The sequence below is a fragment of the Vibrio sp. 1069 genome (assembly GCF_033340555.1).
Genome location: NZ_JAWOWP010000008.1, coordinates 135,605 through 193,275 on the forward strand (window position 1 = coordinate 135,605; position 57,671 = coordinate 193,275).

Here is a 57,671-nt window from a genome sequence, read left to right on the forward strand (position 1 = left end):
GCGTCCTGGAGGATTCGAACCTCCGACCGCCTGGTTCGTAGCCAGGTACTCTATCCAGCTGAGCTAAGGACGCGCAGATCTTCTTGCTAAGAAGTTGTGAAGTAAATCACATTCATTTCTTACGAAACAAAAAAAAGGCCATCGGGCCAGTCAATGAATGGCGGTGAAGGAGGGATTCGAACCCTCGATACGGGATAAACCGTATACTCCCTTAGCAGGGGAGCGCCTTCAGCCTCTCGGCCACCTCACCGTTTTCATTGTTATATCTCAAAAGAGATATGGCGCGTCCTGGAGGATTCGAACCTCCGACCGCCTGGTTCGTAGCCAGGTACTCTATCCAGCTGAGCTAAGGACGCACTTTTTGTTGATAAATCAACGTTGCAAGAATGGCGGTGAAGGAGGGATTCGAACCCTCGATACGGGATAAACCGTATACTCCCTTAGCAGGGGAGCGCCTTCAGCCTCTCGGCCACCTCACCGTCTTGCGGAGGCACATATTACGTTTTACCGAAAATATGTCAAACACTTTCTTTGAAAAAATCTACGAAACTGGCTTAACCGTTGCTGATTTAATCAAAGTGACTATTAAACGAACTTTATCACTCTATTATGATGAAAAAAAGAGAGTCTTCTCTGAAAAAAAGACATTTATTTTCAAATAACTTTCTGAAGTTCGAATCAACATTATTGATGAATTCACAGCCATACTCAACACAATAGTTTCTGCAAATTTTCAAAAACAGTAAAAACTAAAAAGGCCAACCCTTCGGTTAGCCTTTTTCATTCAAACTAAGCTCTGTAAACAGGAGCGACTTAGTAGTTACCTGAAGCAACGTTGCCATTGCCTTTTTCAGCTTGAATGCGCATGTAGATTTCTTCACGGTGAACTGAAACCTCTTTCGGAGCGTTAACGCCGATACGCACTTGGTTACCTTTAACACCTAGTACAGTTACAGTCACTTCATCACCAATCATCAGTGTTTCGCCTACGCGGCGAGTCAAAATTAGCATTCTTTGCTCCTTGAGTAATCTCTAAATTTTCTTGCTACAAAGCTATTATCCAACAAAAGTTATATTTTCGTAAACTACCTTGTTAGCGAAAATCAGCCTAAAAAGGCATGTTTTTGTTGAATGTTTAATGCTTCACTAGACGTAATGTAAGCATCATGCAGAATGTTTGCTGCTGTATCCACACATTCGGGTGCTAAAACTAGCATCATAGTGAGTGCATTCGTTGCGCTGAAATTGATCTCAATATCTCGCTTTGCCAACAAATCGCATGCGTGCTCTACCATTCCATTGGCCTCAAGCCCCACTGCGGTCAACAGGCTTACCACTTCACTATTACGGATTTTGTCGCTGAACACCAGATCGAACTTGGCACATGCATCTTGTTTTATCATGATGCCTGCCCGTTCTGTTTCCTCGATCACATTCCAAATGTCGATACCCAACATCTGACATTGTTTTGTAGCACTAGATAAATGTTCTTTATCGACTTCGATTATGGCAAGGTCACGTTGAATGGCTATACCAGAGACGGCTTGATTGCCTAACTCCCCCTTTACCAGACTGCCTTCATTAACATCAAATGTCGAAAGCACGCGCAGTGGCACATTATTCTTCCATGCAAATTGCACTGAAGGTAAATGTAATACTTTCGCGCCTCGGCTTGCCATCGCTTCCATGGAAGGAAAATCGATAACCGCCAATTTTCGCGCGTTTTTCACTACACGTGGGTCACAAGTATAAATACCATCAACGTCGGTAAAGATTTGACACTCATCAGCGCGCAATGCGCCTGCCAGTGCCACAGCGCTCGTATCTGAGCCACCTCGACCTAATGTGGTGATATCCCCGTTCTCATTCACACCTTGAAAGCCTGCAACAATCACGATTTGGTCTTGCTCAAGCAATCCCAGAATTGTCTTAGTATCAATGTGTTTAATCGTTGCGTCATTGTGTTGATTATCCGTCACAATATTCGCCTGTGCTCCGGTAAGCGAGCGTGCAGCATGACCCAATTTATTGAGTGTCATTGCTAACAGTGCCATTGACACTTGCTCACCAGCAGAGAGCAAAACATCAAGTTCTCGAGCTGTAGGCACGCTATCTATCTGTTTAGCGAGGTCCATCAGTCTGTTTGTTTCGCCTGACATTGCAGACACGACAACAACAACTTGATTGCCATCATTTTTCGCCTTAATGATGTGTTCAGCAACTTGGTGGATTCTTTCAATTGAACCCACGGAGGTTCCGCCAAACTTTTGCACGATAAGGGGCTTTTTCACCAGTCTTCACCTTCCCAAGACCGAAGTCTCTTTAGAACTGCTTACATCGTCAGTATTTCCTTTTAGAAAAATTATATAAGCAGTAGTTACAACAAAAACCAAATAGCCTAAATGACTCGGTTAACTTTTGGTCAATTAAACCACTTGGCTGCTAAAAAAAATTACGCTCAATCAAAGAAACTTGATTGAGCGTAATTTTAGTAGTTAAAAGCTTATAAGCGCTCTTCTAACCAAGGCTGAACTGTTTTAATTGCCTCTGGTAGTGCGGCTACATCAGTACCACCAGCTTGAGCCATGTCAGGACGACCACCGCCCTTACCACCGACTTGCTCAGCAATCATCTTAACTAGATCACCAGCTTTTACTTTACCAGTTAGATCTTTAGTCACACCAGCAATCAGGCCAACCTTGTCACCTGTTACGTTGGCAAGCAGTACGACACCAGACCCCATTTGGTTCTTGATGTCATCAACCATAGTACGTAGGTTCTTGCTGTCAGCACCTTCAAGAGCTGCGACTAGAACTTTTGTACCATTGACTTCAACCGCTTTGCCCATGATGTTAGCGCTTTCTGCTGCCGCCATCTTATCTTTTAGCTTCTGCACTTCTTTCTCTAGCGCTTTTGCTTTCTGTGCAGATTCTGCCAGTTTCTCTTCATACTTCGCGTTTTGAGCTTCAATCGCGTCTAATGCAGCCTCGCCTGTTACCGCCTCAATACGTCGAATACCTGCAGCAATGCCGCTTTCTGAAGTGATTTTGAATAGGCCAATATCACCTGTGCTTGATGCGTGAATACCACCGCAAAGCTCTGTCGAGAAGTCACCCATAGACAGTACGCGTACTTCGTCATCGTACTTCTCGCCGAATAGAGCCATTGCGCCTTTCTTCTTAGCTGACTCAATGTCCATCACGTTGGTTTCAATCGTGTGGTTGCGACGAATTTGCGCGTTAACTAGACGCTCAACTTCTTTCAGTTCTGCTGCAGTTACGGCTTCTAGATGCGAGAAGTCGAAACGTAGGTTGTCTGCCTTCACCAATGAGCCTTTCTGCGTTACGTGCTCACCTAAAACTTGGCGTAGTGCTGCGTGTAGCAAGTGCGTTGCTGAGTGGTTTAGAGAGATAGCTGCGCGACGCTCTGCGTCAACGATAGTTGCTACTTCATCACCTTTCGCTAGAACGCCTTCTGCCATTACACCGTGGTGCGCGATTGCGTTACCTAGTTTTTGAGTGTCCTCAACGTGGAATACACCAGACTCAGTACGGATTTCACCAGCGTCACCACACTGACCGCCTGACTCTGCGTAGAATGGCGTTTCACCAAGTACGATGATTGCTTTGTCGCCCGCAGATAGTGAATCTACTTCGTTGCCTTCAACGAACATCGCAGCTACAGAGCTAGAGCCTTTAGTAGCTGTGTAACCACAGAATTCTGTTTGCGTATCAACTTTGATTGCTGCGTTGTAGTCAGTACCAAAGTTACCCGCTTCACGCGCACGTTGACGCTGCTCTTCCATCGCTTTCTCGAAACCTTCTTCGTCGATTGCGAATTCACGCTCACGTGCTACGTCGTTAGTTAAGTCAGCTGGGAAGCCGTAAGTATCGTAAAGTTTAAATACGGTTTCGCCGTCCAGTACTTTACCGTCTAGGTTATCTAGTGCTTCGTTTAGAATAGCCATACCGCGCTCAAGTGTACGACCAAAGTTTTCTTCTTCGATACGCAGTACTTTTTCAACCACAGCTTGTTGACGCTTCAGCTCTTCACCAGCCGTACCCATGATGTCAGCTAGAACGCCAACCAACTTGTGGAAGAATGCACCTTGTGCGCCCAGCTTGTTACCGTGACGAACTGCACGACGGATGATACGGCGTAATACGTAACCACGACCTTCGTTTGAAGGCATAACGCCATCCACGATCAGGAATGAACATGAACGGATGTGGTCAGCGATAACGCGTAGTGATTGGTTTGATAGGTCTTCGTAACCGATCACTTCTGCTGCTGCTTTGATAAGAGCTTGGAACACATCGATTTCGTAGTTTGAGTGAACGCCCTGCATGATTGCAGAGATACGCTCGATACCCATACCAGTATCTACCGATGGTTTTGGTAGCGGTTCCATAGTGCCGTCTGCGTGACGGTTGAACTGCATGAATACGTTGTTCCAGATCTCGATGAAACGGTCACCATCTTCTTCAGGCGTGCCAGGACGGCCACCCCAGATGTGCTCACCGTGATCGTAGAAGATTTCAGTACATGGACCACAAGGGCCAGTGTCGCCCATTTGCCAGAAGTTATCAGACTCATACGGCTTGCCGCCTTCTTTATCACCAATGCGAACAATACGATCAACGGGCACGCCAACTTTCTTGTTCCAGATGTCAAACGCTTCGTCATCGGTTTCGTAAACAGTTACCAATAAACGATCCGCTGGCAGTTTAAGAACTTCGGTTAGGAATTCCCAAGCAAAGGAGATCGCATCTTCTTTGAAGTAATCGCCAAAGCTGAAGTTGCCTAACATTTCAAAGAATGTGTGGTGACGAGCAGTGAAGCCAACATTTTCTAGGTCGTTATGTTTACCACCTGCACGTACGCAACGCTGAGCCGTAGTCGCTCGAGTGTAGGCTCGTTTTTCTAAGCCTAAGAAACAATCTTTAAATTGGTTCATACCTGCGTTTGTGAACAGCAGGGTTGGGTCGTTATGTGGAACTAACGATGAACTTTCTACGATTTGGTGTCCTTTGCTCTCAAAGAACTTGAGGAACGCGTTACGAACCTCATCAGTGCTCATGTACATGCAGCTCTTCCTGAAAATAGTCGAGTTAGAATTTTGCCGTATTGTAGATCATGCAAACAGCTGAGACTAGTTTTCTTGAGGAAAAGAGGGAGTAGGAGAAAAAATTTGAAGCAAAACAAAAATCAGTGCGGACGACTGACCGTTAATCTTCGTCCTCAAAGTTCAGCGCGTAGCTGATTTGGTCAAAACTGTAGCCACGATATTGCAGAAATCGCACCTGTTTAGCGTACTCTTTCTGGTCTTTGGCTTTAATACCTTTGAATTTCTTTTCTGCCGCCTGTTTAGCCAGTTCAAACCAATCTTGCGGCTCTTCAGCCATAGCTTGCTCAATCACCGATTCCGCAACACGCTTCTGGTTTAACTCTTGACGAATTCGACGCTCTCCATGTCCTTTGTATACATGCTGTCTAATTTGACTCTTCGCGTAACGTAAATCATCTAGATAATTATGGTCTAGGCAAAAATTAATTGCGATGTCGATGTCTGATTCTTCATAGCCCTTCATCGATAATTTTTGGTAAAGCTCATACTGACCATGATCGCGACGGCTAAGCAATTGGATAGCTGCCTCTTTGCTCGATAATGTTGGCGCCTGGCGTTTTTGGTACATGATGATCCTAAAAGTATTTTTGCTGTACAGGCTCTCAATGGCCTTTGTGATAATTCGATTTTTGATTTCAATAGATACAACAAAGCCCCGCATTGCAGGGCTTTGTCATTTATTAATCTATGAGAGATTAAAACTCTTCAGCTTGCTCTGGCGCTTCACCAGCTTCAGGCGCTTCCGCAAGTGCTGGCGCTAGCAACATTTCACGCAGTTTTGTATCGATAGTTTTAGCCACTTCAGGGTGCTCACGCAGGTAGTTACACGCATTCGCTTTACCTTGACCAATCTTATCGCCATTGTAGCTATACCAAGCACCGGCTTTTTCAACTAACTTGTGCTTCACACCTAGATCGACAAGTTCACCTTCGCGGTTAAAGCCTTGGCCGTACATGATTTGTGTGTTTGCTTCTTTAAATGGTGCTGCAATCTTATTCTTAACAACTTTGATGCGCGTTTCGTTACCTACGACTTCGTCACCTTCTTTGATTGCGCCAGTACGACGGATATCTAGACGAACAGAAGCGTAGAACTTAAGTGCGTTACCACCTGTTGTTGTTTCTGGGTTACCAAACATCACACCAATCTTCATACGGATTTGGTTGATGAAGATACACATACAGTTAGACTGCTTTAGGTTACCCGTTAGCTTACGCATTGCTTGAGAAAGCATACGTGCTTGCAGACCCATGTGGCTATCGCCCATTTCGCCTTCGATTTCTGCTTTCGGTGTTAGCGCTGCAACAGAGTCGACAACCATAACATCGATAGCACCAGAACGTGCAAGTGCGTCACAGATCTCTAGCGCTTGCTCACCTGTGTCTGGCTGAGAAACTAGCAATGCATCGATATCTACGCCAAGTTTCTTCGCGTATACAGGATCTAGAGCGTGCTCTGCATCGATAAACGCACACGTTTTGCCTTCACGTTGCGCAGCAGCAATAAGCTCAAGCGTTAATGTTGTTTTACCTGAAGATTCTGGGCCGTAGATTTCTACGATACGACCCATTGGTAGACCACCAGCACCCAAAGCGATATCAAGAGAAAGAGAACCCGTTGAGATGGTTTCTACGTCCATTGCGCGGTTATCACCAAGGCGCATGATAGAGCCTTTACCGAATTGCTTTTCAATTTGACCTAGCGCAGCGGCGAGCGCTTTCTGTTTGTTCTCGTCCATTACTTTCTCCGATTTATTCATCTTCTTTGGGCGACGAATAGTAATTCATTTTTCTTAAGCAGAAGAACTGCTCAGCAATGAAAGTTATTATACTGTTGATTCATACAGTGTCCATACCTGTATGAAAAAAATTTGGCTGACCTAAAGTCATGATTTGCTCTAGCCCTTATCAATGCTGGGCTAAAACAATTTAAGAAATTCTAGAGTAGATGTTGATACAATTGAGTCAGCGCATGCTCGACCGCTTTTTTGCGAACTTCTGCACGGTCACCAGAGAAATGCATGGTTTCGACTTGCTGCCAACTTTGGTTATCAGCAAAAGCAAAGCAGACCATACCGACTGGTTTCTCTTCACTGCCACCCCCCGGCCCTGCAATACCACTGATGGATACACCGATGGTGGCATTGGAGTTTTTAATTGCACCCTGTACCATTTCAATCACAACTGGCTCACTCACTGCACCATGCGCTTCTAACGTTGAAGCTTGCACACCAAGCATCTCCATTTTCGCTTCATTACTGTAGGTGACAAACGCACGGTCAAGCCACGCTGAACTACCAGCAATGTCAGTAATGGCGGTTGCAACACCACCACCTGTGCATGATTCTGCGGTCGTTAAAAGATGCCCGTGTTTAGCCAATAATGCGCCTAAATCGGCACTCAATTTTGTTGTTTTTTCCATAGCCAAAATGCCCTTTGTCTCTTTTTACTTGATAGGGATTCACGTATCCTAAGCCGCTACGGAAATAAACAAAAGAACTTACCTGTGAAAGCTGAACAAAAACACACTCCTGATGCAGGAGTGTTATTTGATATATATAACAACAACATACACCAACCCAACTAAAGAAGTTATACTTTTACCTATACTTATAAAAACCTTCGCGGCAAAACTCATCCTCTCAACCTCACGTTTTTATAAAAACACTAGCACGATCGGCAACATATCACCCATTCATAAAGAAAATACATACGCAACAATAAGTAACAAGTGGCACATCAATTGCTTGCTTTTTGAGTTATCTACTTTTAAAGGTGTTGTGCTATGCCATTAAATATAAATACAAACTCTGTAGCGACGTCTACGCAGAACCATATTAAGACATCAAACATTGCTCTCAAGGATGCAATGAATAAGTTGAGTTCTGGTTCTAACATAAATTCCGCTAAAGATGACGCTGCTGGCCTCCAGATATCAAACAGACTTCAAGCTCAAAGTCGAGGGTTTGAAGTTGCGATGAGAAACGCCAATGATGCGATATCAACCTTAGAAACAGCGGAAAGTGCTCTTAATGAATACACTGAGATTCTTTTCCGCGTTCGAGATTTATCTCTGCAATCTGTCAATGGATCAAACAGTAAGGAGGATAGAGATGCGATCCATCAAGAGATCACACAATTAGGAAAAGAACTAAATCATATAGCTCTTACAACTCGTTTTGCTGGGGAAAGCTTGTTTCTTGGCGAAAAAGACAATAAAAGCCTCGACAAAAAAATCACTTTCCAATTAGGACAAGAGTCTGGGCAAGCAATGATGGTAACTCTGCCCAATCTGACGCATATGCACGGCTTTCAATCTGTCGCAACATCAATGCCATCACACTTATCTGAAGGAATACCTCAAGGATGGAGAACTCAAAAAGGTGACTCAATTTCTTTCATCTACTCTCCCCAATCGAACGGCGAAAAAGAAAAAGTAATTACCTTTAATGAAGGGGAATCGGTAGAAGGAGTTGTCAACATTCTAAACTCTTCATTTAACAATGAAGTCAAGTTTTTTATTGCAGAAGAGACAAATAGTGACGGAGACAATATCCAGAAGATAGGATATGCGAGAAAACTGGAAAATAGGTCAAACGATGCAATCCATGTAGGTATATTTGATCAAAACTTTACGTCTCTACCCAACAACCGCTTAATATATTCCGCAAACCCTTTCAACTTGGGAGATCTCCAGATGGGCTTTTTAGGCTTAACAACGTTTGAGAACACTTCCTATGCAAAAAATAGCACTCATAACGACAACTCTCTATTATTCGCAAGTGACCAGCTTATCGAGCGAGTAAGCTCTTACCGCTCTAACATCGGAGCAAACATAAATAGAATTACAAGCTCTTTTAAAAACCTAGAAACACAGAACATTAATACCCAAGAAAGCAAAAGTAGAATAAAAGATACTGATTTTGCAAAGGAAACGACTAAACTGACCAAACAAAAGATAATTGGCGACGCTGCTACTAGCATGCTAGCACAATCACAGAACGTTCCTAAGAGTATACCTCAACTACTTGTCTAGCGGTGGTTTCAGAACCAACCACCGCCAACTCTAGTGTATCTCTAACATATAGCTATAGTACAGATAGAGCAATTAATCATGATGTTCTAATCGTTTGTTGCTATGTACCTTACGTAATCCAGCCCACTTTTCATCAGAGACTCCAAGAGTAAACCTTAGCTCTGAGTAACTATGGTTATCCATGAACATCAAATATTCAACTAACCTTGAACCATAGAGAACGCCTTTGACCTTCTTTCTTCTACTGTTCAAATAAAACTCACTTCCATATAGCTTGTGTGTATAGCTAAGAACTTCGACTGCATCTACTACATCGAATGGATCTTTCTGAAATGGTCTATTCTGTGTTCCTTCCAAAAACTCTGTTTCATAATAAAAGGTTCTTGATTGCTTTAATCGTTCATAAGCGAGTTCATTGTTACTCGTTTTTGGTAGTACTACATGAAAATGTGGTAACCATGCTTCAGCATAAGAGTGATAATCGACTTCAATCATGCCCCAAATAGGCCCAGTAAATCCCAGATCTCGGAAAGCTCGCCCAAACCACTTCTTAAACGCTTTTAGGTCAAAACCGATAAGCTCTTCATCATCGAGCGCTTTTCTGTATGGGATAATTGTCAATAGCTCCCACGTATCTATGTTGGATCTAGTAATTGAGCTAACTGCCGAATCTACTAAGTCAATTCTCAGGTCACGATTGCATATTTTACACGCTAAACTACCACAAGGAGTTCCTCCATAAGAGCAATCTTCTAACCGATACCTTAGTTCATTAAACCTCTTACCAGAACGTTTTAATGCTCTAATCCTCCTTTCATTTTCCCGCACTGCTAGCTCACTTGTTTCAAATCTGCTCATTTCTAAAACTGACTTTTTCATGATTGGAAATCCTCACTACTAAAATTTAAGACTCTTGGTCTTGAGAGAATCCAATCATCAACCTCAGACTCAAACCATCCAACTCTCCTCGTGTTTGAGTCGCTGCCACAATCATCAAGACGGACTGGTGGCGGGAACAAACCTTTTTCAATCTTTCTGTAGATGGTTGATTTGCTAATAGAAGTTTTCTTTATAACTTCAGTTAACTGGATAATTCGAAGAGTGCTCACAACTTTCTCCTTGTGTATTTAAGTCATAAGCGGATTTACAATTTTCCTAATTCACACCAAAAAACTACTTTTTTTGTGAGCATCACAAATTAAAATCAATGTAAAACTCAGCTAAAATGGGTAAACAAAAGAATTTACCTATCATTTTGTGAGCATCACAAATTTAAAACTTATAGAGATATTAAATGGCTACAAAAAAAGCAACCGGATTAAAGAAGAGCGAACAGCCAAAAGAATTCGAAAGATTAGAAACAGAGGTAGCCAGCTTAAGCGAGCAAATAAAGGAGCTATTTGAAACTCAGAGTTCAAAAAATGAAAGCGATGTTACGGAAGAAGCAACGGTTAGGAAACGTAAAAGCTCAGCCAAGAAAAAAGCTTCAGGTTTTACATCAAAAACTATCCATCTATCAGAAAATGTGCTTGAACGGATGGAAGATTTGGCTGACGATCTAGGACACAAAATTGGAGAAAAAGGACTTAGCAGTGAACAGCTATCGATGTTGGTTCACTTCCTTCTTGACAGCCACAAGCAACCCAAGAGCATTGAAACTCCTCAAACAGCTAAGGGGCAGTACATTTATCGTCTACATCAGATTCTAAAATACCGAAGTACAGAAATGAGTGACACTATGAGTGAAATCGTTAACTTCATGAAAGAGAAGAAGTTTGTACTTCCTAGGTTCTATGGCAGATCTAGACAAATAGACAAAAGTCAAAAATATAACTGGAGCCAAAAACTGGTTGTGTCCATTCTAGATTCAGAACAACTGAACACGAAGCTTAAGAATTTAAACGATAGAGCCAATAGACGCGGTAGAAAGCTCATTCGCAGAAAAACATCAAAAACACCGCAATCTAAAGGTTTTATTACCAATACAAAGGAATTGCCAACTCCTGCAAGCATTACCCTCCAAACGATTCAATCTCTTTTTGAGCAATCATCGCTCTATATGTTGGGACGAAAGCTTACCGATGATGAGATTCTAGACAAGTACGGGGTAGAAAAAAAAGTCCTTCTGAAAAAGATAATGAATCACTACAAGGGTAATCCAAACATAGTGCTTGAACAGTTCCTAAATGAATTATTAGCAAGATCTCGGTGACTCAATAACAAGATCCAACGTACATAAATACATCAGTTGAATTAATCCTGATCTAACCATTTATTGCTTGAGTTTTGGTGCTATCAGAGCAGATATCTTGTCCCAACTTGCTTCTGCCCCTTTCCCATCTAGATTTATTACTCATAACAATTTTTGGTATCAATGTCTGACCAAATAATTTTAATGATTCGATCTGGTTCTGACTAGCTCATAATGTGAACAATCCCCTGTCTACAGGCTTGTTGGCGCTTTAGGATTTCTTTTTGTGTGTTTGTCATCATTTTGATGTGAGTAGACAAAGGGTTGTGAGGTATAAATAGTCAATTCAATCCTTTAAGCGTATAAGTATTTGTGCGATTATGATTTGTTGAAGACGTGGGCTTGGTGGATAAAATGACAATTCAAACAAGAGAATCAAATATAAAAAAGATGCTTTATTCATGCTTGTTACTAGTTTTTGTAGTCGTGATGGCAATAACATTCATATTTAATGAATATCAAACTCAAAGAGAACGAATTTTACTTGGTTCTTCTCATGAACTACGTTCTAAAGTTGAGTCTAGCTTAGGCGTTTATAAAGATTTTTCAAATTACGTATTTAAAGAAATTGAGGATGACCAAGATATTTTTAGGTTGATGAGTGAAGCCTATTTTGGTGATGAGAGCATAAGAACATCTAATAGAAATTCAATATACTCGATGCTGGAAGAAAAGTATAAAACTCTTACAGATTTTAACTTTCGACAGTTACATTTTCACTTTGAAAATGGTGATAGTTTTTTACGTGTCCATAAACCTGAAAAATTTGGTGATAATTTATTCTCTATAAGAGAATCGGTAAGGATATCCAATAAAGAAAAGCGATTTGTACAGGGATTTGAAGAAGGTAGAATATATAACGGTTATCGATTCGTTTATCCAGTAGTATATAATGACATTCAGATAGGCACTTTAGAAGTATCCCTATCAATGGGTAGTATCGTCAATTTATTGTTTAATCTATATCCTGAACAAGATTTTTTCTTCTTGATGAATAAGGATGTTGTGAATTACAAAGTGTTTGATGATACGAAGAATAACTACATACATAGTAAAATAGCCAGTGATTACTATGTAGATAAAGACGTGCTAAATAAAAGCCTGAAAAACCTGAAGTTTACTGAACTTAAGGGTGATACTGAACTATTTAAAAAACAGCTTGATCCTCATATTAAAACTGGTAATACTTTTTCAAAAGAGTTCAATGTGAATGGAAAATATCTGATTGTATCTTTCTTATCAGTTGAAAATTTTAAAAGAGAGCACGTGGCCTATTTAATTTCAATATCAGAAGACGATACATTAATACTTATGAAAAGAAACTATCTGCTGTTTAATTTTATGATATTCATAGTGTTAATCTCATTTTTTGTAATTGTTTTTCAAAGTTATCGAAATCAAAATAAACTACTTAAAATGTCAACCATAGACTTTCTAACTCAAGTGCTAAATAGAAATAAGATGGTTGAACTATTGTCACAGGAATACGTTAAAGCAAAAAGGTATAATTCCATATATACCGTAATGATGATTGATATTGACTACTTTAAAAGCATCAATGACGAGTTTGGTCATGCTGTTGGCGATGATTATCTAGTTCAGTTTAGTAAATTAATCCATAGAAACATAAGAATTAGTGACTCTTTCGCTCGTTGGGGCGGTGAGGAGTTTGTTCTATTGCTTCCCAACACAGATGAAGACAGCTCGATGCTAGTTGCCGAAAAATTGCGAAGTTTAATAGAAAAATATATTTTTTCAGGCCCTAAAAACATAACTGTAAGTATCGGTATCTCTGAGTTCCAATTAGATGACAGTAGTCTAGAAGATGCCATAGAAAGAGCTGATACAGCACTTTATCACTCGAAAGAAAATGGCAGGAACCAAGCGACACGCTGGAGTGTGATTAAGTTTTAATCTTAATCGCCTAAAATCAGACCATTTGGCATACCTGAGCTAATCTATGAATCGCTAAGTTAGTAAAATAGCTAAAACACTTTTGTCCAAAAATGAGTTTGGTGGGCACGTTTATCCTTATCGTATAGGTTGAATCGCACCACCAGTTTTGTGAGGTTTAACCAACTAAGACACGTCACATTAGTACAAATCTGCAACCTGAAAAACCATTTAGCTTCGTAAGAGTGCTTCCAATCAAGAAATAGACTCACTCATTAGAGAATCTAAATGGTCAGCCCATTTTTGCAACCAAACTCTACACTCATCCTCATAAGAATGAAGGTCATAAGTCCCATTAATACCTTCCTTCGTATGTCCTAAAACGGCTTCAGCAACTTCTGAAGGACACTTTTTCCTAGCAAGTCCTGTTCTAACCGTTCTTCTTAAATCATGGGGAGTCCAATTGGGGATATCTAACATCATACCTTTCTGCTTCAAACTCCAGATTTTTTCAGATAAATGTTTTTGCTGAACAGGTCTGCGAGTCCTCTGAGATTGGAAAACGTAATCATTTTTATCTCGTTTTTGGTATTTGTTCTGTAGCCACTCAGCCGCTTGATTAGAAAGCATCACATGACGAACCAGACCAGTCTTAGTTTCTCTCAAAAATAGAGTTTTATTGTTCAAGTTTACATCAGACCAAGCTAAGGAACATACCTCACCTGTTCTACAACCAGTCCAGAGCGTCAGTCTCAAGATCCCCTTTTGGTTCTGACTAAAACCAGAGATTGGTAACCAATTCAAAAACTGAACAATTTCTTCATCATTGAAATAGCGTCTTCCTTTACTACAAGTTAATTTAACTTTGGATATTTTCAAGCTATCTTTAGCTTGTAGCGCAGGGTTTACAAATTCATAAGGTAAGTAACCAGTTGAAATAGCATAACGATACGCTGAAGTTAGTTCTCTAAGGACATACCCAGCTTGAACATTTGCTCCGCGCTCAACGATCCCCATAACCAAATCAGATATATCTTTACGGGTTAGGTCAATAGCTAGCTTTGAACCAATAGGTTTTACGACGTCTTTATACAGCGTTCGGCGAGCTTCCTTTTGTCCTTTAGGTTTCCTATTACTTGAACCTTCAATGTACCCTTTCAGATAATTATCAACCAAGTTTTTAACGTTGATCTTAGCGTAGCGATCTGATTCTTTAGCTTGAGTCTCTAGGAGCTTCTGTTTTTCCAATTCTCTTTTAGGACACTTACCTGCATCTCTAATAGCTTTTAAGTGCTTAAGCTCAACTCTAGCTTGCTCCAAAGACATGTCTGGATAAGTGCCAAGCTTAGCTTGAGTTATCTTGTTGTTTACCGGAGAACGATAGCGGTAAGTAAATGTCTTACGTCCTGTTTTACCAACATTAACTCGCAACCCTCTATATTCACCAACATCAACCAAGGTTTTTCCATCAGCTTTATGGTTTCTAATTGCTCGATCACTAAGAGGTTTGTTACTCTTTCCCACGGTCATATTTGTATAATCCTTAACTAATACGCAAACAACACAATATGACTATCTTAGTGTAGGAATAATCCAAAAGCTACACAAAAACCTACACTTAATTATGGGATTCACTGACACCAAGTGACACTCCATGAGACTAGAAACCACACATGGTTGGTCGTAAAACATTGAATATTATTATGAAAACATTAGAAGAAACCAATAAAAACAAAGCAACCAACCACAAACACACACCTATGATGCAGCAATACCTCAAGCTAAAAGCTGAGAACCCAGAGATTTTGCTGTTCTACCGCATGGGCGATTTCTACGAACTCTTTTACGATGATGCCAAGCGAGCTTCTCAGCTTCTTGATATTTCATTGACCAAACGTGGTGCGTCTGCAGGTGAACCTATCCCAATGGCGGGTGTGCCATTTCACGCCGTAGAGGGCTACCTGGCAAAACTTGTTCAGCTTGGTGAGTCTGTGGCGATCTGTGAACAGATTGGCGATCCGGCCACCAGCAAGGGCCCGGTAGAACGTAAAGTTGTGCGTATCGTGACACCAGGTACTGTGACGGATGAAGCGCTGCTTTCTGAGCGTGTCGATAACTTAATCGCAGCAATTTACCATCACAACGGTAAGTTCGGTTATGCGACGCTGGATGTCACCTCTGGTCGCTTCCAACTGACAGAACCAGAAACTGAAGAAGCGATGACAGCCGAGCTTCAACGCACTGCACCACGTGAGCTACTGTTCCCAGAAGATTTTGAACCTGTACATTTAATGGCGAGCCGCAATGGTAACCGTCGTCGCCCAGTCTGGGAGTTTGAGCTTGATACGGCTAAGCAACAACTCAATCAACAATTTGGCACAAAAGATCTGGTTGGTTTTGGTGTAGAACATGCGTCCTTAGGGCTGTGTGCTGCTGGTTGTTTGATCCAGTACGTAAAAGATACTCAACGTACGGCTTTACCTCATATTCGCTCTTTAACGTTTGATCATCAGGATCAATCCGTCATCCTTGATGCTGCTACCCGACGTAATCTGGAAATTACTCAAAATCTAGCAGGCGGAACCGATAACACGCTCGCTGCAGTACTCGACCATTGTGCAACTCCGATGGGCAGCCGAATGCTGAAGCGTTGGTTGCATCAGCCTATGCGTTGCATTGAAACGTTAAACAATCGCCTTGATGCGATTGGTGAGATTAAAGAACAAGCTCTGTTTGCCGATCTTCAACCAACGTTAAAGCAAATTGGTGATATTGAACGTATCTTAGCGCGCCTTGCATTACGCTCTGCTCGCCCTCGCGATATGGCTAGACTTCGCAATGCCATGCAACAGCTACCAGAGCTAGAATCTGTCACCGCTTCTTTGACCCATCCGTACCTAACGAAATTGGCGAAGTATGCAGCTCCGATTGACGAAGTATGTGACCTGTTAGAACGCGCGATTAAAGAAAATCCGCCGGTTGTTATTCGTGATGGTGGCGTCATCGCTGAAGGCTACAATGCGGAGCTCGATGAATGGCGAAAATTGGCAGACGGTGCAACAGAATATCTTGAGCAGCTTGAGCGAGATGAGCGTGAACGACACGGTATCGATACGCTTAAAGTAGGCTATAACAACGTTCATGGCTTCTTTATCCAAGTGAGCCGTGGCCAGAGCCATTTGGTTCCACCGCATTATGTACGTCGCCAAACACTCAAAAACGCTGAACGCTACATCATCCCAGAGCTTAAGGAACACGAAGACAAAGTACTTAACTCGAAGTCTAAAGCGTTAGCACTTGAGAAACAGTTGTGGGAAGAACTGTTTGATCTATTGATGCCAAACCTTGAGAAGCTGCAAAACCTAGCTTCTGCTCTGTCTCAGCTAGATGTATTACAAAACCTAGCAGAGCGTGCAGATTCGTTAGATTACTGCCGCCCAACGCTTGTGAAAGACGCAGGAATTCACATTCAAGCTGGCCGTCATCCAGTCGTAGAACAAGTAACAACAGAGCCGTTCATCGCGAACCCAATTGAGCTTAACCCAGCCCGTAAGATGTTGATCATCACCGGTCCAAACATGGGTGGTAAATCAACCTACATGCGTCAAACTGCGCTGATTGCATTGATGGCACATATCGGCTCTTATGTACCGGCAGAATCCGCACAGATTGGTTCTTTAGATCGTATATTTACTCGTATTGGTGCATCAGATGATCTTGCATCTGGCCGCTCGACCTTCATGGTAGAAATGACCGAAACAGCCAATATTCTTCACAACGCAACTAAGAACAGTTTGGTGCTAATGGATGAAATCGGACGCGGTACTAGTACTTACGACGGTCTGTCTTTAGCTTGGGCAAGTGCGGAATGGCTCGCAACACAAATTGGTGCGATGACCCTATTTGCAACTCACTACTTCGAATTAACAGAGTTACCGAACCAACTGCCAAGCTTAGCGAACGTTCACTTGGATGCCGTAGAACATGGAGACAGCATTGCCTTTATGCACGCAGTTCAAGAAGGTGCGGCAAGTAAGTCTTACGGCTTGGCTGTTGCGGGCTTAGCTGGCGTACCAAAAACGGTCATCAAAAATGCGCGTAACAAGCTATCTCAGCTAGAGCAACTGGGGCAAAACAGTGACACACCGCGTCCAAGTGCAGTAGATGTGGCTAACCAGTTGAGCCTGATTCCAGAGCCTAGCGAGGTCGAACAAGCTCTGTCAGGTATTGATCCTGACGACTTAACGCCACGCCAAGCTCTTGAAGAGCTGTATCGCTTGAAAAGGATGCTGTAAATAGACTCACACCAAGGAGCAAAAAAGAAAAAAGGCTATGGGGAACCATAGCCTTTTGCGTATCTAGTGGAATACGGATTATTTAATCGTCTTCTACGTTAAACAAGTTTTCCATATTCAAACCTTGTTTGATTAGGACTTCACGAAGACGACGTAAACCTTCCACTTGTATTTGACGTACTCGCTCACGTGTCAGACCAATCTCTCGACCAACTTCTTCCAGCGTCGAAGGCTCGTAGCCTAGTAGGCCGAAGCGACGTGCAAGCACTTCTTTCTGTTTCGGATTCAACTCTTCTAACCAATGAATCAACGATGATTTGATGTCGTCATCTTGAGTCGAAACTTCTGGATCAGAGTTGTTTGCATCAGGAATAATATCCAGCAGCGCTTTCTCACCGTCACCACCGATTGGCGTGTCGACAGAGCTAATACGCTCATTAAGGCGTAACATTTTGCTTACGTCTTCGACTGGAATATCTAATTGAGCAGCAATTTCTTCTGCGGTCGGTTCGTGATCGAGCTTTTGAGAAAGTTCACGCGCAGTACGCAGATAAATGTTCAGCTCTTTCACTACGTGGATAGGTAGACGGATCGTGCGAGTTTGGTTCATCAACGCTCGCTCTATCGTTTGTCGGATCCACCACGTTGCGTAAGTAGAGAAACGGAAACCACGTTCTGGGTCGAATTTTTCGACCGCTCGGATCAAGCCGAGGTTACCTTCTTCAATCAGATCGAGTAGTGCTAGACCACGGTTACTGTATCGACGAGAAATCTTAACAACCAAACGTAGGTTACTTTCGATCATACGTTTGCGTGCCGCTTCGTCGCCACGTAGGGCGCGTCTTGCGTAAAGCACTTCTTCTTCGGCAGTAAGTAAAGGTGAGAAGCCAATTTCGCCCAAATACAACTGAGTTGCATCTAAGCTTTTACTGCTCGCGTCAAATTCTTCACGCGCAGTCGCTTTGCTTTCTGTGGATGATGATCTTTCGAGTTCGTTATCAATGGTCTTCACTGACGCATTGTCAAATGCAAACTCTTCAACTTTGGTTACTGTGTTGCTGATACTCATAACGCCTCCCCCTGGCGAGTTAGCAAGACATGACAACTCAATATGTCGCTAAATGATGTCGCAAGTTGTTTTTCAAAGTTTTAAGGCAAATAGCGTTTTGGATTCACTGATTTACCTTGATAGCGAATTTCAAAGTGTAGTTTGACCGACTTTGCACCTGAACTACCCATGGTGGCGATTTTTTGTCCGCTTTTTACGCTTTGTCCTTCTGTGACCAGCAGTTTGTCATTATGTGCGTATGCGCTTAAATAATTGTCGTTATGCTTTACTATAATTAAGTTGCCATAACCTCGTAGCGCATTGCCTGAATAAACGACTGTGCCGGCTGCGGTTGAAACGATAGGTTGACCACGCTGTCCTGCGATGTCGATACCTTTATTTCCCTGTTCTCCCGCCGAAAAGTTCTTGATTACTCTCCCTTTTGTTGGCCACAACCACTTTGAGACTTTATCACTCTTTGCTGTGGTAGTTGGCGATTTTTGCTTCACTTTTTGGTTATCTTTTGAACCAACATACTCCTTTGTTTTCGATTGTTCAACCTTCTTTGGAGGCTGTTTTTGTACGACTTTAGGCTTAGTCTCTGTAGGTTTTTGACTAGAGTTTTTACTCGAAGGTTTAGGTTTAGAGGCTGTTGATGTTTTCGTCACTGGAGCTGGGGGGGTCGTAACAACAGGAGCCACAACGGGTTCAACTTTTTGACCATATTTAGGGGCGACATATTTCGGAGCCCAAAGTTTTAGCCTCTGTCCTGGGTAGATAGTGTAAGGCTGAGTTAACTCATTGTAACGAACAAGATCATTTACATCTTTATCTGTGACATAAGCTATGAAGTAAAGTGTATCACCTTTTTTTACCTCATAATAACTCCCTCTGTAACTCCCTCTTTCAAGGCTTGAATAGTCTTTTTTTAGGCTAGAGACAGGTGCAGGGGAATGTGCTGCACAACCAACTAGTCCTGCAGCAAACACAAAGCTAATACCAATATGACGTAGTAACTTATTCACCTATCCCTAACCCTTAAGCTAAATCACCCGCAACCAGAGGTACGAACCGAACCATTTCTACAACGGTAGAGAGATATTCGTCTCCCTTACGCTCTATTTTTAATAACTGTTGTTCCGTATCTCCAACAGGAATGACCATTTTGCCGCCATCTCTTAATTGTGAGAGAAGAGCTTGGGGAATCACTTCAGCGGCAGCGGTAACAATAATAGCATCGAAAGGACCTCGCGCTTCCCAGCCCTGCCACCCATCAGCATGCTTAGTTGAAACATTGTAAATATCCAATTGCTTCAGGCGACGCTTTGCTTCCCATTGCAACGATTTAATTCGCTCAACGGAGTATACATGATCAACAATTTGCGCCAGTACCGCGGTTTGATAACCCGATCCCGTTCCGATTTCCAGAACACGACTCGCCGGTTCTAGCTCAAGCAACTCGGTCATACGAGCAACGATATAAGGCTGAGAAATAGTTTGTCCCTGACCAATTGGTAACGCATTGTTATCATAGGCTTGGTGCATCATCGCTTGAGAAACAAAGCTTTCTCGTGGCAAGCGTTGGATAGCATCCAGAACTCTTTGGTCTTTGATGCCACTGGAGATAAGAAACGCTATCAACCTGTCAGCATGTGGGTTACTCATTACTTCTCTTCCTTTAACCAACTATCCATAGCACGCAGCGACTCGTGAGCGGTGAGATCAACTTGCAGAGGCGTCATTGAAACTCGGCCATGCTCAATTGCATAAAAGTCCGTGCCCTCTCCTGCATCTTGCTCCTTTCCTGGTGGCCCTAACCAATAAATGTCATGGCCTCTCGGATCTTTTTGCTTGATCATATTCTCTGCGTGATGACGTGCACCTAAACGCGTAACTTCAATTTCACCTAAATTCTCTGATGGTAAGTCAGGCACGTTTACGTTCAGTAGACGATTCGTTGGAATCGGCGACGCTAAATGCTGTTGTACAATTTGACGTGCAATTTTAGCGGCGGATTCGAAATGTCGCTTACCCACTAGAGAAAAAGCCACCGACTGAACGCCAAGGAAATGACCTTCCATGGCGGCTGCTACTGTTCCAGAATAAAGAACATCATCACCCAAATTAGCGCCATGGTTGATTCCTGACAGAACAAGATCAGGCAAATCATCTTTCATTAGCTCATTCAGCGCGAAATGCACACAATCCGTGGGCGTGCCTTGCACTGAGTAGATATTTGGGGCAATTTCAGTCACGCGTAATGGTTGTTCTAATGTGAGTGAATTCGAAGCACCTGAACGATTTCGATCAGGTGCGACAATGGTCACTTCAGCGATATCTCTCAACTCATCAACGAGGGCATGAATCCCTTGAGCATGAACACCATCATCATTGCTGATTAAGACTCTTAAGGGCTTCGGGTTTCGTGAATCCTGTTCCATTAGTATTCTCTTTCTACTTCAACCTCATTAACTAACTCACGAACAATAGAGGTCGCAAAAGATCCCGCATCCAGTGAGAAAGTCAGCGTAATGTTGTTACCTTCAACCGTCCAAGCTAAATCTTTTGGCTTTAGCGCAATATCGCGACGGTCGTGGCGCATGCGATTACCACGAATCAGCGCCATGAGGTCAGGCTCTTCGTCTAAAAACGGTTGCTCTAATGCCAGAGCCTCGGCTTGAGTAGGCAGTGCATTATCGCCAGCAAGCGCAGCGGTAATTGCCGCTTCACCTCGCGCAAATTGCACTTGCAGAGCAGCGATGTTGTTTGCATCAATCAACTGAGTGCCAGAATCCGTCTGTGCAATGTCACCATCAATGAACTTATCAAACACACCATTCTCTAGACGAGCTGAAACGATGCGGTTGAAAATCCACGAACGAGCCGCTGATAAATACATGCTGCGCTTGTTTTGATTGCGGGTACGAACGTTTTCGCGTCCCCATCGACGTGCTTCTTCAAGGTTGTTACCATCGTTACCAAAACGCTGACTACCAAAGTAGTTTGGCACGCCAACTTGTTGCACTTTTTCAAGACGTTGCTCTACATCCGCTATATCTGTCACTTCAGACAAAGTAACCACGAACTCGTTCCCTACTAGGTCACCAGGACGCAGTTTTTTATTGTGACGATCTGTTGCAAGGATTTCGATACTTGGGTATTGAGACAAAAACGCTGAAAAATCTGGCGTTTCACCTTTTGGTAAATGGACACTTAACCACTGTTCCGTCACCGCATGACGGTCTTTAAGACCCGCCCAGCTAACGTCTTTCGACTTAACACCACAGGCTTTCGCTAACTCGTTAGCAACGAAGCTGGTGTTCTCGCCCGTTTTACGGATACGAACCATTAGGTGCTCGCCTTCGCCCGTAAAGGCAAAACCTAAATCTTCGCGAACCTGAAAGTGCTCTGGCTGCGCTTTGATTTTTGCCGATGCAACTGGCTTACCCGTTAGGTAAGCCAATGAAGATAAAATGTCTGACATGATGTGTTTCCGCTGATATCACAGCTTAGAGGAGCAAATTGCTAGTTATTGCTTAAACAGAAGTACAACGGCTTCCGTTGCAATGCCTTCTTTGCGTCCAGTAAAACCGAGACGTTCTGTCGTCGTCGCTTTTACGTTAATGTTACTAATGTCGGTTTCTAGGTCTTCGGCTATCGCCGCACACATTGCGTCAATGTGTGGTGCCATTTTAGGCGCTTGTGCCATGATGGTTACATCAGCATTGCCGAGACGGTAGCCTTGCTCTTTGACTCGACGGTAAACGTCTTTCAGTAATTCACGACTGTTTGCGCCTTTCCATTTATCATCCGTATCTGGGAAATGACGACCAATATCGCCAGCAGCAATCGCGCCCAGCAGAGCATCCGTTAACGCATGCAACGCTACATCGCCATCTGAGTGTGCAATCAAACCTTGCTCATAAGGGATTGCTACACCACCAATAATGACTGGGCCTTCACCACCGAATTTATGTACATCGAAACCATGACCAATTCGAATCATTTTCTATCCTTTCTTTGTTCGCCGCGCTCACGGCTTAGATAAAACTCGGCTAACGCAAGATCTTCTGGCTGAGTGATTTTTATATTGTTCGCATTCCCTTGAACTAAGGCTGGCTTCTCGCCTAGCCATTCCAAAGCCGAGGCTTCATCGGTAATGGTTACACCCTGTTCTAATGCGTCAGCCAGTGCTTGAGTAAGCTGCTGAGTTTTAAACATTTGTGGAGTCAGTGCATGCCACAATGCTTCTCTATCTACCGTATGGTCGATATCTTGTACTGCGTTTGCTCGCTTCATTGTATCTCTCACAGGAGATGCGAGAATGCCACCCGTTGAGTGGGCGCAGCAAACATCAATCAAACGGTCAATGTCGGATGTTAATACACATGGCCTTGCAGCGTCGTGAACTAATACCCACTCGCTTTCCAGGTGCTCATTGACATAGTTTAGCCCTGATAACACAGAGTCTGCTCTTTCTTTACCACCAGCTACACGAATCACATCTGGGTGCTTAGCAATGGACAATTCTGGGTAATATGGGTCGCTGTCAGTAACAGCAACGACAACCTTAGAAATATTTGGGTGAGAAAGCAGTTTCTCTACGGTATGTTCCAGTACCGCTTTACCTTCGATCAATAAATATTGCTTAGGGCGATCTGCCTTCATTCTGCTCCCTACACCAGCAGCAGGCACAATTGCGATATGCGATGAGTTCATATCCAACATTTTAATGGTTTTCCTCACCTATAATGCGGTAAAAAGTCTCGCCATCTTTAACTAAACCGAGCTCATGACGCGCACGTTCTTCAATCGCATCAAGACCTTGCCTTAAGTCATCAATCTCAGCGAACATTTCATTGTTGCGAGCTTGTAGCTTGCTGTTCACTTGTTGCTGAACTTCAATTTCATCTTTTACTGTGTAGTAGTCAGACACTCCGTTTTTACCAAACCATAGAGTGTATTGAAGCAAGCCAAACAGTAGCGTAAGGGCTATAACAAAGATTCGCATATCGCTGCTAACATTCTGTACCGGAAGGAATTAGATAAGGTGACATATATAGCATAAATGCGAGGTTGCCTCTAGGGGAGAAAGGGAGACTCACACGCTCCTTACAAGAAATAAGCAGCAAAATGAAACAAGCTCATGGGAAGCGAACCTTACCCATGACCAAAGTAAGACCCCAAAATACAAATCTATAAATACAAAAAAACGCCGTAGCGAGGGTTTCAAAAAGCTATTTAGCGAAACTTTACTCAATGAGAATTAAGCTTGGCCTTTAACTTCTTTAAGACCGCTTACTTGAAACATGGACTTAGCGCTTCCGTTATATAAAAAAACACCCCGCCAAGGCAGGGTGTTTTGAAAGCTTTAAGTTAAGCTGCTAATTCAGTGAAGAATTAAGCTTGACCTTTAACTTCTTTAAGACCGTTGAAAGGAGCGCGCTCACCTAGAGCTTCCTCGATACGGATTAGCTGGTTGTACTTAGCAACACGGTCAGAACGGCTCATAGAACCAGTTTTGATTTGACCTGCTGCTGTACCTACCGCTAGGTCAGCGATAGTTGCATCTTCAGTTTCGCCAGAACGGTGAGAGATTACTGCTGTGTAACCTGCGTCTTTAGCCATCTTGATTGCAGCTAGAGTCTCAGTTAGAGAACCGATTTGGTTGAACTTGATAAGGATAGAGTTAGCTACGCCTTTCTCGATACCTTCAGCAAGGATCTTAGTGTTAGTAACGAATAGATCGTCACCTACTAGTTGAAGCTTGTCACCTAGTAGTTCAGTTTGGTGCTTGAAGCCATCCCAGTCAGACTCGTCTAGACCGTCTTCGATAGAAACGATTGGGAATTGGTTAGCTAGCTCAGCTAGGTAGTGGTTGAACTCTTCAGAAGTGAAAGTTTTACCTTCGCCTTTCATGTTGTAGATGCCAGCTTCTTTGTCGAAGAACTCAGATGCAGCACAGTCCATAGCTAGAGTAACGTCTTTACCTAGTTCGTAACCAGCAGCTGCAACAGCTTCTGCGATAACTTCTAGAGCTTCAGCGTTAGATTTAAGGTTAGGAGCGAAACCACCTTCATCACCAACTGCAGTGCTGTAGCCTTTAGACTTAAGAACTTTAGCTAGGTTGTGGAATACTTCTGCACCGATACGTAGACCTTCTTTAAGAGTCTTAGCGCCAACTGGTTGGATCATGAACTCTTGGATGTCAACGTTGTTGTCTGCGTGCTCACCACCGTTGATGATGTTCATCATTGGTAGAGGCATAGAGAACTGACCTGCAGTGCCGTTTAGCTCAGCGATGTGCTCGTATAGAGGCATGCCTTTCGCAGCAGCAGCAGCTTTAGCGTTTGCTAGAGAAACAGCTAGGATAGCGTTAGCACCGAATTTAGATTTGTTTTCAGTGCCGTCTAGTTCGATCATTACTGCGTCGATTGCAGCTTGGTCTTTAGCGTCTTTGCCAACTAGAGCTTCAGCGATTGGGCCGTTTACAGCTTCAACTGCTTTAAGAACACCTTTACCTAGGAAACGTGCTTTGTCACCGTCACGTAGCTCAAGAGCTTCGCGAGAACCAGTAGATGCGCCAGATGGAGCTGCCGCCATACCTACGAAACCGCCTTCTAGGTGTACTTCAGCTTCTACAGTTGGGTTACCACGTGAGTCGATGATTTCACGACCTAGAACTTTAACGATCTTAGACATTAATGTTTCCTCTCGTTTCAAATATAAATGTCAATCTTAAAGGGCAGCAGCACAACCTTCGCCGCCGCCCGTATCCTTTTACTTCTCGAATTCGCCGCGTGCGTTTTGGCCCGCAGCCTTAACAAAACCTGCAAACAATGGATGTCCATCGCGAGGAGTCGAGGTGAATTCTGGGTGGAACTGAGCCGCTACAAACCATGGGTGAGCTGGGTTCTCAATCATTTCCACTAACTTCTTGTCCGCAGATAGACCTGATACTTTTAGGCCTGCTTTTTCGATTTGCGGACGAAGCACGTTATTCACTTCGTAACGGTGACGGTGACGTTCATGGATCGTCGCGCTACCGTACAGTTCACGAGCTTTAGTCCCTTTCTCTAGGTGACACAGCTGTGAACCAAGACGCATCGTACCGCCTAGGTCAGACTTTTCAGTACGCTCTTCTACGCTACCTGATTCGTCTACCCACTCTGTGATCAAACCTACCACAGGGTACTTAGTCTCTTTGTTAAATTCTGTTGAATGTGCACCTTCCATACCCGCAACGTTACGCGCGTATTCGATTAGTGCAACTTGCATACCCAAACAAATACCTAGGTAAGGCACGTTATTTTCACGTGCATATTGAGCCGCACGGATCTTGCCTTCAATACCACGATCGCCGAAGCCACCTGGTACTAGGATTGCGTCCAAACCTTCTAGAAGTTCAACGCCTTTTGTTTCGATATCTTGTGAGTCTACATACTTAATTGTGACGCTTAGGCGGTTTTTCAAGCCAGCGTGTTTAAGCGCTTCGTTCACAGATTTGTATGCATCTGGTAATTCAATGTATTTACCAACCATACCGATGGTTACTTCACCAGTAGGATTTGCTTCTTCGTAGATAACCTGTTCCCATTCAGAAAGGTCTGCTTCAGGAGCAGTAATACCAAAGCGAGCACACACAAGGTCATCTAGCCCTTGAGATTTAATCAACTGAGGGATCTTGTAGATAGAGTCTACATCCTTCATTGAAATTACTGCTTTTTCTGGAACATTACAGAACAGTGCGATTTTTTTACGCTCATTCGCAGGAATAACGCGATCGCTACGGCAAACTAGGATGTCTGGCTGAATACCGATAGATAGAAGTTCTTTTACAGAGTGTTGCGTCGGCTTAGTTTTCACTTCGCCCGCTGCCGCTAGGTAAGGAACAAGTGTTAGGTGCATGAACATTGCGCGCTCACGGCCTAGCTCAACAGCTAGCTGACGAATCGCTTCCATAAATGGTAGTGATTCGATATCACCAACAGTACCGCCAACTTCAACGATAGCCACATCATGGCCTTCAGAACCTGCAATAACGCGATCTTTGATTGCGTTAGTGATATGAGGGATAACTTGAATAGTTGCGCCTAGGTAGTCACCACGACGTTCTTTACGAAGTACGTCGGCATAAACACGACCTGCAGTGAAGTTGTTACGCTTGGTCATCTTGGTACGGATGAAACGCTCGTAGTGACCAAGGTCAAGGTCAGTCTCTGCGCCATCTTCTGTAACGAACACTTCACCGTGCTGAGTAGGGCTCATTGTGCCCGGGTCAACGTTGATGTAAGGGTCAAGCTTCATCATAGTCACTTTAAGACCACGAGCTTCTAGAATAGCCGCAAGAGATGCTGCTGCAATACCTTTACCTAGAGAGGATACAACCCCGCCAGTAACAAAAATGTAATTTGTCGTCATGTTTAACCTGAAATTGGTTGAATGAGGGAAATGGAGTGCTTCTGGACGGGAGATAAATATACCAGAAGCTCCTTACCGCCACAACGTGAAATCTATCACACCGTAATTTTTTATTTTTTGCTTCAAATCAAAGTGAGCAAAGACAACCCAAAGTCCGTTTCGTGTAACCAAACAAGCTGACCTTATATTATGTATTCTGCCAGTTTACCTCTGCCTCGATTCTTCTTGTTTTACTTCATCCCAAAAATGGTCAAGTTCTGATAAAGAACAATCTGTAAGTACTTTGCCTGACTGCTGGACCTTGCCTTCAACTTGTTTAAAACGTCGCGCAAACTTTACGTTTGCTTTTCCTAGCGCGACTTCTGGGTTTTTATCAAGGTGGCGAGCCAAATTGACAGTCGCAAATAGCAAATCACCGAGCTCCAACTCAACTTTCTCTTCATCGGGCTGAACTTGCAGTGCCTCTTCCATGACTTCGTCAATTTCTTCTCGTACTTTATCGACAACCGGGCCAAGTGAATCCCAATCAAACCCAAATTTTGCACATTTTTTCTGAATTTTTGTAGCACGAGAAAGTGCCGGTAAAGAGTTTGGTATTGAGTCTAGGATACTTTCTTCCGCTTTGCCTACTAGGGCTTTTTCTTTTGCTTTTTCCGCTTCCCAGTTCGCGTTAATTTCCTCGTCAGATTCAAACTCAACATCTGAAAAAACATGCGGGTGGCGACGAGTCAGTTTTTCGTTCACGGTTTCGACGACATCCGAAAAGTCGAACAGCTCTTGCTCTTTCGCTAGCTGACTGTAAAAAATCACCTGAAACAACAAATCCCCTAGCTCTTCTTTTAAATTGGGCCAATCTCGATTTTGAATCGCGTCCACCACCTCGTAGGTTTCTTCTATTGTATGCGGAACGATGGTGTCAAAGGTTTGTTTTAAGTCCCAAGGGCAACCGTTTTCGGGGTCACGCAGCTTCGCCATGATTTGTTCTAACTGTTCAATTGGATGACTCATTTTTTGTTCCTTTAAACCTTTCTATTAAAGAAAAAGGTGAGCAGCCAAAACCACTCACCTTCTACATTATATTTTCTCAGCAGCTTTCACTAAGTAATTGTTACTTTGACAAGGCAACAAATTTTCGCGACTCCTGAGCATAGCTCGCCTATGTGATGAGCCTGGGCCGGCACTCCGGAGTGAGCGCAGGCAACAACGCTACAACGATAACTATGACGAGAGTTTTAGCCGAGGCGTTTCACCGTCATGACATCCTTGATCTGTTCCACACGTTTCGAAACCCGCGAAAGCACCTCAATATTGGTGACTTCTAGGTCAAAGTCCATGATGGCAAGTTGACGTCTGTAGTCGACTCGGTTCTTCATACTGGTCACTTTGATCTTTTCGTTGGCGAACAGTGTCGTAATGTCTTTGAGTAGACCACCTCGCTCCATCGCTTCAACACGCACGGTGAGGATGTATGACCCCACAAAGCCGCTGCCCCAGACTGTATCGATGATGCGCTCTGGCGCATGATGGCGCAGTTCTTCTAGCTGTTCACAGTCACTACGGTGTACTGAAATCCCACGACCTTGCGTTATGTAACCAGAGATATCGTCACCTGGAATTGGCTGACAGCAACGTGCTAGATGTGTCATTAGGTTATCGACGCCTTCTACTACAACTGCGTCTTTTTTCGGTCGGCTTTGCGCGGGTGATTTATGCTCAGCTTCTTGCAGTTTTTCCAGTGCTTGCTGATCTTCTTCCTCTGCCGTTGGCTTGTTAACTAACGCGTTGATATGGTTAATTATTTGGTTGATACGCAAATCACCGCTACCTACACCAACATACAATTCATCTGGTGTTTTGACGTTAAACCGCTTGAGGGCGTAATGCTCTGCATCTTTTAACGTTGCGCCAATTTTGGCTAACTCATGCTCAAGGATTTCACGACCTGCTTCAAGGTTCTTCTCACGGCTTTGTTTTCGGAACCAGGCGTTAATTTTGGCACGCGCACGACCAGAATGAACGAAGCCTAATGATGGGTTTAACCAGTCACGTGATGGGTTAGGTTCTTTCTGAGTGATAATCTCGACTTGGTCACCCATATGTAATTTATGCGTGAACGGCACAATACGACCTCCGACTTTGGCACCGATACAACGGTGTCCCACTTCGGAGTGAATGTGATAGGCAAAATCTAGCGGCGTTGCCCCCATTGGCAAATCGACAACATCACCACGTGGTGTAAAGGCATAAACACGGTCATCAAAGACTTGGCTACGCAGCTCATCGAGCATTTCGCCAGAGTCAGACATTTCTTCTTGCCAATCCAATAGCTTACGCAGCCACGTGATCTTCTCATCATAACCGCTTCGGCTGCTTGCCCCTTCTTTATATTTCCAGTGCGCTGCAACCCCCAGTTCCGACTCTTCATGCATTTGCTTGGTACGAATCTGGATCTCGATGGTTTTGCCTTCTGGCCCTAGAATTACTGTATGGATCGATTGATAACCGTTTGGTTTAGGGTTAGCAACGTAGTCATCAAACTCGCTCGGTAGGTGCTTGTATTTGGTGTGAACTACGCCTAAAGCCGCGTAACAATCTTGCAGTTTGTCTGCGATGATACGCACTGCTCGCACATCAAACAGCTCATCAAAGGCCAAACTCTTTTTCTGCATTTTTCGCCAAATGCTGTAGATGTGCTTAGGTCGACCACTCACTTCGGCATTGATGCCCGACACTTCCATTTCGTGCGTGAGGTCTTCAACAAAGTCTTTGATGTACTGTTCACGAACAATGCGTCGCTCAGAAAGCTGTTTGGCAATTTGTTTGTAAGTTTCCGGTTGTTGGTAGCGGAAAGCGTAATCTTCAATTTCCCATTTCAGCTGACCGATGCCTAATCGGTTTGCTAGCGGCGCATAGATGTTGGCACACTCTTTTGCCGCCGCACGTCGAACTTCATCTGGCGCTTTTTTAACTTCAATAAGATTACAAATTCGTTCCGCGAGCTTGATAACTACGCAGCGGAAGTCATCCACCATGGCAAGCAGCATACGGCGTACGTTATCTACCTGAGATGACGCTGCACTGCCTTCCATGTTGACGTTGAGTTGGCCAATAGCAGCCATTTCTTCAACGCCGTCGATTAATTTTATGATTTCTTTGCTGTATTTCTCTTCCAGAATTTCTCTGTTAAAAGCACCACTTGAAACCAAAGGAAACAGTTGAGCAGCCACTAAAGTGGCTTGATCCATAGACAAGGTGATCAAAATTTCGATCATTTCTCGTCCACGCCACAACAACAGCTCCGCTTGCTCGTTATCAGCTAATACCGTCTGGCAATCTCGATATACTTCGATTAAGCGTGAGGCTGTGTTTTTCTCTTGTCCTAGGCTAGCCACCCAGTTTTCGAGTTCAAACTGTTCATCTTGGTTTAAATGCGCGCTTCTTACCGCAACCATCTCATCATCCTAATTATTATATTCGTGTGGTTTGACTAACACCGTCCAGGTTAGTTCTTTTTACCGCGCGTACACGCTGGCTTTATGACCACCCACCACAAATAAGGGGTCAAAGTCCTAAAGTTAGGACTTTTCAAACAATGCCATCGATTCTAGATGACTGGTATGAGGGAACATGTCCAGCATACCTAATTTCGTTAATTTATAGCCTTGCTCTATCAAGCTTTGACTATCCCTAGCAAGGGTAGCAGGATTACAAGAAACATAAACTACACGCTGTGCGCCAAGCTCAGAAACTTGATCGATGATCCCACTCGCTCCCGCGCGTGCCGGGTCTAATAATACTTTATCAAACCGCTCTGCGGCCCAGGCTTGGCCTTCAAAATCTTGCTCAAGGTTAGCGTGATAAAATTGCGCGTTATTGGTTTGGTTCAAAGATGCATTGTTTGTGGCTTTTTCTACCATCTCTGCAACACCCTCTACTCCAACCACGTACTTAGCTAATTTCGCAACTGGTAAACTAAAGTTGCCTAAACCACAGAACAAATCTAACACTCGGTCACTCTTTTGTGGGTCTAACCACTCAACCGCTTGTTTGACCATTTGTTGGTTTACACCTTGGTTTACTTGAATAAAGTTATTTGGTGCAAAAGGGATTTTCACTCCAACTTCTTGATAAAAAGGCATATCGCCTTCGATAAGGTCTAATTGTTCTGTCGATGGCATTAAGTACAACGATGCGCCATGACGTTTTGCCAACTCCGTTAGAGATTGAGTTTCACTCGTTGTCAGAGCGCTCAAGTGGCGCAGCGTAATACACGGCCCATTATCACCAAGTACCAGCTCTACATGACCTAATTGTTCCGGCTTTTTGAACGCTTTTAGGGCTGAGTAAATCTCTGGCAGCAAAACATTCAGTTCCGGTGCCAGCACTGGGCAATCGGTCACTTGCGCAATTTGCTTACTCTGCTTTTTACGGAAACCAAAATGTAGCTGACGTGTTTTTTTATCAACAAACAAGCTCACTCTCGCACGGCGACGGTAGGCCTGCGAATATCCCAATAACGGGGCATCTAGTTCAATGTCACTGCCTGAAAATTTTCGCATTAGCTGACGCAACGTTTGCTGTTTGTACGTCAATTGTTGGTCATAATCTAGATGCTGCAAATCACAGCCACCGCACTCATGATAATGTGGGCAAAATGGCTCCACACGAGCTTCACTCGGCTTAAGGATTTTAATCAACTTACCGCGAGCGTATTTGCTCTTTTCTTCCACCAATTGAGTGACCACCTCCTCACCCGGCAGTGCTCCATCAATAAACAATGGCTTCTTTTTGAGGTAAGCAATGCCTGCGCCGTGGTGATCTAAACGCTCTACTTGCACTGCTTGGTGCCGAGTATTGAGTTGGGTTTTCTTTTTCGGTTGAAAGATGCGTGCCATGCTCTATGCCTGATTTATGTGTAATTGCTCTTCGGCTTCACTATTCTTGATTGCAGCCGTTGTGTGATTCGAGTGACTTGATTATGCTTACCGTTTATTCGGTGACGTCACTTCTTTGCTCAAGGCTTTATCGTGCGCTTGAGAAATAATGCGTTATTTTCCCATATCCAGACTCCGATGTAATTAGATAACATGACCAGATATGGCTTACGAGCACGTGTAATTACACTAACTCTCGCTCCCACTCTCATTATTGGTTTATTACTGAGCGGCTTTTTCTCATTTAACCGCTACCAAGACCTTGAGAAACAAGTTATCACCACTGGTAACAGCATTATTGAGCCGCTGGCGATTGCCAGTGAAACTCATCTACTATCAGAAAGCCGAGAGGCGGTACGTCGCTTGATAAGCTACGCGCACCGCAAAAACTCCAAACTGGTTCGTAGTATCGCGGTATTTGATGAACATCATGAGCTCTTTGTGACCTCTAACTTTCATCCTAATTTTGAAGCCTTGATGTTTCCCAAAGATAAACCGATCCCGCAACTGGGTAATTCGGAAATCTACGAAAACTCACTGATATTGCGTGTCCCCATTTTGTCAGAAGGTCACTACTTAGCGGAGTTGTCGAACGAAAGCCAAGGCACAAAAGCGATTGGTTACATCGCCGTCGAGTTAGATCTCTCCTCCTTGAGGCTGCAACAGTATCAAGAAGTCTTCTCTGCTTTTTTAGTTCTGGTTCTCGGTCTTGGCTTAGCAAGTGTGTTTGCTTCACGTCTAATGCACGATGTGACCCAACCTATCACCCACATGAAGAATGTCGTTGACCGCATTCGCCGTGGTCATCTGGATGTGCGTATCGAAGGCAAAATGCACGGGGAGTTAGACCAGCTAAAAAATGGCATCAACGCCATGGCGGTATCGTTATCAGAATATCACGTGGAGATGCAGCACAGTATAGACCAAGCCACGTCCGACTTACGTGAAACGCTTGAGCAGCTAGAAATTCAGAACGTTGAGTTGGATATCGCGAAGAAACGCGCGCAAGAAGCGGCCAGGGTTAAGTCAGAGTTCTTGGCAAACATGTCGCACGAGCTGCGTACTCCGCTCAATGGGGTGATTGGCTTTACTCGTCAAATGCTTAAAACGCAGCTTTCTAACAGCCAAACGGATTACCTACAGACGATTGAGAAATCGGCGAACAACCTGCTGAATATCATCAATGACATTCTCGACTTCTCGAAACTTGAAGCGGGTAAGCTGGCGCTGGAAAACATTCCTTTTGATTTCCGAGAAAGTTTAGAAGAGGTAATTAACCTACAAGCCACAAGTGCACATGAGAAAGGGTTAGAAATCACCCTAAAAGTGGACCCTAAAATTCCACCGGGTTTAGTTGGGGATCCACTACGTATTCAGCAAATTTTGACGAACTTAGTCGGTAACTCAATCAAGTTTACCGAGCGAGGCAACATTGATGTTAGCGTAGAAATGCGCTCTCAATCAGGAGACTCCGTCGAACTGCAATTCATGGTGCGTGATACCGGTATTGGTATCTCTGAGCGTCAGCAAGCGCAGTTGTTCCAAGCCTTTAGCCAAGCAGATGCAAGTATTTCACGTCGTTACGGCGGTACTGGCCTTGGTCTGGTCATCACTCAGAAACTGGTGAGCCAGATGGGCGGCGAAATCAGTTTAACCAGCCGTCTACACCAAGGTTCAACCTTCTGGTTTACGGTGCGCTTGCACTCAACCGAGATGCCAATGAGCGAACTGATTGAAGTGGAACTTCTGACTGGGAAGCAGTTACTGCTGATTGAACCAAACATGCAAGCCGCATCCGTAACCCAACAGATTCTGAGTCAGGAGGGTATTTTAGTAACCTACCGCTCTTCGCTACCAAACAACGAAGAACAATATGATTATGTATTGTTGAATTTAGCGGCCAACCAGACTCACGATGCGGAAGTTATTACACCTTGGATAGAACAAGCGAAACGTATGGCTCCGAGTGTTCTCCTAGGGACACCGAGTACCGAATTGGCGCTTGCGGACCAAATAATGACAGAGCATCACGTCCAGTGCCTGACGAAGCCATTGTCTCGCCGTAAGTTGCTACAAAGCCTGATTAGCGAACATGTAGAATCGCCACCGGTATTAAGCGCTCCAATTACGCCAAGCGAAGGGGACCGTTTACCTCTCACTGTACTAGCAGTGGATGACAACCCTGCAAACTTGAAGCTGATCTCTGCACTGCTCCGCGAACGAGTAGAAACCGTCACCGCCTGTAGCAATGGCCAGCAAGCGGTGAACCTGGCGACAGAGAAAAAGTACGATTTAATCTTCATGGATATCCAAATGCCACAAATGGATGGGGTGACCGCTTGTAAGCACATTAAAGAGTTGGAGCTAAATAAAGACACGCCAGTGATTGCGGTAACGGCGCATGCCATGGCAGGGGAACGAGACCGCTTGCTCTCGGCAGGAATGGATGACTACTTGACCAAACCTATTGAAGAGCATGTGCTACAACAGGTTTTGGTTCACTGGAACCCCAATGCTTGTACAGAGAGCATTGGCAAAGTCGCCCCTTCATACGTTGATGAACCTGAAGGAAGCGCACCACAATCCGTTTCTTCACCTCAACAGGATGTGATTATTGATTGGCAAGCGGCCTTGAAACAGAGCGCGAATAAAGAGGATCTCGCCAAAGATATGCTGCGCATGTTGATTGAGTTCATCCCTGAAGTAGAAGCGGTTGTTGACCAAGCTCTAGAGCAAGAAGATATCTCTCGTGATGACCTAATTCATGTCATCCATAAGCTGCACGGCAGTAGTTCATATTGTGGCGTTCCAAGACTGAAGTCACTCTGTGCGACGCTTGAGCAAGCACTGCGCTCAGGGATCAGTCTTGAGGAAGTTGAGCCTGAAATGTTCGAGCTGCAAGATGAAATGATTAAAGTCACAACGACTGCAAAATTATACCTTGAACAGTAATCTGCTCGAGAGACAAGAAAGCCAGAGCATCTGCTCTGGCTTTTTAGTATTTTGTTTAAGACTTACAAGCTAGGATTCAAAAATGACCGTCGCCACAGCGTAATGACGCTCATCGGAAATGGACAGGTGAATGTGGTTAACACCCATCGCATCCGCTATTTGCTTGGCTGTGCCCGTCAATGCGAGTACTGGTTTTCCAAGCTCATCGTTCGAGATGGAAAAGTCGTGAAACGTGACCCCTTTTGCGATCCCTGTCCCCAATGCTTTTGAGGCAGCTTCTTTAACAGCAAAGCGCTTAGCAAGATAACGACCTTGCAGCTTAAGCTGTGAGAATTTGGTCATTTCTTCTTCTGAAAGAATCCGCTGAGCAAAAGGTTCACCACTACGAGCTAACGCTTTTTCAATACGCTCAATTTCTGCAATGTCGGTCCCTAACCCTATAATCGCCATCTAGATAGCCCTATGACTGGCGAGCCTCAATCATCAGTGCTTTCATGTCAGCAACCGCTTTATTTAAACCATCAAATACTGCGCGACCAATGATTGAGTGACCAATGTTGAGTTCGTAAATTTCTGGTAATGCAGCAATTGGTGCGACATTGTGATAAGTCAGGCCATGCCCGGCATTAACAATAATACCTAGATCATGTGCATAACTCGCACCAGCGGCAATCTTCTTCAGTTCAGCTTGTTGTTCGTCTTCTGTCGTCGCATCTGCATAATGGCCAGTATGTAGCTCAATAAACGGAGCACCACACTTTTTCGCAGCTTCAATCTGTTGACGGTCAGCATCAATAAAGAGCGAAACTTTAATGCCGGCATCTGTCAGCTTTTTCGTCGCAGCTTTAATTTTGTCAAGCTGCCCTACTACATCTAAGCCACCCTCCGTCGTCAGTTCTTCACGCTTTTCAGGCACTAGACACACAAACTCTGGTTTAGTTTGCAGCGCAATCTCAACCATTTCGTCCGTCACTGCCATCTCTAGATTCATACGCGTTTGAATGGTTTCACGCAGAATACGTACATCACGATCCAAAATATGGCGACGGTCTTCACGTAAGTGGATAGTGATACCGTCCGCGCCTGCACGCTCAGCAATTTCAGCAGCGTGAACAGGATCTGGGTATTTTGTACCACGTGCATTACGTAGAGTGGCAATATGGTCGATATTGACGCCTAAATAAATTGAGCTCATTTTCCGTTACTCCGTGCTCTGGGGGTCTGAATGAAAAATTCACGACTTTTTAAAGGTTTGCCGCCAAGATACGGCTTTAAGGCTATACGTGTAAAGCGTTTTGCCGCTTTTAGCTGCTCTTTAGTGACGAACCGCCGCTCACTGATAGCAATCAGTTCATTCCCTAAAAACGTGAGGTTATCGCGCCTAACCGAAGCAATAAACCCTTTCTGTTCCCGGTAACGATAGGTCATTTCTGGATCGACGGGCTCGCCGGTACCTGCACAATGCAAAAAATCCACGCCATACCCCATCGCAGACAGCAAGGCTAACTCAAAACGACGCAGTGCAGGCTCAGGGTTCTCGTTGTGCGCCAACTCGGTTAACGCATGCAAATAATCATGAAATAGTGCTGGCATCGGCACTTCAGCCATCAAAATACGGCCAATCAGTTCATTGACGTACATGGCTGAGTAGAGATTAATGCCCGTTAACGGCAAACCTAGACTTATCGGCTCGGCTTGACGCAAAGTTTTCATTGAGCCTTTCCCCGACCATTTAAGTAATAGCGGGGTAAAAGGTTGCAATGCGCCTTTTAAGTTCGAACGCTTACTGCGCGCGCCTTTGGCCATTAAAGTCATTCGGCCATATTCCTCACTAAATACATCAAGGATTAAGCTCGATTCACTGTAAGGGCGTCGGTGCAATACAAAACAGCGCTGTAAACCTTCGGAAGACAGATTACTCATCTAAGTCATTGTGCCTAAAAAGTGTGAAATAAAAAATAAGGAGCCGAGCGGCTCCTTATTTTAATCGATACTGATTTTTCATCGATGTTGGAGCGAAGCACCTTCGCAGCCAAGATTATAAATCGTCTATATAACCCAACGATCGCAACGCTCGTTCGTCGTCTGCCCAGCCAGATTTCACTTTTACCCAAGTTTCTAGGTAAACCTTACGACCGAACAATTCTTCCATATCTAAACGCGCTTCGCGACCAATGGTTTTAATCTTCTCGCCGCCTTTGCCAATCACCATTTTCTTCTGGCCATTACGCTCAACAAGAATCAATGCATTGATGTGGAAACCGTCGGTTTCTGGGTTGTAATCAAAACGTTCAATCTCAACCGTTACTGAGTATGGCAGCTCTTCACCAGTAAAGCGCATCAGCTTTTCACGCACAATCTCAGACGCCATAAAACGCTGAGAACGGTCAGTCACGTATTCTTCTGGGAAGTGATGCGTTGCTTTAGGTAAGTGATTACGCACGTGCTTACGCAGTACGTCAATGTTCTTACCTTGCTTGGCAGAGATTGGCACAACATCCACGAAGTCCATCTTCTTCGACATCTCCGCCATGTGTAGCATCACGTCGTTACGATCTTGTACGTTGTCGACTTTGTTTACACAAAGCACAACTGGGAAGTTCGATTTTTGAAGTTTGGTCAGCACCATCTCATCGTCTTTAGTCCAATGCGTACCATCGACTAAGAAGAACACAAGGTTTACATCACTCAATGACGAGTTAGCTGCACGGTTCATCAAACGGTTGATCGCACGCTTTTCTTCAATGTGAAGTCCAGGCGTGTCGACGTAAATCGCTTGGTAATCGCCGTCCGTATCCACACCCATAATACGGTGGCGTGTCGTTTGCGGCTTACGAGAGGTGATCGAAATCTTCTGACCCAAAATCTTGTTCAAAAGTGTCGACTTACCTACGTTTGGACGACCAACAATAGCAATAAAGCCACAGTGTTGGTTTTCTGGCGAGCTTGGCTCACCTTGTGATGCGAAAAACGCATCGATATCGAATTCGTTATCAGCCATTTGTTAATTGCTCAAGTGCTGTTTCAGCAGCCGCTTGTTCTGCCTTGCGGCGGCTGGTGCCTTTACCGATTACAGGCTTATCCACACCTGCTACTTCGCACTCAACCGTGAACTCTTGGTTGTGCGCTTCACCTTTAATATTAGTCACTGTGTAGACAGGCAGCGGTTTTCTTCTGCCTTGTAGGAACTCTTGTAGGCGAGTTTTCGGATCTTTCTGTGAAACGCCTGGTTTAATGGCTTCAAGGCGTGACTGATACCAACTCAGTACAATGCCTCGCACAACTTCAAGATCACTGTCTAGGTAAATTGCGCCAATAATGGCTTCAACCGCATCGGCTAAAATAGAGTCTCGGCGAAAACCGCCACTCTTCAATTCACCTGGACCTAATTTTAAATAATCTCCTAGATCGAATTCACGACCCAGTTCCGCCAATGTATGTCCGCGAACCAAAGTAGCACGCATGCGGCTCATGTCACCTTCGTTCACTTTTGGGAAACGATGGTACAGATCATCAGCGATGACAAAACTTAAAATTGAATCGCCCAGAAACTCAAGACGTTCATTGTGCTTACTGTTGGCGCTGCGGTGCGTCAGCGCCAAATTGATAAGCCCGGCATCTTGAAACTGGTAGCCGAGCTTTCTCTCTAGTTTATCAATTGGAGAATTCATACTCTCTCGATATTTGAATGGTTAGTGAATGCCACCGATGCGGTTAAAACGCACACCAGTTGGAATCCATGAAGGTAGAACACTATCTGCGCCACGATCAAACTCGAAGCTGATCCAGATCGCGACAGCTTTACCGACTAAGTTTGCTTCTGGAACAAAGCCCCAGTAACGGCTGTCAGCACTGTTGTCACGGTTATCACCCATCACAAAATACTGACCTTGTGGTACAACCCACTCTGTCGTGCCGCTGCGTGGGAAATATTGCTCCACGCGGTTACGCACAAGAGGGTTAACCAAAATATTGTGCTCAACGTTACCCAATTTTTCATCCAGTTGGATCATTGGAATACCGTTCGAGCTAAACTGACTTTCTTCAACATTGCTCAGTTTAACTGGCTTACACGCCGATTCGCCTTGGCTTTGCACGCAAAGCTGCTTATCACTTGAATAACGCACGATATCACCAGGTAAACCAACTACACGCTTAATGTAGTCCACACTTGGTTGTGGTGGGTATTTGAATACCACGATATCACCACGCTCAGGCTTACCAGTTTCCACTAGCTGAGTACGCCATACTGGGTCTTTTAGACCGTACGCGTACTTCTCAACTAAAATGAAATCGCCAACCAGCAAGGTAGGCATCATTGAGCCTGATGGGATTTGAAATGGTTCGTAGATAAAAGAACGTAATACTAAAACGAACGCGATCACAGGGAAAATAGAGACGCTATTTTCAACCCACCAAGGCTGACGCTCAACTTTTTGCAAGGTCACTGCATCCAAACCATTAGACGTCTGAGCTTGAATCTCAGCCAGTTTTTCCTGACGCTTTTTCGCGAAAACCAGCTTTTCCAATAGCCAAACCACGCCAGTTACCAAAGTCGCAATAACCAACATCAGTGAGAATGTATTCGCCATTAAATTCCCTTATCTAAAAATACGAAAGTGAAAGAGCCGAAACCCTTTCACTTATTTTAATATCTAACGTCTTAAGACCGACAAGTGTGAGACAAAGTTCAACTTTAGTCTTTACCTACGTGAAGGATGGCTAGGAACGCTTCTTGAGGCAGCTCAACGTTACCGATCTGCTTCATGCGTTTCTTACCTTCTTTCTGTTTCTTCAGAAGTTTCTTCTTACGACTTACGTCACCGCCGTAACATTTCGCAATAACGTTCTTACGCAACTGTTTTACCGTTGAACGAGCGATAATGTGGTTACCAATTGCCGCTTGGATTGCGATATCAAACATTTGGCGAGGGATGAATTCTTTCATCTTCTCTACCAACTGACGACCGCGAGTCTGAGACTGATCTTTGTGTGTGATCATCGCCAATGCATCAACAGTGTCACCGTTAAGAAGAACGTCTACACGTACCATGTTCGAAGCTTCAAAACGCTGGAAGTTGTAATCCAAAGATGCGTAACCGCGTGATGTTGATTTCAGACGATCGAAGAAATCCAGTACCACTTCAGCCATTGGAATATCGTAAGTCACAGCGACTTGGTTACCGTGGTAAACCATATCAACTTGACTGCCTCGCTTTTCAACACACAGAGTGATTACGTTACCTAGGTACTCTGAAGGCACAAGGATATTACAACGCGCAATCGGTTCACGAATTTCTTCAATGTCATTGATCGCTGGTAGTTTTGCTGGGCTATCAACATACAGCAGATCGCCATCTGTCTTCTCAACTTCGTAAACTACCGTTGGTGCTGTGGTAATAAGATCCAAGTCGTATTCACGCTCTAGACGCTCTTGGATGATTTCCATGTGCAACATGCCAAGGAAACCACAACGGAAACCAAAGCCAAGTGCCGCAGAGTTTTCTGGCTCGTAGAATAGCGATGCGTCGTTAAGGCTTAGTTTGCCTAGTGCGTCACGGAAGTTTTCGTAATCGTCGGAAGATACAGGGAACAGACCTGCGTAAACCTGAGGTTTAACTTTCTTAAAGCCTGGTAGCGGTTTATCACAACCATTCTTCGCTAGAGTCAGCGTATCACCAACAGGGGCACCAAGAATGTCTTTGATGCCACAAACAACCCAACCTACTTCACCAGTACGAAGGGTATCGGTATCTACTTGTTTTGGCGTAAAGATACCAAGGCGGTCTACACCCCAAACTTGGCCCGTACTCATCACTTTGATCTTATCGTTCTTCTTCAGTTCGCCGTTTTTAATACGCACTAGAGAAACAACGCCAAGGTAGTTATCAAACCATGAGTCAATGATCAGCGCTTGTAGTGGCGCATCTGGATCACCTTCCGGTGCTGGAATCGCTGACACAATGTTCTCTAGAACGTCATCAACACCAATGCCTGTCTTCGCAGAACAGCGGGTTGCTTCCATTGCATCGATACCAACGATTTCTTCAATTTCTTCCGCTACACGCTCAGGATCGGCTGCTGGTAGGTCAATCTTGTTCAAGATTGGCACAACCTCTAGATCCATTTCGATCGCGGTGTAACAGTTAGCCAGTGTTTGAGCTTCAACACCTTGACCCGCATCCACAACCAATAGCGCACCTTCACAAGCCGCTAGAGAACGTGATACTTCATATGCAAAGTCAACGTGCCCCGGAGTATCGATGAAGTTCAGCTGATACGTCTCACCGTCTTTAGCGGTGTAGTTTAGCGTCACACTCTGAGATTTGATGGTGATGCCACGCTCACGTTCAAGATCCATAGAATCCAGAACCTGTGCGGCCATTTCACGATCGGTTAACCCGCCACAAACTTGGATTAGACGGTCTGATAGGGTCGACTTACCATGGTCGATGTGGGCGATAATCGAAAAGTTACGAATGTGCTTCATAGATTTAGGGTGACTAACTCTTTACAAATAGGGACAGTAAGAAACGCCATCTACTGACGGCATTTCAATCAAGTTGGCAGATTCTACCGAATTTCGTTAACGGGCGCACGTAATTTAAAGTACATACCCAAATAACCTTTAGTGGAGGGGGACAGCACTTACTGGATTGGCTCTCCAAGTACCCGAACGAGGGTAACTTGGCGCTTGGATTCATCTTCTAACGGACGAGAAACACGTTTTGCGATCCACATTCCACCAGCGGCAAACAATACCGATGCCAATATGATGATGCCTTCCCCGCCGGCTGTCAGCGGCGCTAATAGGAAGTGACCAAACATCGCACCGATAATCAAACCAAACAATGGCAGTAAATAAACCGCCATTGCTGATTTTATTAGGCTCGACTCAGGAAAACCAATCTCGACGACTTGACCTATTTTCACCGATTTATCCGTGCGCAGGTGCCAAGATAAACTCTTGTTACCAATGGCTTTAGTAACAACGCCCGTTCCACAGCTTTTCTGTGAAGAGCAACTACTGCAACTGGTCTGCTGTTCGCAACTTAAATCAATTTCGTATTGCTTGCCGCGACGATGCACGTCTGTCACGGTAGCCAACGCGGTCATCATTGTTATTTACTCTTTGTTACATTAAATGTGACTGATTGGGCGATACGCTGTGCTGTGGTCGGTGGAATGTCTCCTACAACAGAGATTTCATGTTGACCGCTCACAAAACTGTGTAGCGTTCTTCTGCCTTGGCGAACCAACTGCCCTTTTAACGAATGCTCATCCTTGTTTGCTACGTAAACAGAGAAGCTAAACAGACCATCAGAATACAGCTGGCTCTCCACCATTTGGTTAGTAACGGCCATACGATAGCGGTTGAGCTCGTTCGGCTCGAAACCCTCAGGGATCCAACCAACCTGCCAATTACTGGTCCCAATATCGCCTTTTGGCATGGTGAGAACAGCAGGTAATTGAACATCTTGCAGGCCACTCATTAACTCTGCGATTTTTGGGTTTACCGTGTAAGAAATAGTGCGATATTGTTCAAGCATTTCACCATCGCGGTCCACAAGGTCGGCACGTAACGGCAATTTACTCTTTTCATCGATCCATAGTACGTATGAATAGCGCAGACCGTCTTTAGGAACAATACGCAGCACTTGTGTTGCCACACCAGCTTCACGAGCTCTACCCACTTTTACATAGTCGTAATACAAGTTTAGCTCATCGATATTGGTGTTGAGCATAGGCATAGTCGGAGCGACCATTTTACCTGACTCGATGGTGAACGGTTCTAAACCCGTTTCGATATAACTTACTTCAGTTCCGCGACGAATCACTTCACGCACTGGGCCACTTAAGTAGACAAGATGAGCATATTGATCGTCACCATGCGTGGCATGACGATACAGCAACGGCTCAATGCTGTTCTTTTTGATAAGGATATAAGAGAGTTCGTAACTTAAATTCTTACTCGCCTCGCTCATTTGATGCAATAAAGCCTCCGCTGGCTTATCACCAGCAAAGGCTTGAGAAGACATCATACTGAACAGAGCGCAAGCGCTGATCAGAAATTTTTTCATTCAATATCCGGATTCAGATTTGCATCTTGTTGAGATGCATCACTGTTAATTCGTAACTGCAATTCGTAGTCTCGCAGCATAGCATGAACACGCTTGCGCTGCTCTTGCATATTTGCCTCGCCTACAGAACGTTCTACAGACTCACGAGTCAAACTCACTGGTTCTGCGCTGCCAGCAAACGGAACCGTCTGCAATACAGGTAATTGATCTGTTTGCGGCGACATTGAATCGCTACCACCGTACTGCTGTACACCTAAAATAACAACAAGCGATACACATGCAGCAACAGCAACTTGACCAAACTGCGTCAACCAACCTGGCAACTGACGTTTTGCTTTTTGCGGTTCTGGTTGCGACTCTTTTGGCGTATCCGCAATTGAGATAACATTTGCACTGTGCGAATCAAACGCACGGTGTGCAGGTTCATCTTCTAACGCTAACGCCACGCTTTCAGCAATATTCCACTCAGGTTTTGCTGGCGCTTCGCCTCGCATCACATCACCAATCAGGTGATAGTTCTGCCAAGCATCACGGCTCTCTTGGTCTTGCTCTAACTCTTGAATTAAAGCCTTATCGACCAATTCTCCATCCATGAGAGCTGAAAGTTTTTCTTTGTCAGCCATTATTTTCACCATAGTTATTACTTGTACTAGCGTTGCAAAAGAGGTCTGATTTTCTTTTCCACCGCCTCACGAGCACGGAAGATACGCGATCGTACCGTTCCTACCGGGCAATCCATCACTTCTGCAATTTCTTCATAACTCAAGCCATCGAGCTCTCGTAATGTCATTGCGGTTTTTAAATCTTCAGGTAAAGCTTCGATTGCACTGAACACCACCCGTTGCAATTCTTTGGACAACGTTAAGTTCTCAGGGTTCGATATTTCTTTAAGTGCACTACCTGTTTCGTAAAATTCAGCATCTTCAGCATCGACATCTGTCGCTGGAGGTCTACGCCCTTGAGCAACAATGTGATTTTTCGCAGTATTCACTGCAATGCGATACAGCCACGTATAAAACGCACTTTCCCCACGAAAGCTAGGGATAGCTCGGTAAGCTTTAATAAACGCTTCTTGTGCTACATCTGGTACATCGCCAGGATTACTAACGTATCTGGAAATAAGATTACATACCTTATTCTGGTACTTTGTTACCAACAGGTTGAATGCTTGCTTATCGCCATTCTGAACTCGCTCAATCAATACTTGATCGGTCAGCTGCTCGTTCATTCGAGCGGATACTCCTATTTGTTATGCCCCTACTCTTCTCAGATATGGGTACTAATTATGCAAAACGTAGTATTGACACCACTGCTTACTTGAGCACTATTGTGACCCTAACGTGAATGAGAAAGTTCCATGGTTTCTCAAGTTTTTTGTCATTGTTTTTTCACAGTGTGATGTCTGTACCCAAATGACCACCGCTGCCTGACTTTAGTCTAAGTTTGACAAGCGAGCATCTTGGAGGGAAATGGGTATAATGAATGATCTCTGTCCCAGATTGTGCTGGGTCGAGCATGGAAAAGCAATGGCATTGACAAACTATTACTTTTCATTTGCATGGCTAATGGCTATCTGAACACCGCGTTACAAATTATAACTTAGGAAGCATGCTCATGCTCTGCATGAAAAAGAAGAGTGGCTCAGTCACCGCAGTAACACGGACGTCGATAGGTCTCCCAACTTAGCCCTTAGCGACAGATGTCGCGATAATGGAATGCACATGGTGTGCAAATAATACACAAGGTAACTTTGTTACCTTAGCTTGGGATTATAAAAGTTATATGAACACAAATCGTGAACATGAGTGTGATGTATTAGTGGTAGGGAGTGGCGCGGCAGGTTTGTCGTTGGCTTTGCGCGTTGCTAACCACTGTAAGGTGATGGTGCTGAGTAAAGGACCACGCAGCGAAGGGGCGACCTACTATGCTCAAGGCGGTATCGCTGCCGTATTTGATGAGTCAGACACCATTGATTCACACGTTGAAGACACGCAAATCGCCGGGGATGGTATTTGCGATGAGGAGACCGTAAGGTTCATTGCTGAGCATTCAAAAGAGTGTGTACAGTGGTTGATTGACGGTGGTGTCCCATTTGATCGTGAAGAAGATGACTCTGACGATGAACCTCGCTACCACTTAACTCGTGAAGGTGGTCATAGCCGTCGTCGTATTCTTCACGCGGCAGATGCGACAGGTATGGCGATGCAAACCTCCCTGCAAGATAACGCTCATAACCATCCAAACATTCATGTTCTCGAACGTCACAATGCTCTGGACTTAATCACCGAAGACAAAATTGGCGGTGATAAAAACAAAGTTATCGGTGCTTATATTTGGAACCGCAACGAAGAGCATGTCGAAACCGTGCGAGCCAAATTTGTGGTTCTCGCTACAGGTGGTGCTTCAAAGGTTTATCAATACACCTCTAACCCAGATGTGTCGTCTGGTGATGGTATTGCGATTGCTTGGCGTGCAGGGTGTCGTGTGGCTAATATGGAATTTAACCAGTTCCATCCGACGTGTTTATATCACCCAGAAGCACGTAACTTCTTGCTAACTGAAGCGTTACGTGGCGAAGGTGCTTACCTGCGTCGTCCAGATGGTTCTCGCTTTATGCCAGATTTCGATGAACGTAAAGAGCTTGCTCCGCGTGACGTCGTGGCTCGTGCTATCGACTTCGAAATGAAGCGTTTAGGTGCCGACTGTATGTATCTCGACATCAGCCATAAGCCTGCTGACTTTATTACGAAACACTTCCCAACCATTTATTCACGTTTGATGGACTTGGGCATTGACATGACTAAAGAGCCAATCCCAATCGTACCTGCTGCACACTACACTTGTGGCGGTGTCATGGTGGATAGAAATGGCTGCACCGATCTGAAAAATTTGTATGCGATTGGTGAAGTTAGCTACACCGGGCTGCATGGTGCTAACCGCATGGCATCAAACTCACTTCTCGAATGCGTGGTTTATGCTTGGTCTGCGGCAAAAGATATTCTAAAACATCACACTAACGTTGAGCTACCTTCACAGGTGCCATGTTGGGATGAAAGCAAAGTAACCAATAGTGATGAAGAAGTGATCATTCAGCACAACTGGCACGAGCTTCGTCTGTTTATGTGGGACTACATGGGCATTGTGCGAACTGACAAGCGTTTAGAGCGCGCCTTACGCCGTATCCAACTGTTGCAACAAGAAACACACGAGTACTACAGCAATTTTCGAGTGTCGAACAACTTATTAGAACTGCGTAACCTTTTACAAGTAGCAGAGTTGATGGTTCGTTGTGCGATGCAGCGTAAAGAGAGTCGAGGTTTGCACTACACGCTTGATTATCCGAACCAACTGGAAAACAGCGGACCAACGATTTTGGTTCCAGCTAAACAGCTTTAACTCTACCAAGTAAACTATTACATCAGCAGGGAGCATTAGCTCCCTGTTTCATTTCCCATTGGCGTAATACCAAAGATAGTTGACGATACTGCTCATCGTCACAGCTATCACGCCAAATCGTAACACTACGGCCAGATTGCAATTGGAATGTTATCTTGAATGGTGATGCCGATGTATCGACTCGCTGTAAATGACCCTTTTCGGACTCAATATCTTCCGAGTATTCGCCATACTCAAGGGCATCAAACCTAACCGAGCCATCGCAGTGCACATACCAATGCCCATGACTTGTAGGTTGAACAAGGCCTTGGCTTGAGAGAGCCTTAACAATCAGTAATAACAAATAAGTCGATAATACGAGCGGAATGCTAGAGAAGATAACAGCCCAAGTCATCAATAAGAAAAGTACAACATTGAGGACTCGGGCAGTCAGAGAGGGAGAAGCAGTAAAATTAACGAACTTTGCTGAGGTTATGGGCGACAATTTTATCAACCATTGCTGCATGACCTAAATTTTCGCTACGGCCATGCCCCATTACCCAAGTAAACAGATCAGGATCATCGCATTCAAGTAAAGAAACAAAGTCACGCTGCTCTTGTTCACTCAGAGTATCAAAGCACTCTTCAAAAAACGGCATAATTACTACGTCTAGCTCAAGCATGCCTCGACGACAAGCCCATTTAATACGCGCTTTTTCTTCCGGAGTGTACATTCACTATTCCTTCATAGATGTCTTGTTGTTAGTGCGGAGTGTAACAAGGGATGTGCTACGTCACTAGTGTGCGGGTCACAATACGATAGTGAAAGCAGACAAATGTTGATTCGTAAATCGCTCCCCTAGTATCTCAAGGTTATTTGGGTATAACATAGCGGAAAAATATCTTCAAAAGGCATTGTAATTATGGAATGGCAAACTCGTTTTTCAGCATTACCTCTCTCAACTCAAGACGCACTTCCAGAGTTATCTATCTCACTGCTGGATAACTTCGGCATGATCACCATGATCGGTGATGATAAAAAATCATACTTACAAGGTCAGGTTACCTGCGATGTTGTTTCTTTAGAACAAGACCAATCAACACTGGGCGCACATTGTGATGCGAAAGGAAAAGTGTGGAGCGTGTTCCGCCTTTTCCATCATCATGATGGCTACGGCATGATCCAACCAAAATCGGCGATTGACGTAGAACTTAATGAAATAAAGAAATACGCTATTTTCTCTAAAGTAACGATTGAAGCTTCTGATGACGTTATCTTAGGTGTTGCTGGCGTCAAAGCCGACGAATTCATTTCAACAATGAGCAAGACAACTGGCAGCGTTCGCCCAGTTGACGGTGGCACAGCAGTGCAAGTTGCACAAGATCGCTGGTTACTGATATTAAGTGCGCCAGAAGCACAGCAAATCGTTGAAACTACCGACGCTGTCTTTACGACAAATGAGCTTTGGAATCGTTTCGATATTGAGGCAGGTTTACCATTTGTCTCTGCATCCGCGCAGAATGCTCACATTCCACAAGCACTTAACGTGCAAGCTTTAGGAGGCATAAGCTTCACAAAGGGCTGCTACACGGGACAAGAAACGGTAGCACGAGCGAAGTATCGCGGTACCAATAAACGTGCGATGTATATCGTAAAAGGTGCAACTTCTGCTCCATTCAGTGACGAACCAATTGAGCTCGAACGCAGCGTAGGTGAAAACTGGCGTTCAGTAGGTGCTTTATTAAATCACTACCAGTTCAGTGACAATCACGCGATTGGCCTGATCGTGCTGCCTAATAATCTCGATGAGGACACTCGTCTTCGTTTGGTTGCGCAACCAGAATGTGAATGGACAATCGAATCACTGCCTTACAGTCTTGATGATGAGTAATACAATCAATACTCCTTTGATGCAATTTCTCACAGACCAACACATTCCGTTTCGTCTGTTACCGCATCAAAGACCAGCAACCACCATTGAGGATGCCGCGCACCAACGCGGCATTCGCCCCTCTCAAATGGTGAAAGCAATCTTGCTACGAGACATGGGTAATCAATATGCACTCGCCTGTGCGCCAGGTGATCGTAGCGTTGATCCCAAAAAAGTGCGCTCGTTACTGAAATGTCGCCGGATGACTTGTGTTGATCAAGCCGATGTTGAGTCCATCACTGGTTACAAAATTGGTACTGTCACTCCTCTGCTACTAAAACGTCATATGCCAATCGTGTTCGACCCTAGCTTACTAGAAGAACAGGAAGTCACGATCAGCAGTGGCGATCGCATGGCTGGACTGGCGCTTTCTATCCAAGATCTTATCCAATTGTGTCAGCCGACCGTAGCTGAGATCTGTCGTTAATCGTCTAAAAACAATGTAATGACACGTAGTGTTTCTATCACTGCGTGATCTCGCTCATATCTACAAAAATAGACATGAGAATTTTTAATCACATATAAAACATAAATAGTCACAAAGATAAAACTCGTATATGCTGAATTTGTTGGTTAAGTTTCAAACAAGCACTTAACCAATATAAAGTGAGTCAGCTAGCTGAGTGACAGCATTCATGCAGTTAGTTATCCACTTTTGTGTAATGCATCTGTGACTATTCGCCCGCTGAAGCGGGCTTTTTTTTACGTGGAACTTTTTCTCTTTCATTTCCTCTAATCGTTAGAACGTAAAGTGTGTTACGCGAAGCACGACCTTAATAGAAACAACTAGCAAACAACCGTTTTCGTTCTATTCTTAATTCTGTAACAAAACTATTGCTTAATGCGTCACGTAAAAAGGAGTGTATTGGGTAAGGGTTCCTTTAGAGAGGTTATTTTTGGGGTAATCCTCACGCTATTTAAGAGATGACACTGTCAAATTGTCTAAGACAACACAATTCTCTGACGCAACACCCTACATCTGTATTTAATACTATTGCTGTCACAATAATTTTCGCGTCCAGAACGTAGAATACCTAGGCTAGGTTAGATAAAAGGAAAGTAAATATGAGACTGTTTAAGCGCTATACACCAAGTATGATTGCTAAACATATAAGTCGTCTTTTTAAAGGAAGAATTTATATTTACGGGGTCGGTAGATTCGAGTTTGATAACGGTAAGTTAATACTGCCGGAGAAAGCAGAGCAACGCCATTTCCGAGCGGTCAAAGAGATCAATCAAGAAATAATGAAACTCCGATGCGCATATGCTTAGCAAAATGTTGATAAAACAAAGGCTGGATTAACCAGCCTTTTGTGTATTTGAAGTTCGCTTTGCACTTACTGACGCGCCAGATCCGGCAAGTGTCCCTTTAAACCAAGCGCGCGCTTCATGATCTCATCTTTCGCTCCCGGCAGTTGCCCCGCTAAACTTAAGCCAATGCCACGAACGAGCTTCTTAGCTGGGTTCTCGCCAGAGAACAAATCTCGAAACCCTTGCATAGTAGCGATCATCTTTGCCGCTTCCGCTTTTCGCCAACGCTCGTAGCTTCTTAGGTTGCGTTTACTGCCGATATCTTGACCCTGCTTCCAAAGTGCTAATACTTCTTGAGCAAGACTGGCCGCATCTAATAAACCTAAATTCACACCCTGCCCCGCTAATGGGTGAATGGTATGAGCTGCATCACCAACCAGCGCGACTCGCTCGACGACAAAATCTCGCGCATAGCGCATTTTCAAAGGAAACGCAGCACGCTCTCCCACTACTTCACATAGACCAAGTCGAGCATCAAACTCACTCGTCAACGCTTTATTGAAATCATGTTCACTCATTGCCACTAACTGCTCTGCTCGATTTGGCTCCGTGGACCAAACAATAGAGCACATATCTGGTTGCGACATTGGCAAAAATGCCAACGGTCCGTGAGGAGTAAATATCTGGCGCGCAATGCTGTTGTGTGGCATAGCAGTTTTGACATTCGCGACCAAAGCATGATGACCATAGTCCCAATGCGTTAATGGAATATCCATTTGATGGCGAAGCCACGAATTCGCCCCATCGGCTCCGACCACTAATTTAGCGGTCATGGCTTGGCCATTATCGAGCGTCAGCCAGCTTTCTTGCTCACCGACCGCGAGAGTCGCGCAACGTGCAGGCATAAACATAGTGACGTTATCGAGCTTTTGGACTTGTTCAAGCAGCGCAAGTTGAATCACACGATTCTCAACAATATGCCCTAAATCAGGTTGTGCCATACTTTGTGCATTAAATTCAATGCTGGCAAAGCTATCTTGTTCCCATACTTCCATGCCATGGTAAGGCGAAGCTCGGCGCTGTTCTATGCCCTGCCAAGCACCAAGTTTACGCAAAATCGTCTCACTAGAGCGGCTCAGCGCAGACACACGAACATCGGGTAATTCTTTCAACGAATCATCTGGCACTTTACCTTCAATAACGGCGACACGCAGATCACTGTCTTTGAACGCGGCAGCAAGTGCCAACCCAACCATCCCTCCGCCGATGATGGCGATATCTACACTTTGCATCATTGCTTTTTATTACCTAATTCAGTGCGGCCGTTCATCGTTTTACCAAGCCAAGTGTATGGCGTAGTAGCGGCTGCTTAAAAATAGAAAGGTTATCCATCGCTGCTAAGGCAGTATTTCGGCCAATTCGCATCGCGGGTAAATCATTTGAAAAAACATGCACTAAGGCACTGGTTAGCCAAATAGTTTCGCTTCGATCTGCTTCTCTACGTTGACTAAAGCGCATCAGGCCTTGATAAAGACCCACATCCTCACTTTGCTGCACAATTTCTTCTGCTAGTGAGACTACATCGCGAATACCGAGATTAAAGCCTTGTCCAGCTATCGGGTGCAGCGTTTGCGCCGCATTTCCAACAATCGCAAAGCGATGTGAAATATTTTGCTTTCGATGGCGAAGAAGCAATGGGTAACTTGCACGGCGCCCCACTTTTTTCATCGCGCCTAAACGCCAACCAAAATCGTTCTGTAAACGCTGGAGAAATGCTTGATCAGATAACTCAAGAACGGCTTGGGCTTCTTCAGGGTGCAAACACCAAACTAAGGACATTCGATTGTCACTCATTGGCAATAAAGCAACAGGGCCATTCTCAGTAAAACGTTCAAAGGCTCTACCTTGATGAGGTTCTTGAGTCACAATATTGGCAATGACAGCCACTTGTTCAAAATCTTGCTCAGAAAGTTCTAGACCAATTTTCTGACAACAGGTCGAAACAGCACCATCTGCAGCCACCAGCAGTTTTGCTTCAAGTTGCTCACCACTTTTCAACGTCACATGGGTACAGTTTTGCTCGCGCTCGATATCGGTAACGGAGTCAGGACAAAACAGCGTAATTGACTCGCTACTGTCTAATAATTCTTGATATACACGCCCAACATCGGCTAATTCTACAACATACCCTAGAGCTTCAACCCCAACCTCTTGCTTGGTAATCTCCGTCATCCCAGCATGAGAACGGTCAGAAACGTGGATATGTTCAATGGGTGTGACAAACGGTTCTACTGACGTCCAGAGCTGTAGTTGACGCAACAGATTGACAGTACCGTAAGACAATGCGATTGAGCGAGAGTCAAAACCAGGGTGCATATCTGATTGTGCTTTAAAAGGCTCAACGACGGCAATGCGGAGCTTTCCCTGAGACAAATGGTCAATCGCCAATGCTAACGTTGCACCAGCCATGGCACCACCAGCAATGACTACATCATATTGCTTCATACTAACCTCTGGACGGTCTACGATTAGTGAATAGTAGGTTTTTTGTCGCTGCTTTCAGGACGAACACCAAATTCAGCATGAATCGTTAGTACGCAAGCTTTGATGTGCTCAATCACTTGCTCTAGCAATTGCGCTTGTTCACCAAGATCGTCATCTTCATCAATGCCTAATTTGGCAATCTCTTCTAGATCAGCCAGTGCTTCTTTAGCGTCATCAGATGCTTTGTTAAGCGCAACGCCTGCTAGACCTAGCCCAGAAATAAAGTGGTTTACAAAGTCGGACACACTGTCGGCTAATGCGAATAAGCCTTCTTCGCCCGGCTCATCTGGCAATAGTAAAGACAGCTCCATTGATGTGCCAGTAAGCTCATTAACAGTAACGTTGAATATGCTCTGAGCAAAAGTGAGTGCTGTCGAGGGCCACCCCATCCCATCATTGGTGTAGTCAAAGAGAATCGGCTGCCAAGTTTGATCATTGATCGCCAATCCACCACTTAACATGCCAACAAATAAGCCATGTAACTCCGCCGGTGTCACAGCCAGGCTTGCCGATTGCAGTTCAGCAGCAATAGATTGGTATTCAGGAAGGGTGATTTCACTCATAACTTGGCTCATTCTTGCGTAATAATGTATTGGTATATCCTACCATCAAGGTTAGTGGTCTGAAACGGCTATCAAATTCAATTTTGGACAGCATTTGTTCAATTTGCCCAATTCCTGTGTGATCTCGTCATCATTTCTCTTTCTGTGATGGGAAATGCTTGAATCTTAATAGCGGTTTTCCTATAGTTTGCTCCTCGGTAGTTGTATGAAGCAACACCTTAGATAGCGCGAATATAGAGTTTATTCATCATGAGCAATCAAGCGATCGACGTTGAAATATTAGGCAAACTTACACGAGTGAATTGTCCGACAGGACAAGAAGAGTCTCTTGTTGCAGCGGCAAAAGATCTGGATCGCCGATTGAAAGAAATGAGCGAACGTACTAAGGTAACCAATGAAATCCAACTGCTGACCTTTGCTGCATTGAATATTTGCTATGAGTTGCACACCAAGTCATACGAATCCAATGGTCAACAGCAAGAAATTACTGAGCGAATGGAAAAGCTCACCGCGTCTTTAGAGAACGCACTAAGCAAAGTTACGCAAGGACAGCAGTAAATACAAAATTTACCCTGGGGTGTGCGTCAGCAGGATTTAAGTCCCTGAGCCGATAAGCAATACCTAAGGGTTAGTATTTGGTAACTATTGAGCAAGCTCGGCATGCACCGAGAAGCCTACGGTTGTCATTGCTGATCCGCCTTGAACCAGCTGGTTCAAGGGCCACAATCCTCAACGGCACCCTGGGGTATTCTCTCTATGTCAGACCTCTCTCGACAAGACTTCCGCAAACTGATTCGTGAAAAGCGCAACGCTCTGTGCAGTGATACGCAATACCAAGCGGGAATCGACCTTATTACTCAATTTTCCCAACTTCCTGAAATCGATCAGGCGCAACATATTGCCATCTACCTTTCTGCAGACGGTGAGCTTGATACTAAACCGCTCATTGAATGGTTATGGCAACAGGGAAAATCGGTTTATCTGCCCGTCATCCATCCCTTTTCTAAAGGTCAGTTACTGTTTCTTCAGTATATAAGTGATGAACAGCTCGTCTACAACAAGTACGGCATCTTAGAGCCCAAGCTCGATATCAGACACCTCAAACCCGTTCGCCAGCTTGATTTAATCTGCACGCCTTTAGTTGGGTTCGACAGTATCGGACACCGCTTAGGCATGGGCGGAGGGTACTACGATCGCACTCTATCACGTTGGTTTATAACTGGAGAGGGAGCTAAACCTGTTGGTATCGCTCATGACTGCCAACATGTAGAACGCTTACCAATTGAAAGCTGGGATATTCCATTACCTAAGATCGTGACCCCAAGCCAAATATGGCAATGGGAAAGTGACAAGTAAGCCGCTATAATCACGCCCGCAAACGTTAACGAACATCTATTCAGGAGATTGGCATGACTCAAGATGAAATGAAAAAAGCGGCTGGTTGGGCAGCACTAAAATATGTTGAGAAAGGCAGCATTGTCGGTGTTGGTACTGGCTCTACCGTGAATCACTTCATCGATGCACTAGGCACTATCAAAGATGATATTAAAGGTGCAGTGTCTAGCTCTGTCGCTTCAACTGAGCGCCTTAAAGAGCTTGGTATTGAAGTATACGAGTGTAACGATGTAATGAAGCTGGATGTGTATGTTGATGGCGCAGATGAGATCAACCCAGCACGTGAAATGATCAAAGGCGGCGGCGCGGCTCTGACTCGTGAGAAAATTGTCGCAGCAATCTCTGATAAGTTCGTATGTATCGTTGACGGCACTAAAGCAGTTGACGTACTTGGCCAGTTCCCATTGCCTGTTGAAGTAATCCCAATGGCACGCTCTTACGTGGCTCGTGAATTGGTAAAACTAGGTGGTGATCCAGCTTACCGTGAAGGCGTTGTGACTGACAACGGCAACGTGATTCTGGATGTGCACAATATGCAAATTACCAACCCGAAAGAAATGGAAGACAAAATAAACGGCATCGCTGGTGTGGTGACTGTGGGTCTTTTCGCTCATCGTGGTGCAGACGTAGTGATCACTGGCACACCAGAAGGTGCAAAAATTGAAGAGTAAATAACAGCCCAAAATGAACCTATCTGGTTCACTTTTCTGTTATTTCATTACATACGGTGCTGAAAGGCACCGTTTTTTATTCCTTTCTATAAGAAAATTATCTCTTATTCCGTAATTTTCTTACCCAAAGCAATTTTTTTTTGTTACTTTATTGAACAGAAGACGCACAGGGAAACGTTTGTCTTCCTACAAAACTGTTAATTATCCCCTTTTTAATAGTTTTGCCCAATGTGCGCCACATTAGCCCACCTTTCCATTTTAAGGACGAGAAAAAATGGCCAAAGTTTCACTGGAAAAAGAAAAGATTAAGATCCTCTTGTTAGAGGGACTCCACCCTTCTTCAGTTGAAGTTCTTCAAGCAGCTGGTTATACCAACATTGAATACCATAAAGGTTCCCTTCCGGAAGAAGAACTAATTGAAGCAGTAAAAGACGTGCACTTCATTGGTATCCGCTCCCGTACGAACCTATCCGAAGAGGTAATCAATGCGGCGAACAAGCTGGTTGCAATTGGCTGTTTTTGTATTGGTACTAACCAAGTAAACCTAGATGCAGCAGCAAAACGCGGTATTCCTGTCTTTAATGCACCATTCTCTAACACTCGAAGCGTGGCAGAGCTTGTACTTGGGCAAATCCTTTTACTAGTGCGTGGTATTCCTGAAAAGAATGCACTTGCACATCGCGGTATTTGGAAGAAAAGTGCAGACAACTCTTACGAAGCTCGTGGTAAGTGCCTTGGCATTATCGGATACGGTCACATTGGTACGCAGCTTGGTATTATTGCCGAAAACTTAGGTATGCGCGTTTACTACTACGATATTGAGAACAAACTGTCCCTTGGTAATGCGACGCAAGTACATACCATGAGTGAACTATTGAACAAATGTGATGTGATTTCTTTGCACGTTCCCGAAACACCGGAAACGAAAAACATGATGGGTGAAGCTGAATTTGCTCGAATGAAACCAGGTTCCATCTTTATCAACGCGGCACGTGGCACCGTTGTGGATATTCCTGCACTTTGCCATAGCTTAGAAGCTGGTCACCTTGCCGGCGCTGCAATTGATGTATTCCCAACTGAACCAAAAACGAATGCTGACCCGTTCGAGTCTCCTTTACAAAAATTCGATAACGTCATCCTCACTCCACACGTTGGTGGTTCAACACAAGAAGCACAAGAAAATATCGGCTTAGAAGTGGCGGGTAAACTGGCTAAGTACTCTGATAACGGATCGACACTTTCAAGCGTAAACTTCCCTGAAGTGTCATTGCCAGAACACAGTGGTGAGTGCTCTCGTCTGCTTCATATCCATAAGAACCGTCCTGGTATTCTAACTCAGATCAACACCATCTTTGCTGAAGAAGGCATTAACATTGCCGCGCAGTACCTACAAACAGCCGCTGAAATAGGCTACGTAGTGATCGACGTTGAAACTGAACGAGCAGAAGAAGCTCTAACAAAGCTCAAAAACATTGAAGGCACAATCCGTGCTCGTATCCTGCATTAAACTGTGAAATAGAAATGACAAAGGCAGGGGTTGTAACTCCCTGCCTTTTGCTTTTTACTGTTTGCTAAGCCTTACTTTAGCTTATAAATGACATCGACTTGATCGCGAATGATCATGGTTGAATCTTGGTAGCTATTCGCTCCTTCTTTACTATCCATCGCCATTGAACGCATTAACACAGGCTGAACGTGCATCTGTCTGTAATTGATCTGCCATACATCGCCCAACTTTTTCTCAAAACCAGTCGCTAATGACCCTGCTTTTTCTCTTGCGTCCTTAATCGCAGCCATTCGTGCCTTTTGCTGATACTCGGCTTGGTTGCTTACCTTAAGTTGAATATTATCAACCTGATTAATTCCCGCTTCTAACGCCATATCTAGGTATTGGTTAAGGTTTTTCAGATCCGTCACCGTGACATCAATACTGCGAGATGCTCGATACCCAACAAGTTCTGCTTTTCCTGATTTAGGGTAATGGTACTGAGGAGCAAGGTATAAATTCGAGCTAGTAATATTGTCTTTTGACAAGCCGGCATCCGATAAGCTTTTTAGAAACTCTTCAACGGTTTTATCTACGGACAATTTCGCTTGTTCGGCCGTCATTGTCGTATCGACTACTTTTACAGAAAACGTAGCCATATCAGGTGTGGCCGTCACTTCGCCATACCCCGTTGTCGTAACATGAGCAAACTCTGGCGTATTCGCCAAAACTGAAGCACTGGTAAGGCTGAGTGCTGAAGCCAGCAAAAATGAATACAATTTCATTCAATAAATCCATCCATACAAAATTAAGTACTTAATCTCAGATTCCAACATCACTATCATGGCTGAGAAAGCGTGTGGTTTCATAATAGAAACTTCCGCCGATTATCCAAGCACCCATAGTGACTTCTAACACAACTTTGACTATGTAACATTGGCGTAATTTTTAAACAAAACACACTTAAGTTAACGATATGCAGCTCTGACGAACTTATTGAGGTAGATGCTGCTGCGCATACCCCACTATCGCATGTGAGATTTCTTGTAGTACCCCAGTTTCTAACTGCCAGTGGTGCCAATAAATCCGATGGGACATTAAAAAACCTGGAGTCACATCAACCAACACACCTCTGTCTAATTCGTCGGTAATTTGCAAGCGGGGGATCAAGCAATAAGCTACACCAGCTAACGCCACTTTTAGAAACGCTTCAGAACTACTGATGTTGTGATGAATAACGCTGTCAGGATTGACGTTAAAGTGCTCGGTAAGAAATGTTTTATGTAGATCATCATATTGGTCATATGAAACGGCCGGTGCTTTTGCCAATGTCTGATTATTTACGCCTTTAGAAAAATAACGCTGATAGAACTCTGGGCTCGCGACACAAACATAATCGATGCGACCTAAATAGTC

The 57,671-nt window shown here is 44.3% G+C and carries 53 protein-coding genes, 4 tRNA genes and 1 other RNA gene (1 of these 58 cut by a window edge); 14 read left to right on the forward strand and 44 right to left on the reverse strand.

Annotated features, from left to right (window positions below; translation table 11 throughout):
• The 10 genes from R7040_RS14095 to pncC all read right to left on the reverse strand — a co-directional run bounded on the left by R7040_RS14095 (position 1) and on the right by pncC (position 7,550).
• Positions 1 to 73 (reverse strand) — tRNA-Arg (locus R7040_RS14095).
• An 85-nt stretch (positions 74 to 158) separates the two neighbouring features.
• Positions 159 to 250: transfer RNA gene (locus tag R7040_RS14100), tRNA-Ser, on the reverse strand.
• 29 nt (positions 251 to 279) lie between these two features.
• Positions 280 to 356 (reverse strand) — tRNA-Arg (locus R7040_RS14105).
• Between the two features lie 31 nt (positions 357 to 387).
• Positions 388 to 479, reverse strand: a tRNA-Ser gene (locus tag R7040_RS14110).
• Between the two features lie 334 nt (positions 480 to 813).
• Entirely contained in the window at positions 814 to 1,011 is a 198-nt protein-coding gene (gene csrA, locus R7040_RS14115) for a carbon storage regulator CsrA (RefSeq protein ID WP_004415691.1), read from the reverse strand.
• Positions 1,012 to 1,103: 92 nt separating this feature from the next.
• On the reverse strand, positions 1,104 to 2,291 hold the full coding sequence (locus tag R7040_RS14120) for an aspartate kinase (protein WP_005383803.1): 1,188 nt from the start codon (positions 2,289 to 2,291) through the stop codon (positions 1,104 to 1,106).
• 212 nt (positions 2,292 to 2,503) lie between these two features.
• Positions 2,504 to 5,086: an alanine--tRNA ligase gene (gene alaS / locus R7040_RS14125; protein WP_318081559.1), complete on the reverse strand. Its 2,583-nt coding sequence runs from the start codon at positions 5,084 to 5,086 to the stop codon at positions 2,504 to 2,506.
• 142 nt (positions 5,087 to 5,228) lie between these two features.
• Positions 5,229 to 5,696, reverse strand: coding sequence for a recombination regulator RecX (gene recX / locus R7040_RS14130; RefSeq protein ID WP_005383799.1), 468 nt, complete (start codon positions 5,694 to 5,696; stop codon positions 5,229 to 5,231).
• A 127-nt stretch (positions 5,697 to 5,823) separates the two neighbouring features.
• The gene (recA, locus tag R7040_RS14135) at positions 5,824 to 6,867 is read right to left on the reverse strand and encodes a recombinase RecA (protein WP_005380874.1); all 1,044 of its coding nucleotides are present in this window, start codon (positions 6,865 to 6,867) and stop codon (positions 5,824 to 5,826) included.
• 200 nt (positions 6,868 to 7,067) lie between these two features.
• Positions 7,068 to 7,550, reverse strand: coding sequence for a nicotinamide-nucleotide amidase (pncC, locus tag R7040_RS14140; protein ID WP_130545006.1), 483 nt, complete (start codon positions 7,548 to 7,550; stop codon positions 7,068 to 7,070).
• A gap of 363 nt (positions 7,551 to 7,913) precedes the next feature.
• Between pncC and R7040_RS14145 the strand changes: the two genes are divergently transcribed.
• The gene (locus R7040_RS14145; protein WP_318081560.1) at positions 7,914 to 9,164 is read left to right on the forward strand and encodes a flagellin; all 1,251 of its coding nucleotides are present in this window, start codon (positions 7,914 to 7,916) and stop codon (positions 9,162 to 9,164) included.
• A 72-nt stretch (positions 9,165 to 9,236) separates the two neighbouring features.
• On the opposite strand, the gene R7040_RS14150 is transcribed toward R7040_RS14145, so the two are convergent.
• Positions 9,237 to 10,043 (reverse strand): hypothetical protein, encoded by an 807-nt coding sequence (locus R7040_RS14150; protein ID WP_256964219.1) that lies wholly within the window; start codon positions 10,041 to 10,043, stop codon positions 9,237 to 9,239.
• Positions 10,040 to 10,273 (reverse strand): helix-turn-helix transcriptional regulator, encoded by a 234-nt coding sequence (locus R7040_RS14155; RefSeq protein ID WP_045600524.1) that lies wholly within the window; start codon positions 10,271 to 10,273, stop codon positions 10,040 to 10,042. Before R7040_RS14155 ends, R7040_RS14150 begins: the two co-directional genes overlap by 4 nt.
• 185 nt (positions 10,274 to 10,458) lie before the next feature.
• Between R7040_RS14155 and R7040_RS14160 the strand changes: the two genes are divergently transcribed.
• Complete coding sequence (locus tag R7040_RS14160) at positions 10,459 to 11,376, forward strand: hypothetical protein (protein WP_318081561.1); 918 nt, start codon at positions 10,459 to 10,461, stop codon at positions 11,374 to 11,376.
• A gap of 393 nt (positions 11,377 to 11,769) precedes the next feature.
• Positions 11,770 to 13,329, forward strand: coding sequence for a diguanylate cyclase (locus tag R7040_RS14165; protein WP_318081562.1), 1,560 nt, complete (start codon positions 11,770 to 11,772; stop codon positions 13,327 to 13,329).
• Between the two features lie 234 nt (positions 13,330 to 13,563).
• On the opposite strand, the gene R7040_RS14170 is transcribed toward R7040_RS14165, so the two are convergent.
• On the reverse strand, positions 13,564 to 14,838 hold the full coding sequence (locus R7040_RS14170) for a tyrosine-type recombinase/integrase (protein ID WP_045600531.1): 1,275 nt from the start codon (positions 14,836 to 14,838) through the stop codon (positions 13,564 to 13,566).
• A 173-nt stretch (positions 14,839 to 15,011) separates the two neighbouring features.
• Between R7040_RS14170 and mutS the strand changes: the two genes are divergently transcribed.
• Positions 15,012 to 17,603 carry a DNA mismatch repair protein MutS gene (gene mutS / locus R7040_RS14175; RefSeq protein WP_318081563.1) on the forward strand — a complete coding sequence of 864 codons (2,592 nt, stop codon included), beginning with the start codon at positions 15,012 to 15,014 and terminating at the stop codon, positions 17,601 to 17,603.
• 82 nt (positions 17,604 to 17,685) lie between these two features.
• Here mutS and rpoS read toward each other — a convergent pair whose 3' ends face one another.
• The 13 genes from rpoS to rlmD all read right to left on the reverse strand — a co-directional run bounded on the left by rpoS (position 17,686) and on the right by rlmD (position 31,967).
• A complete protein-coding gene (gene rpoS, locus R7040_RS14180) occupies positions 17,686 to 18,672 on the reverse strand; it encodes an RNA polymerase sigma factor RpoS (RefSeq protein WP_005380887.1) in 987 nt (328 codons plus the stop codon).
• Between the two features lie 80 nt (positions 18,673 to 18,752).
• Positions 18,753 to 19,676 (reverse strand): peptidoglycan DD-metalloendopeptidase family protein, encoded by a 924-nt coding sequence (locus R7040_RS14185; RefSeq protein WP_213967845.1) that lies wholly within the window; start codon positions 19,674 to 19,676, stop codon positions 18,753 to 18,755.
• A 13-nt stretch (positions 19,677 to 19,689) separates the two neighbouring features.
• Complete coding sequence (locus R7040_RS14190) at positions 19,690 to 20,316, reverse strand: protein-L-isoaspartate(D-aspartate) O-methyltransferase (protein ID WP_005380892.1); 627 nt, start codon at positions 20,314 to 20,316, stop codon at positions 19,690 to 19,692.
• Complete coding sequence (gene surE, locus R7040_RS14195; protein ID WP_005383788.1) at positions 20,316 to 21,092, reverse strand: 5'/3'-nucleotidase SurE; 777 nt, start codon at positions 21,090 to 21,092, stop codon at positions 20,316 to 20,318. Before surE ends, R7040_RS14190 begins: the two co-directional genes overlap by 1 nt.
• Entirely contained in the window at positions 21,092 to 22,135 is a 1,044-nt protein-coding gene (gene truD / locus R7040_RS14200; protein ID WP_064354303.1) for a tRNA pseudouridine(13) synthase TruD, read from the reverse strand. Before truD ends, surE begins: the two co-directional genes overlap by 1 nt.
• Positions 22,136 to 22,180: 45 nt before the next feature.
• Positions 22,181 to 22,657 carry a 2-C-methyl-D-erythritol 2,4-cyclodiphosphate synthase gene (ispF, locus tag R7040_RS14205; RefSeq protein ID WP_005380896.1) on the reverse strand — a complete coding sequence of 159 codons (477 nt, stop codon included), beginning with the start codon at positions 22,655 to 22,657 and terminating at the stop codon, positions 22,181 to 22,183.
• On the reverse strand, positions 22,654 to 23,379 hold the full coding sequence (ispD, locus tag R7040_RS14210) for a 2-C-methyl-D-erythritol 4-phosphate cytidylyltransferase (RefSeq protein WP_064354304.1): 726 nt from the start codon (positions 23,377 to 23,379) through the stop codon (positions 22,654 to 22,656). Before ispD ends, ispF begins: the two co-directional genes overlap by 4 nt.
• Position 23,380: 1 nt before the next feature.
• Positions 23,381 to 23,662 (reverse strand): cell division protein FtsB, encoded by a 282-nt coding sequence (ftsB, locus tag R7040_RS14215; RefSeq protein ID WP_005380907.1) that lies wholly within the window; start codon positions 23,660 to 23,662, stop codon positions 23,381 to 23,383.
• A gap of 389 nt (positions 23,663 to 24,051) precedes the next feature.
• Entirely contained in the window at positions 24,052 to 25,353 is a 1,302-nt protein-coding gene (gene eno / locus R7040_RS14220; protein WP_005383785.1) for a phosphopyruvate hydratase, read from the reverse strand.
• Positions 25,354 to 25,431: 78 nt separating this feature from the next.
• Positions 25,432 to 27,072 carry a CTP synthase gene (locus tag R7040_RS14225; protein WP_021034029.1) on the reverse strand — a complete coding sequence of 547 codons (1,641 nt, stop codon included), beginning with the start codon at positions 27,070 to 27,072 and terminating at the stop codon, positions 25,432 to 25,434.
• A 204-nt stretch (positions 27,073 to 27,276) separates the two neighbouring features.
• The gene (mazG, locus tag R7040_RS14230) at positions 27,277 to 28,080 is read right to left on the reverse strand and encodes a nucleoside triphosphate pyrophosphohydrolase (RefSeq protein WP_005383780.1); all 804 of its coding nucleotides are present in this window, start codon (positions 28,078 to 28,080) and stop codon (positions 27,277 to 27,279) included.
• Between the two features lie 224 nt (positions 28,081 to 28,304).
• A complete protein-coding gene (relA, locus tag R7040_RS14235; RefSeq protein ID WP_005380915.1) occupies positions 28,305 to 30,524 on the reverse strand; it encodes a GTP diphosphokinase in 2,220 nt (739 codons plus the stop codon).
• A gap of 123 nt (positions 30,525 to 30,647) precedes the next feature.
• Complete coding sequence (rlmD, locus tag R7040_RS14240; protein WP_318081564.1) at positions 30,648 to 31,967, reverse strand: 23S rRNA (uracil(1939)-C(5))-methyltransferase RlmD; 1,320 nt, start codon at positions 31,965 to 31,967, stop codon at positions 30,648 to 30,650.
• 192 nt (positions 31,968 to 32,159) lie between these two features.
• Between rlmD and barA the strand changes: the two genes are divergently transcribed.
• A complete protein-coding gene (barA, locus tag R7040_RS14245; RefSeq protein WP_033907441.1) occupies positions 32,160 to 34,958 on the forward strand; it encodes a two-component sensor histidine kinase BarA in 2,799 nt (932 codons plus the stop codon).
• 69 nt (positions 34,959 to 35,027) lie between these two features.
• Here barA and acpS read toward each other — a convergent pair whose 3' ends face one another.
• From acpS to rpoE, 11 genes are all read right to left on the reverse strand, one after another.
• Complete coding sequence (gene acpS / locus R7040_RS14250; protein WP_053306776.1) at positions 35,028 to 35,408, reverse strand: holo-ACP synthase; 381 nt, start codon at positions 35,406 to 35,408, stop codon at positions 35,028 to 35,030.
• Between the two features lie 10 nt (positions 35,409 to 35,418).
• The gene (gene pdxJ, locus R7040_RS14255) at positions 35,419 to 36,153 is read right to left on the reverse strand and encodes a pyridoxine 5'-phosphate synthase (protein ID WP_064354306.1); all 735 of its coding nucleotides are present in this window, start codon (positions 36,151 to 36,153) and stop codon (positions 35,419 to 35,421) included.
• The gene (recO, locus tag R7040_RS14260) at positions 36,150 to 36,881 is read right to left on the reverse strand and encodes a DNA repair protein RecO (protein ID WP_005384578.1); all 732 of its coding nucleotides are present in this window, start codon (positions 36,879 to 36,881) and stop codon (positions 36,150 to 36,152) included. The genes pdxJ and recO overlap by 4 nt, the downstream gene beginning before the upstream one ends.
• A 115-nt stretch (positions 36,882 to 36,996) precedes the next feature.
• On the reverse strand, positions 36,997 to 37,959 hold the full coding sequence (era, locus tag R7040_RS14265) for a GTPase Era (RefSeq protein ID WP_005380931.1): 963 nt from the start codon (positions 37,957 to 37,959) through the stop codon (positions 36,997 to 36,999).
• On the reverse strand, positions 37,952 to 38,629 hold the full coding sequence (gene rnc, locus R7040_RS14270) for a ribonuclease III (RefSeq protein WP_005380932.1): 678 nt from the start codon (positions 38,627 to 38,629) through the stop codon (positions 37,952 to 37,954). Before rnc ends, era begins: the two co-directional genes overlap by 8 nt.
• 21 nt (positions 38,630 to 38,650) lie before the next feature.
• The gene (gene lepB, locus R7040_RS14275) at positions 38,651 to 39,550 is read right to left on the reverse strand and encodes a signal peptidase I (RefSeq protein ID WP_005380933.1); all 900 of its coding nucleotides are present in this window, start codon (positions 39,548 to 39,550) and stop codon (positions 38,651 to 38,653) included.
• 104 nt (positions 39,551 to 39,654) lie between these two features.
• On the reverse strand, positions 39,655 to 41,448 hold the full coding sequence (lepA, locus tag R7040_RS14280) for a translation elongation factor 4 (protein WP_005380934.1): 1,794 nt from the start codon (positions 41,446 to 41,448) through the stop codon (positions 39,655 to 39,657).
• A 158-nt stretch (positions 41,449 to 41,606) separates the two neighbouring features.
• Positions 41,607 to 42,077, reverse strand: a complete 471-nt coding sequence (locus tag R7040_RS14285) for a SoxR reducing system RseC family protein (RefSeq protein ID WP_005384575.1) — start codon at positions 42,075 to 42,077, stop codon at positions 41,607 to 41,609.
• Positions 42,078 to 42,079: 2 nt separating this feature from the next.
• Entirely contained in the window at positions 42,080 to 43,039 is a 960-nt protein-coding gene (rseB, locus tag R7040_RS14290) for a sigma-E factor regulatory protein RseB (RefSeq protein ID WP_005380941.1), read from the reverse strand.
• The gene (locus R7040_RS14295; RefSeq protein ID WP_005380944.1) at positions 43,036 to 43,662 is read right to left on the reverse strand and encodes a sigma-E factor negative regulatory protein; all 627 of its coding nucleotides are present in this window, start codon (positions 43,660 to 43,662) and stop codon (positions 43,036 to 43,038) included. Before R7040_RS14295 ends, rseB begins: the two co-directional genes overlap by 4 nt.
• A 26-nt stretch (positions 43,663 to 43,688) precedes the next feature.
• On the reverse strand, positions 43,689 to 44,267 hold the full coding sequence (rpoE, locus tag R7040_RS14300) for an RNA polymerase sigma factor RpoE (RefSeq protein WP_005380946.1): 579 nt from the start codon (positions 44,265 to 44,267) through the stop codon (positions 43,689 to 43,691).
• 554 nt (positions 44,268 to 44,821) lie between these two features.
• Here rpoE and nadB point away from each other — a divergent pair.
• The gene (nadB, locus tag R7040_RS14305; protein WP_005380947.1) at positions 44,822 to 46,435 is read left to right on the forward strand and encodes an L-aspartate oxidase; all 1,614 of its coding nucleotides are present in this window, start codon (positions 44,822 to 44,824) and stop codon (positions 46,433 to 46,435) included.
• Between the two features lie 22 nt (positions 46,436 to 46,457).
• On the opposite strand, the gene R7040_RS14310 is transcribed toward nadB, so the two are convergent.
• Both R7040_RS14310 and R7040_RS14315 read right to left on the reverse strand, forming a co-directional pair.
• On the reverse strand, positions 46,458 to 46,919 hold the full coding sequence (locus R7040_RS14310) for a protein YgfX (protein WP_230623489.1): 462 nt from the start codon (positions 46,917 to 46,919) through the stop codon (positions 46,458 to 46,460).
• Positions 46,888 to 47,148 (reverse strand): succinate dehydrogenase assembly factor 2, encoded by a 261-nt coding sequence (locus R7040_RS14315; protein ID WP_005380951.1) that lies wholly within the window; start codon positions 47,146 to 47,148, stop codon positions 46,888 to 46,890. Before R7040_RS14315 ends, R7040_RS14310 begins: the two co-directional genes overlap by 32 nt.
• Before the next feature lie 189 nt (positions 47,149 to 47,337).
• On the opposite strand from R7040_RS14315, the gene ygfZ reads away from it, so the two are divergent.
• The 3 genes from ygfZ to R7040_RS14330 all read left to right on the forward strand — a co-directional run bounded on the left by ygfZ (position 47,338) and on the right by R7040_RS14330 (position 49,617).
• Positions 47,338 to 48,306, forward strand: coding sequence for a tRNA-modifying protein YgfZ (gene ygfZ, locus R7040_RS14320; RefSeq protein ID WP_054577171.1), 969 nt, complete (start codon positions 47,338 to 47,340; stop codon positions 48,304 to 48,306).
• Positions 48,299 to 48,772 carry an aminoacyl-tRNA deacylase gene (locus R7040_RS14325; RefSeq protein ID WP_005384562.1) on the forward strand — a complete coding sequence of 158 codons (474 nt, stop codon included), beginning with the start codon at positions 48,299 to 48,301 and terminating at the stop codon, positions 48,770 to 48,772. The genes ygfZ and R7040_RS14325 overlap by 8 nt, the downstream gene beginning before the upstream one ends.
• Positions 48,773 to 49,410: 638 nt before the next feature.
• The gene (locus R7040_RS14330) at positions 49,411 to 49,617 is read left to right on the forward strand and encodes a DUF1107 domain-containing protein (protein ID WP_005380970.1); all 207 of its coding nucleotides are present in this window, start codon (positions 49,411 to 49,413) and stop codon (positions 49,615 to 49,617) included.
• 65 nt (positions 49,618 to 49,682) lie between these two features.
• Here R7040_RS14330 and R7040_RS14335 read toward each other — a convergent pair whose 3' ends face one another.
• The 3 genes from R7040_RS14335 to R7040_RS14345 are packed head-to-tail and all read right to left on the reverse strand — an operon-like array spanning position 49,683 to position 52,703.
• Positions 49,683 to 50,891, reverse strand: a complete 1,209-nt coding sequence (locus tag R7040_RS14335) for an FAD-dependent 2-octaprenylphenol hydroxylase (protein WP_033907445.1) — start codon at positions 50,889 to 50,891, stop codon at positions 49,683 to 49,685.
• Between the two features lie 31 nt (positions 50,892 to 50,922).
• The gene (gene ubiH / locus R7040_RS14340; RefSeq protein ID WP_005380974.1) at positions 50,923 to 52,101 is read right to left on the reverse strand and encodes a 2-octaprenyl-6-methoxyphenyl hydroxylase; all 1,179 of its coding nucleotides are present in this window, start codon (positions 52,099 to 52,101) and stop codon (positions 50,923 to 50,925) included.
• Positions 52,102 to 52,124: 23 nt separating this feature from the next.
• Positions 52,125 to 52,703, reverse strand: a complete 579-nt coding sequence (locus R7040_RS14345) for a YecA family protein (RefSeq protein ID WP_005380976.1) — start codon at positions 52,701 to 52,703, stop codon at positions 52,125 to 52,127.
• 249 nt (positions 52,704 to 52,952) lie between these two features.
• On the opposite strand from R7040_RS14345, the gene R7040_RS14350 reads away from it, so the two are divergent.
• The 5 genes from R7040_RS14350 (at position 52,953) to serA (ending at position 56,276) form a co-directional block, all read left to right on the forward strand.
• Positions 52,953 to 53,261, forward strand: coding sequence for a cell division protein ZapA (locus R7040_RS14350; protein ID WP_005384553.1), 309 nt, complete (start codon positions 52,953 to 52,955; stop codon positions 53,259 to 53,261).
• Positions 53,262 to 53,269: 8 nt separating this feature from the next.
• A non-coding RNA gene (gene ssrS / locus R7040_RS14355) (6S RNA) lies at positions 53,270 to 53,454 on the forward strand.
• A 5-nt stretch (positions 53,455 to 53,459) separates the two neighbouring features.
• Positions 53,460 to 54,059 (forward strand): 5-formyltetrahydrofolate cyclo-ligase, encoded by a 600-nt coding sequence (locus R7040_RS14360; RefSeq protein ID WP_005384552.1) that lies wholly within the window; start codon positions 53,460 to 53,462, stop codon positions 54,057 to 54,059.
• 53 nt (positions 54,060 to 54,112) lie between these two features.
• Positions 54,113 to 54,769, forward strand: a complete 657-nt coding sequence (rpiA, locus tag R7040_RS14365; RefSeq protein WP_005380982.1) for a ribose-5-phosphate isomerase RpiA — start codon at positions 54,113 to 54,115, stop codon at positions 54,767 to 54,769.
• A 274-nt stretch (positions 54,770 to 55,043) separates the two neighbouring features.
• Entirely contained in the window at positions 55,044 to 56,276 is a 1,233-nt protein-coding gene (serA, locus tag R7040_RS14370; RefSeq protein WP_017821632.1) for a phosphoglycerate dehydrogenase, read from the forward strand.
• 71 nt (positions 56,277 to 56,347) lie between these two features.
• Here the strand turns inward: serA and R7040_RS14375 are convergent, their stop codons facing one another.
• Positions 56,348 to 57,040 carry an oxidative stress defense protein gene (locus tag R7040_RS14375; protein ID WP_005384550.1) on the reverse strand — a complete coding sequence of 231 codons (693 nt, stop codon included), beginning with the start codon at positions 57,038 to 57,040 and terminating at the stop codon, positions 56,348 to 56,350.
• A gap of 208 nt (positions 57,041 to 57,248) precedes the next feature.
• A protein-coding gene (locus R7040_RS14380) for a LysR family transcriptional regulator ArgP (RefSeq protein ID WP_005380990.1) crosses the window boundary here: on the reverse strand, positions 57,249 to 57,671 show its end. 474 nt of this gene lie beyond the right edge of the window; 423 of the gene's 897 nt are visible here — the last part of the coding sequence; the start codon falls outside the window, past its right edge; the stop codon is at positions 57,249 to 57,251.

What these genes read in the sequence shown, in the direction of transcription:
- csrA (WP_004415691.1), bottom strand. Translation starts at nt 1,011, where the DNA reads ATGCTAATTTTGACTCGCCGCGTAGGCGAAACACTGATGATTGGTGAT.
- alaS (WP_318081559.1), bottom strand. Translation starts at nt 5,086, where the DNA reads ATGTACATGAGCACTGATGAGGTTCGTAACGCGTTCCTCAAGTTCTTT.
- recX (WP_005383799.1), bottom strand. Translation starts at nt 5,696, where the DNA reads ATGTACCAAAAACGCCAGGCGCCAACATTATCGAGCAAAGAGGCAGCT.
- recA (WP_005380874.1), bottom strand. Translation starts at nt 6,867, where the DNA reads ATGGACGAGAACAAACAGAAAGCGCTCGCCGCTGCGCTAGGTCAAATT.
- pncC (WP_130545006.1), bottom strand. Translation starts at nt 7,550, where the DNA reads ATGGAAAAAACAACAAAATTGAGTGCCGATTTAGGCGCATTATTGGCT.
- R7040_RS14145 (WP_318081560.1), top strand. Translation starts at nt 7,914, where the DNA reads ATGCCATTAAATATAAATACAAACTCTGTAGCGACGTCTACGCAGAAC.
- R7040_RS14150 (WP_256964219.1), bottom strand. Translation starts at nt 10,043, where the DNA reads ATGAAAAAGTCAGTTTTAGAAATGAGCAGATTTGAAACAAGTGAGCTA.
- R7040_RS14160 (WP_318081561.1), top strand. Translation starts at nt 10,459, where the DNA reads ATGGCTACAAAAAAAGCAACCGGATTAAAGAAGAGCGAACAGCCAAAA.
- R7040_RS14165 (WP_318081562.1), top strand. Translation starts at nt 11,770, where the DNA reads ATGACAATTCAAACAAGAGAATCAAATATAAAAAAGATGCTTTATTCA.
- R7040_RS14170 (WP_045600531.1), bottom strand. Translation starts at nt 14,838, where the DNA reads ATGACCGTGGGAAAGAGTAACAAACCTCTTAGTGATCGAGCAATTAGA.
- mutS (WP_318081563.1), top strand. Translation starts at nt 15,012, where the DNA reads ATGAAAACATTAGAAGAAACCAATAAAAACAAAGCAACCAACCACAAA.
- rpoS (WP_005380887.1), bottom strand. Translation starts at nt 18,672, where the DNA reads ATGAGTATCAGCAACACAGTAACCAAAGTTGAAGAGTTTGCATTTGAC.
- R7040_RS14190 (WP_005380892.1), bottom strand. Translation starts at nt 20,316, where the DNA reads ATGAGTAACCCACATGCTGACAGGTTGATAGCGTTTCTTATCTCCAGT.
- surE (WP_005383788.1), bottom strand. Translation starts at nt 21,092, where the DNA reads ATGGAACAGGATTCACGAAACCCGAAGCCCTTAAGAGTCTTAATCAGC.
- truD (WP_064354303.1), bottom strand. Translation starts at nt 22,135, where the DNA reads ATGTCAGACATTTTATCTTCATTGGCTTACCTAACGGGTAAGCCAGTT.
- ispF (WP_005380896.1), bottom strand. Translation starts at nt 22,657, where the DNA reads ATGATTCGAATTGGTCATGGTTTCGATGTACATAAATTCGGTGGTGAA.
- ispD (WP_064354304.1), bottom strand. Translation starts at nt 23,379, where the DNA reads ATGTTGGATATGAACTCATCGCATATCGCAATTGTGCCTGCTGCTGGT.
- ftsB (WP_005380907.1), bottom strand. Translation starts at nt 23,662, where the DNA reads ATGCGAATCTTTGTTATAGCCCTTACGCTACTGTTTGGCTTGCTTCAA.
- eno (WP_005383785.1), bottom strand. Translation starts at nt 25,353, where the DNA reads ATGTCTAAGATCGTTAAAGTTCTAGGTCGTGAAATCATCGACTCACGT.
- R7040_RS14225 (WP_021034029.1), bottom strand. Translation starts at nt 27,072, where the DNA reads ATGACGACAAATTACATTTTTGTTACTGGCGGGGTTGTATCCTCTCTA.
- mazG (WP_005383780.1), bottom strand. Translation starts at nt 28,080, where the DNA reads ATGAGTCATCCAATTGAACAGTTAGAACAAATCATGGCGAAGCTGCGT.
- relA (WP_005380915.1), bottom strand. Translation starts at nt 30,524, where the DNA reads ATGGTTGCGGTAAGAAGCGCGCATTTAAACCAAGATGAACAGTTTGAA.
- rlmD (WP_318081564.1), bottom strand. Translation starts at nt 31,967, where the DNA reads ATGGCACGCATCTTTCAACCGAAAAAGAAAACCCAACTCAATACTCGG.
- barA (WP_033907441.1), top strand. Translation starts at nt 32,160, where the DNA reads ATGACCAGATATGGCTTACGAGCACGTGTAATTACACTAACTCTCGCT.
- acpS (WP_053306776.1), bottom strand. Translation starts at nt 35,408, where the DNA reads ATGGCGATTATAGGGTTAGGGACCGACATTGCAGAAATTGAGCGTATT.
- pdxJ (WP_064354306.1), bottom strand. Translation starts at nt 36,153, where the DNA reads ATGAGCTCAATTTATTTAGGCGTCAATATCGACCATATTGCCACTCTA.
- recO (WP_005384578.1), bottom strand. Translation starts at nt 36,881, where the DNA reads ATGAGTAATCTGTCTTCCGAAGGTTTACAGCGCTGTTTTGTATTGCAC.
- era (WP_005380931.1), bottom strand. Translation starts at nt 37,959, where the DNA reads ATGGCTGATAACGAATTCGATATCGATGCGTTTTTCGCATCACAAGGT.
- rnc (WP_005380932.1), bottom strand. Translation starts at nt 38,629, where the DNA reads ATGAATTCTCCAATTGATAAACTAGAGAGAAAGCTCGGCTACCAGTTT.
- lepB (WP_005380933.1), bottom strand. Translation starts at nt 39,550, where the DNA reads ATGGCGAATACATTCTCACTGATGTTGGTTATTGCGACTTTGGTAACT.
- lepA (WP_005380934.1), bottom strand. Translation starts at nt 41,448, where the DNA reads ATGAAGCACATTCGTAACTTTTCGATTATCGCCCACATCGACCATGGT.
- R7040_RS14285 (WP_005384575.1), bottom strand. Translation starts at nt 42,077, where the DNA reads ATGATGACCGCGTTGGCTACCGTGACAGACGTGCATCGTCGCGGCAAG.
- rseB (WP_005380941.1), bottom strand. Translation starts at nt 43,039, where the DNA reads ATGAAAAAATTTCTGATCAGCGCTTGCGCTCTGTTCAGTATGATGTCT.
- R7040_RS14295 (WP_005380944.1), bottom strand. Translation starts at nt 43,662, where the DNA reads ATGGCTGACAAAGAAAAACTTTCAGCTCTCATGGATGGAGAATTGGTC.
- rpoE (WP_005380946.1), bottom strand. Translation starts at nt 44,267, where the DNA reads ATGAACGAGCAGCTGACCGATCAAGTATTGATTGAGCGAGTTCAGAAT.
- nadB (WP_005380947.1), top strand. Translation starts at nt 44,822, where the DNA reads ATGAACACAAATCGTGAACATGAGTGTGATGTATTAGTGGTAGGGAGT.
- R7040_RS14315 (WP_005380951.1), bottom strand. Translation starts at nt 47,148, where the DNA reads ATGTACACTCCGGAAGAAAAAGCGCGTATTAAATGGGCTTGTCGTCGA.
- ygfZ (WP_054577171.1), top strand. Translation starts at nt 47,338, where the DNA reads ATGGAATGGCAAACTCGTTTTTCAGCATTACCTCTCTCAACTCAAGAC.
- R7040_RS14325 (WP_005384562.1), top strand. Translation starts at nt 48,299, where the DNA reads ATGAGTAATACAATCAATACTCCTTTGATGCAATTTCTCACAGACCAA.
- R7040_RS14330 (WP_005380970.1), top strand. Translation starts at nt 49,411, where the DNA reads ATGAGACTGTTTAAGCGCTATACACCAAGTATGATTGCTAAACATATA.
- R7040_RS14335 (WP_033907445.1), bottom strand. Translation starts at nt 50,891, where the DNA reads ATGATGCAAAGTGTAGATATCGCCATCATCGGCGGAGGGATGGTTGGG.
- ubiH (WP_005380974.1), bottom strand. Translation starts at nt 52,101, where the DNA reads ATGAAGCAATATGATGTAGTCATTGCTGGTGGTGCCATGGCTGGTGCA.
- R7040_RS14345 (WP_005380976.1), bottom strand. Translation starts at nt 52,703, where the DNA reads ATGAGTGAAATCACCCTTCCTGAATACCAATCTATTGCTGCTGAACTG.
- R7040_RS14350 (WP_005384553.1), top strand. Translation starts at nt 52,953, where the DNA reads ATGAGCAATCAAGCGATCGACGTTGAAATATTAGGCAAACTTACACGA.
- R7040_RS14360 (WP_005384552.1), top strand. Translation starts at nt 53,460, where the DNA reads ATGTCAGACCTCTCTCGACAAGACTTCCGCAAACTGATTCGTGAAAAG.
- rpiA (WP_005380982.1), top strand. Translation starts at nt 54,113, where the DNA reads ATGACTCAAGATGAAATGAAAAAAGCGGCTGGTTGGGCAGCACTAAAA.
- serA (WP_017821632.1), top strand. Translation starts at nt 55,044, where the DNA reads ATGGCCAAAGTTTCACTGGAAAAAGAAAAGATTAAGATCCTCTTGTTA.
- R7040_RS14375 (WP_005384550.1), bottom strand. Translation starts at nt 57,040, where the DNA reads ATGAAATTGTATTCATTTTTGCTGGCTTCAGCACTCAGCCTTACCAGT.